Origin of the sequence: Bacillus sp. ISL-78 (genome assembly GCF_018613455.1) — a bacterium.
Classification (GTDB): domain Bacteria; phylum Bacillota; class Bacilli; order Bacillales; family DSM-1321; genus Peribacillus; species Peribacillus frigoritolerans.
Genome location: NZ_JAGGQC010000003.1, coordinates 576,281 through 633,951, shown reverse-complemented (window position 1 = coordinate 633,951; position 57,671 = coordinate 576,281). Strand labels below are relative to the sequence as shown.

At 39.3% G+C, this 57,671-nt stretch carries 46 protein-coding genes, 1 tRNA gene and 1 riboswitch (1 of these 48 cut by a window edge); of the genes, 36 read left to right on the top strand and 11 right to left on the bottom strand.

The window, feature by feature from the left end; all coding sequences use genetic code 11:
- Positions 1-803, bottom strand: the 5' portion of a protein-coding gene (locus tag J7I96_RS05445) for a sigma-54 interaction domain-containing protein (protein WP_251029091.1). It extends 601 nt beyond the left edge of the window; the window shows 803 of its 1,404 coding nt (coding positions 1-803); the start codon lies at positions 801-803; its stop codon lies off the left edge, out of view.
- 303 nt (positions 804-1,106) lie between these two features.
- Between J7I96_RS05445 and speB the strand changes: the two genes are divergently transcribed.
- The 9 genes from speB to J7I96_RS05405 all read left to right on the top strand — a co-directional run bounded on the left by speB (position 1,107) and on the right by J7I96_RS05405 (position 10,364).
- Positions 1,107-2,105 carry an agmatinase gene (speB, locus tag J7I96_RS05440; protein WP_214925329.1) on the top strand — a complete coding sequence of 333 codons (999 nt, stop codon included), beginning with the start codon at positions 1,107-1,109 and terminating at the stop codon, positions 2,103-2,105.
- 98 nt (positions 2,106-2,203) lie between these two features.
- Positions 2,204-3,637 carry a sodium:solute symporter family protein gene (locus tag J7I96_RS05435; protein WP_214925343.1) on the top strand — a complete coding sequence of 478 codons (1,434 nt, stop codon included), beginning with the start codon at positions 2,204-2,206 and terminating at the stop codon, positions 3,635-3,637.
- Positions 3,637-4,443, top strand: coding sequence for a class II aldolase/adducin family protein (locus tag J7I96_RS05430; RefSeq protein ID WP_285289463.1), 807 nt, complete (start codon positions 3,637-3,639; stop codon positions 4,441-4,443). Before J7I96_RS05435 ends, J7I96_RS05430 begins: the two co-directional genes overlap by 1 nt.
- Before the next feature lie 88 nt (positions 4,444-4,531).
- Entirely contained in the window at positions 4,532-5,521 is a 990-nt protein-coding gene (locus J7I96_RS05425) for a D-2-hydroxyacid dehydrogenase (RefSeq protein WP_214925351.1), read from the top strand.
- A 155-nt stretch (positions 5,522-5,676) separates the two neighbouring features.
- Positions 5,677-5,769 carry a putative holin-like toxin gene (locus J7I96_RS28755; RefSeq protein ID WP_220126990.1) on the top strand — a complete coding sequence of 31 codons (93 nt, stop codon included), beginning with the start codon at positions 5,677-5,679 and terminating at the stop codon, positions 5,767-5,769.
- A 621-nt stretch (positions 5,770-6,390) separates the two neighbouring features.
- Positions 6,391-6,963: a TetR/AcrR family transcriptional regulator gene (locus tag J7I96_RS05420; RefSeq protein WP_214925354.1), complete on the top strand. Its 573-nt coding sequence runs from the start codon at positions 6,391-6,393 to the stop codon at positions 6,961-6,963.
- A gap of 61 nt (positions 6,964-7,024) precedes the next feature.
- Positions 7,025-8,452, top strand: a complete 1,428-nt coding sequence (locus tag J7I96_RS05415; protein WP_214773978.1) for an MDR family MFS transporter — start codon at positions 7,025-7,027, stop codon at positions 8,450-8,452.
- A 190-nt stretch (positions 8,453-8,642) separates the two neighbouring features.
- On the top strand, positions 8,643-9,701 hold the full coding sequence (locus J7I96_RS05410; RefSeq protein WP_214925357.1) for an alkene reductase: 1,059 nt from the start codon (positions 8,643-8,645) through the stop codon (positions 9,699-9,701).
- Positions 9,702-9,842: 141 nt separating this feature from the next.
- The gene (locus tag J7I96_RS05405; RefSeq protein ID WP_214925361.1) at positions 9,843-10,364 is read left to right on the top strand and encodes a P-loop NTPase family protein; all 522 of its coding nucleotides are present in this window, start codon (positions 9,843-9,845) and stop codon (positions 10,362-10,364) included.
- Positions 10,365-10,557: 193 nt separating this feature from the next.
- On the opposite strand, the gene J7I96_RS05400 is transcribed toward J7I96_RS05405, so the two are convergent.
- The 3 genes from J7I96_RS05400 to J7I96_RS05390 form a co-directional block, all read right to left on the bottom strand.
- On the bottom strand, positions 10,558-11,964 hold the full coding sequence (locus J7I96_RS05400) for a M20 family metallopeptidase (RefSeq protein WP_214925363.1): 1,407 nt from the start codon (positions 11,962-11,964) through the stop codon (positions 10,558-10,560).
- Between the two features lie 40 nt (positions 11,965-12,004).
- Positions 12,005-13,264 (bottom strand): amidohydrolase, encoded by a 1,260-nt coding sequence (locus J7I96_RS05395; protein WP_214925365.1) that lies wholly within the window; start codon positions 13,262-13,264, stop codon positions 12,005-12,007.
- A gap of 120 nt (positions 13,265-13,384) precedes the next feature.
- Positions 13,385-14,833: an AbgT family transporter gene (locus J7I96_RS05390; RefSeq protein WP_214925368.1), complete on the bottom strand. Its 1,449-nt coding sequence runs from the start codon at positions 14,831-14,833 to the stop codon at positions 13,385-13,387.
- Positions 14,834-15,292: 459 nt separating this feature from the next.
- Between J7I96_RS05390 and J7I96_RS05385 the strand changes: the two genes are divergently transcribed.
- The 5 genes from J7I96_RS05385 to J7I96_RS05365 all read left to right on the top strand — a co-directional run bounded on the left by J7I96_RS05385 (position 15,293) and on the right by J7I96_RS05365 (position 21,844).
- Positions 15,293-16,597: a helix-turn-helix domain-containing protein gene (locus tag J7I96_RS05385; RefSeq protein ID WP_214925371.1), complete on the top strand. Its 1,305-nt coding sequence runs from the start codon at positions 15,293-15,295 to the stop codon at positions 16,595-16,597.
- An 875-nt stretch (positions 16,598-17,472) separates the two neighbouring features.
- Positions 17,473-18,771 (top strand): hypothetical protein, encoded by a 1,299-nt coding sequence (locus J7I96_RS05380; protein ID WP_214774003.1) that lies wholly within the window; start codon positions 17,473-17,475, stop codon positions 18,769-18,771.
- A gap of 176 nt (positions 18,772-18,947) precedes the next feature.
- The gene (locus J7I96_RS05375; RefSeq protein ID WP_214925374.1) at positions 18,948-20,132 is read left to right on the top strand and encodes a M20 family metallopeptidase; all 1,185 of its coding nucleotides are present in this window, start codon (positions 18,948-18,950) and stop codon (positions 20,130-20,132) included.
- A 15-nt stretch (positions 20,133-20,147) separates the two neighbouring features.
- Positions 20,148-20,348: a DUF3311 domain-containing protein gene (locus J7I96_RS05370; protein ID WP_053533885.1), complete on the top strand. Its 201-nt coding sequence runs from the start codon at positions 20,148-20,150 to the stop codon at positions 20,346-20,348.
- The gene (locus tag J7I96_RS05365) at positions 20,345-21,844 is read left to right on the top strand and encodes a sodium:solute symporter family protein (protein WP_214925376.1); all 1,500 of its coding nucleotides are present in this window, start codon (positions 20,345-20,347) and stop codon (positions 21,842-21,844) included. The genes J7I96_RS05370 and J7I96_RS05365 overlap by 4 nt, the downstream gene beginning before the upstream one ends.
- 285 nt (positions 21,845-22,129) lie before the next feature.
- Here J7I96_RS05365 and J7I96_RS28350 read toward each other — a convergent pair whose 3' ends face one another.
- Complete coding sequence (locus tag J7I96_RS28350; RefSeq protein WP_285292087.1) at positions 22,130-22,258, bottom strand: hypothetical protein; 129 nt, start codon at positions 22,256-22,258, stop codon at positions 22,130-22,132.
- A 1,407-nt stretch (positions 22,259-23,665) separates the two neighbouring features.
- Between J7I96_RS28350 and J7I96_RS05360 the strand changes: the two genes are divergently transcribed.
- The 3 genes from J7I96_RS05360 to J7I96_RS05350 all read left to right on the top strand — a co-directional run bounded on the left by J7I96_RS05360 (position 23,666) and on the right by J7I96_RS05350 (position 30,199).
- Entirely contained in the window at positions 23,666-24,694 is a 1,029-nt protein-coding gene (locus J7I96_RS05360) for a hypothetical protein (protein ID WP_214773987.1), read from the top strand.
- Between the two features lie 126 nt (positions 24,695-24,820).
- On the top strand, positions 24,821-28,924 hold the full coding sequence (locus J7I96_RS05355) for a non-ribosomal peptide synthetase (RefSeq protein ID WP_214925379.1): 4,104 nt from the start codon (positions 24,821-24,823) through the stop codon (positions 28,922-28,924).
- 24 nt (positions 28,925-28,948) lie between these two features.
- Positions 28,949-30,199, top strand: a complete 1,251-nt coding sequence (locus tag J7I96_RS05350) for an MFS transporter (protein WP_214925382.1) — start codon at positions 28,949-28,951, stop codon at positions 30,197-30,199.
- A gap of 411 nt (positions 30,200-30,610) precedes the next feature.
- Here J7I96_RS05350 and J7I96_RS05345 read toward each other — a convergent pair whose 3' ends face one another.
- Positions 30,611-31,357 carry a 4'-phosphopantetheinyl transferase family protein gene (locus J7I96_RS05345; protein ID WP_214925387.1) on the bottom strand — a complete coding sequence of 249 codons (747 nt, stop codon included), beginning with the start codon at positions 31,355-31,357 and terminating at the stop codon, positions 30,611-30,613.
- Positions 31,358-31,440: 83 nt separating this feature from the next.
- On the bottom strand, positions 31,441-32,763 hold the full coding sequence (locus J7I96_RS05340; protein WP_251029090.1) for an alpha/beta hydrolase family protein: 1,323 nt from the start codon (positions 32,761-32,763) through the stop codon (positions 31,441-31,443).
- 145 nt (positions 32,764-32,908) lie between these two features.
- Between J7I96_RS05340 and J7I96_RS05335 the strand changes: the two genes are divergently transcribed.
- The 6 genes from J7I96_RS05335 (at position 32,909) to J7I96_RS05315 (ending at position 37,333) form a co-directional block, all read left to right on the top strand.
- The gene (locus J7I96_RS05335; RefSeq protein ID WP_214925390.1) at positions 32,909-33,055 is read left to right on the top strand and encodes a hypothetical protein; all 147 of its coding nucleotides are present in this window, start codon (positions 32,909-32,911) and stop codon (positions 33,053-33,055) included.
- A 31-nt stretch (positions 33,056-33,086) separates the two neighbouring features.
- Positions 33,087-33,252, top strand: a riboswitch (M-box (ykoK) riboswitch).
- A gap of 267 nt (positions 33,253-33,519) precedes the next feature.
- Positions 33,520-34,863 (top strand): magnesium transporter, encoded by a 1,344-nt coding sequence (gene mgtE, locus J7I96_RS05330; protein WP_214925393.1) that lies wholly within the window; start codon positions 33,520-33,522, stop codon positions 34,861-34,863.
- A 325-nt stretch (positions 34,864-35,188) separates the two neighbouring features.
- On the top strand, positions 35,189-36,217 hold the full coding sequence (locus J7I96_RS05325; RefSeq protein WP_214925395.1) for an NADP-dependent oxidoreductase: 1,029 nt from the start codon (positions 35,189-35,191) through the stop codon (positions 36,215-36,217).
- Positions 36,218-36,374: 157 nt separating this feature from the next.
- Positions 36,375-36,509: a hypothetical protein gene (locus J7I96_RS28345; protein WP_285292086.1), complete on the top strand. Its 135-nt coding sequence runs from the start codon at positions 36,375-36,377 to the stop codon at positions 36,507-36,509.
- 145 nt (positions 36,510-36,654) lie between these two features.
- Positions 36,655-37,068 carry a YbjN domain-containing protein gene (locus J7I96_RS05320; RefSeq protein ID WP_214925397.1) on the top strand — a complete coding sequence of 138 codons (414 nt, stop codon included), beginning with the start codon at positions 36,655-36,657 and terminating at the stop codon, positions 37,066-37,068.
- Positions 37,069-37,259: 191 nt separating this feature from the next.
- Positions 37,260-37,333, top strand: a tRNA-Gly gene (locus J7I96_RS05315).
- A gap of 1,157 nt (positions 37,334-38,490) precedes the next feature.
- On the opposite strand, the gene J7I96_RS05310 is transcribed toward J7I96_RS05315, so the two are convergent.
- Positions 38,491-39,159 (bottom strand): B3/B4 domain-containing protein, encoded by a 669-nt coding sequence (locus J7I96_RS05310; RefSeq protein ID WP_214774005.1) that lies wholly within the window; start codon positions 39,157-39,159, stop codon positions 38,491-38,493.
- 105 nt (positions 39,160-39,264) lie between these two features.
- Here J7I96_RS05310 and queG point away from each other — a divergent pair, with 105 nt between their 5' ends.
- The 8 genes from queG (at position 39,265) to J7I96_RS05270 (ending at position 46,924) form a co-directional block, all read left to right on the top strand.
- Positions 39,265-40,404: a tRNA epoxyqueuosine(34) reductase QueG gene (gene queG, locus J7I96_RS05305; protein ID WP_214925400.1), complete on the top strand. Its 1,140-nt coding sequence runs from the start codon at positions 39,265-39,267 to the stop codon at positions 40,402-40,404.
- A 197-nt stretch (positions 40,405-40,601) separates the two neighbouring features.
- Positions 40,602-41,459, top strand: a complete 858-nt coding sequence (locus J7I96_RS05300; protein WP_214925406.1) for an amidase domain-containing protein — start codon at positions 40,602-40,604, stop codon at positions 41,457-41,459.
- Positions 41,460-41,526: 67 nt separating this feature from the next.
- Positions 41,527-42,015 (top strand): tRNA (uridine(34)/cytosine(34)/5-carboxymethylaminomethyluridine(34)-2'-O)-methyltransferase TrmL, encoded by a 489-nt coding sequence (trmL, locus tag J7I96_RS05295; protein ID WP_048689880.1) that lies wholly within the window; start codon positions 41,527-41,529, stop codon positions 42,013-42,015.
- A gap of 76 nt (positions 42,016-42,091) precedes the next feature.
- On the top strand, positions 42,092-42,841 hold the full coding sequence (gene nfsA, locus J7I96_RS05290) for an oxygen-insensitive NADPH nitroreductase (RefSeq protein WP_214925409.1): 750 nt from the start codon (positions 42,092-42,094) through the stop codon (positions 42,839-42,841).
- A 281-nt stretch (positions 42,842-43,122) separates the two neighbouring features.
- Complete coding sequence (locus tag J7I96_RS05285; protein WP_214925411.1) at positions 43,123-43,971, top strand: ABC transporter ATP-binding protein; 849 nt, start codon at positions 43,123-43,125, stop codon at positions 43,969-43,971.
- Entirely contained in the window at positions 43,922-44,842 is a 921-nt protein-coding gene (locus tag J7I96_RS05280) for an iron-hydroxamate ABC transporter substrate-binding protein (protein WP_214925417.1), read from the top strand. The genes J7I96_RS05285 and J7I96_RS05280 overlap by 50 nt, the downstream gene beginning before the upstream one ends.
- 67 nt (positions 44,843-44,909) lie before the next feature.
- A complete protein-coding gene (locus J7I96_RS05275; protein WP_053533900.1) occupies positions 44,910-45,920 on the top strand; it encodes a FecCD family ABC transporter permease in 1,011 nt (336 codons plus the stop codon).
- Positions 45,917-46,924: a FecCD family ABC transporter permease gene (locus J7I96_RS05270; RefSeq protein ID WP_048689868.1), complete on the top strand. Its 1,008-nt coding sequence runs from the start codon at positions 45,917-45,919 to the stop codon at positions 46,922-46,924. Before J7I96_RS05275 ends, J7I96_RS05270 begins: the two co-directional genes overlap by 4 nt.
- A gap of 80 nt (positions 46,925-47,004) precedes the next feature.
- Here the strand turns inward: J7I96_RS05270 and J7I96_RS05265 are convergent, their stop codons facing one another.
- Both J7I96_RS05265 and J7I96_RS05260 read right to left on the bottom strand, forming a co-directional pair.
- Entirely contained in the window at positions 47,005-47,952 is a 948-nt protein-coding gene (locus tag J7I96_RS05265; protein ID WP_214925420.1) for a response regulator, read from the bottom strand.
- A 4-nt stretch (positions 47,953-47,956) separates the two neighbouring features.
- The gene (locus J7I96_RS05260; RefSeq protein WP_214774006.1) at positions 47,957-49,222 is read right to left on the bottom strand and encodes a sensor histidine kinase; all 1,266 of its coding nucleotides are present in this window, start codon (positions 49,220-49,222) and stop codon (positions 47,957-47,959) included.
- A 435-nt stretch (positions 49,223-49,657) separates the two neighbouring features.
- Here J7I96_RS05260 and J7I96_RS05255 point away from each other — a divergent pair, with 435 nt between their 5' ends.
- The 3 genes from J7I96_RS05255 to J7I96_RS05245 all read left to right on the top strand — a co-directional run bounded on the left by J7I96_RS05255 (position 49,658) and on the right by J7I96_RS05245 (position 54,880).
- Positions 49,658-50,647 (top strand): glutaminase, encoded by a 990-nt coding sequence (locus J7I96_RS05255; protein WP_311315251.1) that lies wholly within the window; start codon positions 49,658-49,660, stop codon positions 50,645-50,647.
- Between the two features lie 204 nt (positions 50,648-50,851).
- The gene (locus tag J7I96_RS05250; protein WP_214774007.1) at positions 50,852-52,486 is read left to right on the top strand and encodes a glutamate/serine transporter AimA; all 1,635 of its coding nucleotides are present in this window, start codon (positions 50,852-50,854) and stop codon (positions 52,484-52,486) included.
- A 498-nt stretch (positions 52,487-52,984) separates the two neighbouring features.
- Positions 52,985-54,880, top strand: a complete 1,896-nt coding sequence (locus J7I96_RS05245) for a PrkA family serine protein kinase (protein ID WP_214770026.1) — start codon at positions 52,985-52,987, stop codon at positions 54,878-54,880.
- A 208-nt stretch (positions 54,881-55,088) separates the two neighbouring features.
- On the opposite strand, the gene J7I96_RS05240 is transcribed toward J7I96_RS05245, so the two are convergent.
- Complete coding sequence (locus J7I96_RS05240) at positions 55,089-55,298, bottom strand: metal ABC transporter ATPase (RefSeq protein ID WP_034315156.1); 210 nt, start codon at positions 55,296-55,298, stop codon at positions 55,089-55,091.
- A 118-nt stretch (positions 55,299-55,416) separates the two neighbouring features.
- Between J7I96_RS05240 and J7I96_RS05235 the strand changes: the two genes are divergently transcribed.
- Both J7I96_RS05235 and yhbH read left to right on the top strand, forming a co-directional pair.
- Positions 55,417-55,596 carry a hypothetical protein gene (locus tag J7I96_RS05235; protein ID WP_034315155.1) on the top strand — a complete coding sequence of 60 codons (180 nt, stop codon included), beginning with the start codon at positions 55,417-55,419 and terminating at the stop codon, positions 55,594-55,596.
- 469 nt (positions 55,597-56,065) lie between these two features.
- On the top strand, positions 56,066-57,235 hold the full coding sequence (gene yhbH, locus J7I96_RS05230; protein ID WP_214925423.1) for a sporulation protein YhbH: 1,170 nt from the start codon (positions 56,066-56,068) through the stop codon (positions 57,233-57,235).
- Positions 57,236-57,671: the final 436 nt, after the last annotated feature.

The following is a 57,671-nucleotide window of genomic DNA, read 5'->3' as shown; positions in this document are numbered from 1 at the left end:
TGTAGTACTTTCAGTAATTTAGCTTGCATGGCAAGTGGGAGTTCCCCAATTTCATCCAAGAAAAGAGTTCCGCTGTCAGCCTGCTCGATAAGGCCTTGGCTACCTTGCTTATTTGCCCCTGTAAATGATCCTGGCTCATAGCCGAATATTTCTGATTCAAACAAACTTTCAGGTATCGTACTGCAATTCACTTCGATAAAGGGTTCTTTCTTTCGGTTGCTTTGGTCATGAACAGCACGGGCAAAAGTGCTTTTCCCTACGCCGGAAGGTCCTAATAAGAGAATCGTGGCATCGGTTTTTGAAACATTATGGATCGTTTTTAAGATATGCTTCGTTTCATTACTTCTGGCAATCATATAATGGTTATCCAGTTCTTTTTCTCTTAAATCCTCTACTTCCGTTTGATAGCCTTTAACTTTTCGTTGTAATTGTTCAAATTGATCCTGCAATTGCAGGATCTCTGTTTGATCCTGACCATAGCTGATTACCCTAACGAGAAGTCCTTCCTTATTAAAAATGGGATAGCCAGTCGACATGACAACATGCCCCGTTTTCGTTTCTTGCATTATGCGCTTCGCTTTCTTTTCTTTTAAAACAATCGCATTGATGGAAGGTGTGAGAAGACCTTCGCTTTCTAATTGATAGACGGAGGTACCGATATAAGAGTCACTTTTCATACCATAAATCTCCCAAAGCTTTGGGTTGGAATATAAGATGATTCCATCTTGATCGGTAATGAGAATGTTATTATTCGATGTTTCAATAATCTTATTTAGTTCTTCCTCCAGCATATCATCGTACATACATTACGCTCCTTTGGGTTTTGGGATGCTGTTTAATTAAAATATAAATCAAAAAGTCGAAATAATCAAAAATTAAATCAATAAACGAGTAAATGATTAAGTTTTTAATCAAGTGAATGAAAAAAAATTATGAAAAGCCCCATATACCACAGCGAAATAGTTGGCCTGAATCTTGCTTATGTAATAGATAAGAAGAGAATTTCCATAGCCATTCTATTAGAAAAGATGGAAGTTTGTAGGACAGCTGCAATTGCAGTGGAGTGAATAAAATAATAGTAGAATTAGAATTTAGGAGGATGTTACATGATGAAGTATCAACCGAAAGACTCATTCAAATCACCCCGTTTTTGTGGTGTGCGTACGTTTATGCGGCTCCCATTTGTTGAACGGGTAGATGAACATATGGATTTTGTCATTACGGGGATTCCTTTTGATTCCGGGCAATCATTTAGAACGGGTGCGAGATTCGGACCAGAGGCCATTCGCGATTTTTCAATCCTTTTACGTCCTTATAATCCAGAACAAGATATTAATATTTTTGACTATATATCAGGAATTGATTATGGGGATGTTCCGATCATCCCGGGGTATATTTCTGAAACATATAAAAAGATTGAAGAAGAGCTTACCCCCGTCATTGAAAAAGGGATCATTCCCATTTCATTGGGAGGCGATCATTCCATTACATTAGGGGAGTTACGTGCGATCGTAAAAAAACATGGACCTGTCGCCTTGCTTCAATTCGATGCTCACTCTGATACTTGGGATAGTTATTTTGACCAAAAGTATAATCACGGAACCGTTTTTCGCCGTGCAATAGAAGAGGGTCTCATCGATGTATCGCGATCTCTTCAAATTGGTATGAGGGGCGGTCTGTACGGACCGGAAGATCTTCAGGATGCCCGGGATTTAGGTTTGGAAGTTTACACGACAAACGATTATAAACGTATCGGGGTCGAAAAGATGCTAAGGGTCATTCATGAGCGTGTTGCGAATGGTCCGGTGTTTTTATCTTTTGACATTGATTTTTTAGATCCGGTTTATGCTCCGGGGACGGGGACGCCAGAAGTTTCCGGTGCCAGCATTGATGATGCTTTAGCATTGGTGAGAGGATTGACGAATATAGATTTTGTTGGATTCGATCTTGTTGAGGTTTTACCATCATACGATCACGGACAAATCACGGCTGCCGCAGCTGCTAATATTGTCTATGAATTCATCACACTCATCGCACTCGCAAAAAAAGGGGAAATGGAAAAGAAAGAGAGAGTCGGAGATTTGGAAACGCAGCTTAATAATTAGTTTCCTCATTACTGTAGAGAAGGAAGGACGCGGTAAAGTCCTTTCTTCCCTCTTTACAAAACGATAAGAACATTACAAGCCCAAAAGGAGATGTGTACATGCATATTTTGGATATATCGATCATGATTCTATATTTTTCTGTTTTAATCATTGTGGGAGTAATCGGATCCAAACGGGCAAAAACAGCAGATGATTTCATTGTCGCAGGACGCAATCTTGGTCATTTTATGTATTTATCCTGTTTAGCTGCTGTGATATTAGGGGGGGCTTCCACTCTAGGAACAGCAAAGTTAGGTTATCAGTTTGGGATATCCGGTATTTGGCTAGTGGTGATGATCGGGCTCGGCATTATCGCTATTGGGCTGTTTTTAACAAATAAGATATTTAATTTAAAAGTATTGACGATCAGTGAAATGCTTGAGAAACGCTATAATTCTCAGACAAGATTGATCAGTGCCCTTGTCTCTGTTATCTATACATTCATGTTGACTGTAACGCAAGTGATAGGGATGGGGACAATTTTACATGTTTTGGCTGGTTGGAATTTAACGGTTTCCATGATAGTCGGGGGTGGGATCGTTTTATTTTATACAATATTAGGAGGTATGTGGTCAGTCACAATGACTGATGTCGTGCAATTCGTCATCATGACGATCGGTATTTTCTTTATCATGCTTCCGACGAGCATCTCTAAGGCAGGAGGGTGGGGCTCGCTTAAAGAAAATCTCCCAGCATCACATTTCGAGTTAGGGAATATTGGCGGAGAGACGATTTTTCAATATTTCCTATTATTTACCCTCGGGGTAGTTGTTGGCCAAGATATTTGGCAGCGTCTATTCACCGCACGAACCAAAGCTGTTTCTCGTGGCGGAACGATTGGAGCGGGGTTATATAGTGTTTTTTATGCGATTGCAATCAGTATCATTGGAATGTGCGCTTTTATTATCCTTCCTGATTTAGGCGATCCACAAAATGCATTTACCAGTATAGCGATGGTAACTTTACCTGCTGGTCTATTGGGGGTTGTCATTGCGAGTGTGGTATCTGCCCTTATGTCCACAGCTTCAGGTACTTTGCTTGCTTCGTCCACTTTAGTTGTCAATGACATCATTAAAAAGTATATTGGTCCAAAAATGAGTGAACGGCAATTTTTAAAAACATCCCGAATTACAACTTTAACGATAGGTGTAATGACCATAATCGTTTCGATATGGATTCAAGATATTTTAGTTGCATTGGATGTAGCTTACGCAATTTTATCCGGTGCGGTGTTCTTTCCGATCATCCTTGGTTTCTTTTGGAAAAGGGTCACGGCTACAGCGGCATTTTACTCGATTCTCGCTAGCATGATCGTTATCATTGTCGGATTGGTGATTAATGGACCTTCCTCCACTCAACCAATTCTGTACGGGCTCGCTACTAGTTTTGTCGTCATTACTACGATCACTCTCTTAAGTTCCAATAATGATCATAAAAACGAAAGTGAAGTAAAGCAAGAGATAAAGGGTAAAGCTGATACCATGGCTAATTGATGTTTCAGAAAAAAGACGGAAAAAGATTCGAGGAGGAACGAAATATGACAAAGACAATTTCCTTGCAACCGGCAACATTCAATACAATGGAAGAAGAACGCAATCACCGGAAGGAACGTTTGGCAGCTTCATTCCGGCTTTTTTCAAAGTTTGGTTTCGATGAAGGGATAGCAGGCCATATTACGGTCCGTGATCCTAAATATACAGACCATTTCTGGGTCAATCCGTTTGGGATGCATTTTAGTCAAATTTCCGTTTCGGATCTTATATTGGTCAATCATAAAGGTGATATTGTGGAGGGTGAACATTCTGTTAATGGTGCTGCCTTTGCCATTCATTCTGAAATTCATAAAGCGCGGCCGGATGCGATTGCAGCGGCACATGCTCATTCGGTCTATGGAAAGACATGGTCTTCCTTAGGGAGACTGTTAGATCCGATTACGCAAGATGCCTGCCAATTTTACAATGATCATGCATTATTTGATGATTTTACTGGTGTCGTTTATGCATCCGAAGAAGGTAGTCGCATTGCTAAGGCTATAGGTCAATACAAAGCCGTCATCCTCCGCAATCATGGATTGTTAACGGTCGGCCAATCTGTAGATTCAGCTGCTTGGTGGTTCATAACGATGGAACGTTCATGTCAAGCACAGATAATGGCTGAATCTGTAGGTAAGCCGATTTTTATAGAAGAAGAGTATGCAAAATTGACTGCAGAACAAACGGGAACGGAATATGAGGGATGGCTGAGTTTCCAGCCTCTGTGGGAAAGGATCAGAAAAGAGCAACCAGATTTCTTGAAGTGACCATGAAACACGGCATGGTATAATCCCAACGGATTGCCTTCCGTAAAAGAGGGAAAAAGGAATCGTAGGTTTCTGAGGAGGTTTTATAATGTCCGCTTCTAAGAAAACAGCACCTTCACTTTATATCAGGGTCGATATACCGGAAAAATACATCAATCAGTTTAAGGAGATTTGTTCAGAAGTTGTTGTCGAGCCATGGGAATTCGGCGAACCAGAACCACAGCCAACGGTTGATTTAACAAAGTTTGATATCCTATATACGCTAGGGCTTCATGATAATCTTAACATTATAAAAAAAGCTCCAAAGATTAAATGGGTCCATTCAGACAGTGCTGGAGTGGAGGCCATGCTGAAGGAAGATATACAAAACAGCGATGTCATCATCACCAATGTCAAAGGCTGTACATCTGTCCCGATAGCCGAGCATACAATTGCGATGCTATCTTCGTTAGCAAGAGGCGTACCGACAATGATCAGAAATCAAATAAACAAAACGTGGGTTGAAATTCCAGTGAAAGATCTTGAAAATGCGACAGTGGGGATAATTGGGTATGGTGATATTGGCTATGAGATAGCCAAGAGATGTAAAGCACTGGGTATGACCGTTATTGGGTGCCGTCGGAACCCCTCCAAGAGGAACACAGAATATGAACCTGCTGATTTGATAATGGGATTGGAGCAAGTGGATGATGTCCTTTCCAGGTCCGACTTTGTTGTCTTGGCCCTTCCGTTTACAAAAGATACTTCATATTTTTTAAATAAAGAACGCTTAAATAAAATGAAAAAAGGCAGCTATGTAATTAATGTCGGCCGAGGTAATACGATTGTTGATGAAGATTTAATTCACTCCTTGAGCAATGGGCACATAGCGGGAGCGGCTCTGGATGTGTTCGAAGTAGAACCTTTACCTAAGGACCACCCTTTCTGGCAGCTGGAAAATGTCATGGTTTCCCCACATAACGCTTACAACTCTTCCAAGCACCTAGATCGTGTGATGGAATTATTCCTGAGAAATTTAAAACTTTTTTCTGACGGTAAACCCCTAATGAACGTTGTAGAAAAAAAACTTGGTTATTAACAGCAATCCGTCTTTTGAAAAGAAATTCGGATGGAGTACAAGGGCAGACCCTGATTGGGTTTGCTTATTTTTGTTTAAAAGCCACTGCTTCATCCTTTTCTTGTATAGGACAATCTCTGATCAGGAAAAGCTGGATATAAGGAGGCGATGTATGAATGGGTACTTTCGAAGTTATTTCCCTTATGCTAAGCTTTGGCATGTTTGTAATTGCTATTCTTGATTTCAAAAATCATGACAAGAATCCTTGAAGATATTGAGGCAGGCCGCTATGTTTGATTAATAATGGAAGCGTTTTAAAAAATTCCGGGTTGTTTAAAGAAGGTATTGATTTTCTCGATTTTTTAAACTTGCAGAGAACACCATTAGGAGGAGTTCTTTAGATTGTAGACAAACTCGATGAAAAATCAGTGTGCCTGCAGTTTTTTCTTTGAAAAGTTTAGTTGATTTCAGAAATCCGCTCCCTTTCCGCCGACTGCCTGCCAAGCCTCCTCGGCGCAAGCGCCTGTGGTGTCTTGGCTAGCCAGTTTTTCGGCAGGAGTGTCGCAAATTTCTTCAATCCAATGAGGATTACAGTAAAAAAACTCTAAAGAAGGGGGCTCTTTATTCGATCCGTTGCACTGTCTTGGGCCGATGAAGCAATTTATCGACTTACCCGCACTTTACTCAGCCGTTCACCACAAGTATTCGGCGTTTTCGACCTTCACCTTACTATTCGGAATCCGAACACCATTAGGAGGAGTTCTTTTTTGTTTCCAATGAGTTTTAATACGATATTCCATGCATAATAAGTATCATCTTTGACATAACAATGATATACAAGTATAGTTTCTAATAGACCGGTTGATATAAATTCAAGGAGTGATCCAGCTATGGCAGAGAAACGAAACTCGAAAGACATTCTTATTGAAGCTGCTTCAAGACTTTTTCGTATACGTGGATATTTCGGTGTGGGGCTTAAGGACATTATTGAGGAAAGTGGTATCCCAAAAGGTTCGCTGTATCATTATTTTCCGAAAGGCAAAGAAGAATTGGCGATCGAGGCGATTATTCATACAAAAGAATTCGTGATAGATGAAATTAAACGGGGATTTGATGAAATTGAAGACCCTATTAAAGCCATTCAGTCTCATATTTTTCATTTATCCGAAGTTTTTGGTGATAGTGCAAATCTATTAGGACTGCCAATCGGGACGATTGCGGCGGAAACATATACGACGAGCGAGCAAATAAGAATGGCCTGTCAAGAAGCGATGGAAGATTGGCAATCCATTTATGTGAAGAAATTACTCGAAGCGGACTTCAGTGAGAAACGGGCAAAAGAATTGAGTATCGTAATTAATGCTTTGATTGAAGGCGGTATCCTTTTATCCTTAACGGCGAAAAACGGGGAACCTCTCCAAACGATTGCGGAACAGATACCATTATTGCTGATAAATAAATAGGTCATGCGGAAAAATTATCTTAAGCTTAGGTCGAACAGTTAGTAATTGGAGGAATTATTTTATGTCAGCAGATGCAACACAGCAACAAAATCCAGTCATTAGGACGACCCCTATATTAATTGCATTTTTAATTGCAGGGTTCATCGGGTTATTCAGCGAGACGGCATTAAACATGGCGCTGGGGGATTTAATTCAAGAATTCAATGTCAGTCCTTCAACCGTGCAATGGCTAACAACGGGTTACCTATTGACATTGGGAATATTGGTTCCCGTTTCGGGACTCTTGATTCAGTGGTTCAATACTCGTCAATTATTCATTGCCTCAATGGTGTTCTCCATCATTGGGACGCTCATTGCAGCAATTGCACCCGGGTTCGGCATCTTGATGCTAGCCCGTGTCATCCAGGCAATCGGAACGGGTCTTTTATTGCCCCTCATGTTCAATACCATTTTATTGATTTTCCCTATTCATAAAAGGGGAGCGACGATGGGATTGATGGGGCTGGTGATCATGTTTGCCCCAGCCATCGGACCGACAGTTTCCGGGTTGATTATTGAAAATCTAAAATGGAATTACATTTTCTGGGTGTCTTTGCCGTTCTTTGTGATCGCTTTACTATTCGGTCTCAAGTATATGCAAAACGTTTCAATAATCACCAAACCTAAAATCGATGGACCTTCCATTATTTTATCGACCATTGGTTTTGGGGGAATTGTTTATGGATTTAGTATTGTCGGAGAGCAAGGATGGAGCAATGCAATCGTTTTATCCTCGATCATTGTTGGACTTATAGCGTTATTCCTGTTTGCTGTGAGGCAATTCAATATGGATAAACCGATGATTGACTTGCGCGTTTTTAAATACCCGATGTTCACGTTAGGGTTAATAACCGTCTTCATCACCTTCATGATCATCATGTCATCCATGATTCTCTTACCGTTATACCTGCAAACCGGGCTTGCATTAGCTGCGTTTTCTGCTGGGCTGGTACTATTACCGGGTGGAGTGCTTAATGGTATCATGTCTCCGGTTACGGGGCGCATTTTTGATAAGTTCGGTCCAAGAGGGTTAGTGGTTCCAGGCTTCATTATCATGATTGTCATGTTATGGACCTTGACGAACGTAACGACTGAAACGACGATCATAATGGTAATCGTCATGCATTCCCTCCTTATGGTTGGTGTTTCAATGGTCATGATGCCGGCCCAGACAAATGGCCTGAATCAACTGCCGAAAAAACTTTATCCGGATGGAACGGCTCTAATGAATACATTGCAACAAGTATCAGGGGCCATCGGTACAACCGTTGCCATTACAATCATGTCAGCATCCCAAAAAAATTATATGGCAAATGCAGAAGATCCGTTCGATCCATCTGCCATTAGCGGTTCATTGACTGCAGGCGTTCAAGATGCCTTTATTTTCGGCCTTGTCCTCGCAATCATTGGTTTGATTGTATCGTTTTTTATCAAAACAGCACGAGACTAATAAGATAAATTAGCCAGCAGGGAATGGAGTTTCTCTGTCTGGCTTTTTTACTGGTCTTTATTACCATATTTCATCAAAAGCGATAAAACCAGAGTGAATTATTTGAAAATTAACCACTTATCGGATAATCTTACACAATGAAAGTTACTAAAATTCAGCCCAGGTAAAGCGGTTAACAGGAGGAACTCAAATGAAAACAATGAAAACCAAAATGTTTGAACCTGTAACAATAGGTGCATGGAACTTAAAAACAAGAACGGCAATGGCTCCTATGACAAGGGCGTTTGCCGATAACGAAACGGGTGTTGTGAATGACCTGACCGTAGAATATTACCGAAAACGGGCACAAGATGGAATCGGGCTCATCATTACTGAAGGTGTAGTGATTTCACCAAGAGCAAAGGGCAATCCTGGAGTTCCCGGAATATATACTCAAGAGCAAATCGACGGGTGGAAAAAAGTAACGGAAGCAGTGCACGCAGAAGGCGGAACAATTATTGCGCAAATCTGGCATGTGGGCCGTGCAAGCCACCATGAAATTGCAGGAGGACTTCCTCCGCAGGCTCCGTCACCTATCGCTGCGGAAGGTAAGGTTTCACGATTCGGCAAACCTTTTGGCATTCCTGAAGAAATGACAGAGACGGATATTGCTGAAGTTGTGAACCAATATAAACAAGCTGCAAAGAATGCTATGGATGCTGGCTTTGACGGCGTAGAAATTCATGGTGCACACGGATACTTAATTGACCAGTTCAATTCCGACACTTCCAATAAAAGGACCGATCGGTACGGTGGTGATTTAAAACAGCGTCTGACATTTATGAAGGAAGTGCTAAAAGCAGTTATTGATGCGGTTGGAGCGGAACGTACCCTTATTCGTTTCTCTGCTTTGAAAATTGACCAGCCGTCTTATATGTGGGAAGACCCTGAAAAAGCGATCCAAACATTTATTGAAGCGTTCAATGAAACAGGAGTTAAAATGATTCACCCATCCACGATGGAATTTACCAAACCGATTGCAAGAGGATTGACCATGCATGAATTGGTACGCAGCCACTGGGATGGAATCATAGTCGGTGTGGGCGGGCTTGAGCCTGAAACAGCGGAAGCAGCACTGGAAAAAGGCATCATTGACGTTGCGGCGATTGGCCGTCCGCTTATCGCCAACCCGGATTATCTGGCACGAATTAAGAAAGATGAAAAACTTGTTGATTACGACGCAAAGAAACATTTAGGGCATCTGATTTAATAGAGATAAAAATAAGGCTGGCTTGTTCTTTGTTAGGACACTACAGCAACCAAACTTCATTTTCTAAAACTGATGCGATTCTTCTTCAAGAAGGGTCGCCTTTTCTTATGAACATAAAAGGGGAGAGTGGATGGTATATCAATGGAACGTATCATGGTAATCGGAGTGTCCGCGGGTGTCGGAAAATCTACTTTTGCAAGAAGGCTTGGAGATCATTTGAATATCGAAGTATATCATTTGGATACATTCTACTGGAAACCTGGCTGGGTTGAAGCTACTTTAGAGGAGTTTATTTCTGCTCAGAAGGAAGTATTGAGTCATGACAAGTGGATCATGGAAGGCAATTATAGTCATTCTTTTAGCCTACGTTCGGAGCTAGCCGATACGATTATTTATTTAGAACTTCCTCTCGGTATTTGCCTTTACCGTGTGATAAAACGCTGGTTGTCCAATCTAGGTAAAACAAGGCCTGATATGGCTAAAGGCTGTAATGAAAAACTAGACTGGCAGTTTATCAAATTTATCATATCCACTTACTTTCCTCGCAAGAAAGAAATGAAAATCATATTGGCAGATCTTCAAAAGAGTGACCCTGAAAAGCTAATAGTTATATTAAAAAGCAAGCACGATATTGAAGGATATCTGTTGAATATGAAGGGATAAGCTTCTTACCATTAATTTTTATGACACATAGGGATTTTGGAAACTGGGCCTTTCCTGCTCTTAACAACGAGCTAATTAGCAAAAAGGGAAAGGGATCTTCCACTCGAAGATCCCTGAGACTTTAGCCAAATTCGTAGAAGTCGAGTTGGGCTGCGAACAATTTACGATTACAACAACCCACTAATTTAGTCTATCATCTTTTAACTAAAGGCTTTACATCTTGCGGAATAGGGGAGATATAGCTTTTTCCTTGTAATCGTTCTTTTAGTTCTGTTTTTGCCTTTTCAATTAATTCCGGATTTTGAAGTACTTCTACTGCAGTTGCCGCAATAACCTTGCCAGCATGAAGCATTCCTTTATGGGCAATGGATGTTGATCCCAGTGTAACCCACTGCCAGCTATGCAAAGGTGACCCAAGAACAAAACAAGCCGTTGTGCATTGGGCAGTAGGAACGATCCAGCTAACATCTCCTACATCTGATGAACCTGTTAATGGCGCTTGGAGGCCCTCAATGGGTTCTAACCAATTTGCCAGTGCATCATCTTGATTATCTTTAAATGGATTGATTGTACTGTTCCTTTCTTGTTCGGTTAAGGTGGCGCGGATTTCTTTGGCAAGCTGTTTTTCATCATCATCGTGTTGTGGAATGCCTAATTCTTGAAAATTCTTATACATGACGGAATCTAACACAGTGTTTTGGATAACATTGGAACAGGCTTTGTCAAAAACGATTTCCAATTCAGTTCCTGTCATCAGGGCAGCGCCTTTAGCAATATTACAAACTCTTAAGTAAATATCTTGAACTTGTGAAACTTCTGGAGCTCGTAATAAATAAAGAACTTCAGCATCTTGTTGGACAACATTAGGAGATAATCCACCTGAATTCGTTATTGCATAATGGACCCTTGCTTCCTGGATAATATGCTCTCTTAAATAGTTCACGCCAACATTCATAAGTTCTACGGCATCTAAAGCACTCCGTCCCAAATGTGGTGATGCTGCTGCATGGGAGCTTTTGCCTTTAAACTTATAATACACTTGGAAATTGGAAAGTGAATCCATCGACATGACGCCGTTAACATCCAGTGGATGCCAACAAAATGCAAAATCAACGTCATCGAACAAACCTTCTCTGACCATGAAGGTTTTGCCTGATCCGCCTTCTTCTCCAGGACATCCATAATAACGAACTGTCCCATTTATATGATTCTCTTCCATATAATCCTTCACTGCAACAGCTGCAGCTAAAGATCCCGTACCAAGTAAATTGTGACCGCAGCCATGGCCATTTTCACCTTGTACTAGTGGCTCCTGTTTAGCCGTAGCCGCTTTTTGACTCATACCTGACAATGCATCGAACTCTCCCATGATTGCCACAACAGGTTTACCGGTTCCAAAGCTGCCGATGAATGCTGTTTCTATGTTTCCAACACCTTTTTTAACAGAAAATCCTTCGCTTTCTAATGTTTTGCATAGCAATTCAGCAGATTGATATTCTTCAAAACGTGTTTCTGCAAAATTCCATATACAGTCACTGACTTCAATGAATTTTTCTTTTTTTTGTTCAATGATTTCCGATAGTCTATTTACATATGTCATTTTTCACTCTTTCCTTCCTATATATACATATACTGAAAAATCATTTTAAAAGACGTCTAGCAATAAGATTCAAAAGTTCTACACTCCTTGGTAAAACCTCTTCTTGAATATCAAATTTAGGGTGGTGATGTGGTGCAGGAATATCAGTCCCAATAATCATATATGTCCCTTTCCCGCCATTATCCTGTACTCTTCGAATCATGAAACTTGCATCTTCGCTTCCAGCGGAACCGGATTTCCTGCATGCTTCGATTGTTGAAAAACCATCTACATTCCTGGCTTCTTCCATGGCCAGTTCGACAAGTTCTTGATCACAGCGAATCGTAATTGCTTGTCCTATAATTTCAATTTCATGTTCAAGCTCATGCATACCTGCACTATGAGCCACGATATTTCGAACACGTTTCTCCATTTCAGCATTTGCTTCTTCGGTTACAGATCGGGTTTCAATGATCATTTTTGCATGCGCTGGAATAATATTAGCGGCTGTTCCTCCATTAAGAACACCTACGTTCACACGGGTCGAGCCTGAACTGAATCTAGGAATGGCATGAATATTTAATAATGCGGTGGCTGCTCCCAATAATGCATTTTTACCTTTTTCAGGAGAAGCACCTGCATGAGAAGATACCCCATGAAAATGTGCAGCCATTTTCGTACTTGCTAAAAATCCGGAAGATCCACCGTGAAATTCTCCTAGTGGGACATCTGTGCCAAGGTGCAGACAATATATATGATCCACATCATCCAAAATTCCTTTTTGTACAATTGAATAGGCACCGCGTACTCCCTCTTCAGCAGGTTGAAAAATAAGCTTTACCGTTCCTGAAAAATTCCCATCCGCTAATTTTTCAGCAAGTCCTAAGCCAATGGCTGTATGGCCATCGTGTGCACAGGCATGCATATTCCCTTCATATTTTGAACGAAAACCGTTTATTTGCGGGAAGTGGTCAGAATCAGCACTTTCCGTAACAGGCAATGCATCCATATCAAAGCGGAAAGCAACGGTTGGGCCAGCCATTTTTCCTTTTAATACACCAATGACGGCAGTATATCCACCCTCCATTTCTTGGAGGATCTTTGGATTGGCACCATCTTTTAATGCTCTATTAAATGTTTCCTCTAATACTTCGATAGGGGGGACTCCACGGCGAGAATCACCATCTAAAGCGTCTTTTCCAAATATCACGTTATATTTCAGGGATGTTAATGCTTCCACTACCTTTGAAGCAGTACGAAATTCCGTAAAGCCAACTTCCGGGTGTTGATGAAGATCACGTCTTAAAGAAATAATATCCAATTCGTTTCACTCCTAATTTTATTTGATGATAATTCATATCATACGATTTAGTGTCTATATGAAGCGGCCCAGCCCCTCAAGTCGCTTAAGGGACATACGGGGCGCTTGGGACTTTTCAAATTACGGTAAATTCGGATATACTCCGGGACCAATTGGGAGGCCAAGGAAATACCAAACCACAACCAATAATGTCCAAATGATAAAGATGATAATCGGATAAGGCAAAATAAGAGAATAATAAGTTCCTAGTTTTGCATCTTTTCGATACTCTTGTAAGAAACTTAAGAATAGTGGGACAAATGGAGATACAGGTGCCAATATAGACCATATTGCCGATCCGCTGGCAATGAACATGGAAAGAAGTCCAGATAAGAACATTAGCCCTATTAGGACAGGTGCACCTTCTATGTTTAGCTGTTCCAACAGATCTGTGATGGATAAAGCCAAAAACTTACCCATATTACTCCAGTTAAAGCAAGCGACAAACTGGGAAAGCGGGAAAACCATAATAATGAATCCGGCCATGCCTTTAATTGGGTCTACCAATAATTCCGGAATGTCATTTTGTTTCTTGATTGCTCCCACCTTAACTCCATAAGTAATGGAAACTGTAAAAAAGAAGAGTAAGATGATTGAGACAATTCCGGACATGAATGGAGAAGGGAGGATGGATCCGGTATCTGGATTTCGTAATAGAGCTCCATCTGGAACGACTAGAATGGCCATAACAGCTATAAAAATCACTGCTGAAATACCTGTAGCCAGGAGTGCTTTGTTTTGTTGCTTCGTTAATTGCTCCAATTTTTTATGCTTACCGCCACCTTCATACTTTCCTAAACGCGGCTCAACAAACTTATCTGTAATCAAGGATATAACGACCGTGAGTACGAGAACGGAAGTCGCCATAAAGAACCAGTTATCCGTAACATTAACGGTCAAATTTGCATTCATGCCTTTCGCTACTTCCGAACTGATTCCTGAAAGCAAGACATCCGTTGTGACGATTAATAAGTTGGCAGTGAAACCTGAACCAACCCCAGCAATGGCAGCGAGCAACCCTGCAACAGGGTGCCGTCCCACAGCCAGGAAAATCAAAGCTCCAAGGGGAGGCATGATGACAAGCGCAGCATCAGAAGAAACATGACTGAAGAAGGCAACAAATACAACTAAATAACTTGCGTATTTCCCTGAGACTTTTAACGACATTTTCCGAATCAAAACTTCTAACAATCCGACCTTTTCAGCGAGTCCCACTCCCAGCATTAAGGCTAAAATAGATCCCAATGGTAAAAACCCTGAAAAGTTTTTAATCATATTCGGCAAAATCCATTGGATGCCTTCACGGCTTAAAAGGTTTTGAACTTCCACTTTCTCTCCACTAATGGGGTCCGATGCCGAAACATGGAAAACGGATAAGAGAGCGGTTACAACAAATAAAAAGGCAATCATATAAATAAATAAGATAAAGGGGTGGGGGATTTTGTTGCCTATTCGCTCTACTCTATTGAAAAAACCACCCGTTTTCTGATTTTGAAGATTAGTTGTATCTTTGATTACTTTTTGTTCCATTACATTCTCCTCCTAAACCTTCTTCCATTTGTAGTTGCGTTTTGCAGCATTCCATTAATAAACTTTTCTCTAAGCATGCCCTAAACTCAAATTAGCGTCTTTCATCCTTTACATCCTCTTCGAAATATACGATTTTTATTTAACGAATATTTAACGCTATTTTCGTTAAATGTATTATATAATTAAGAATAATCTATTTCAATAAAATTTTCTGAATAAAGGGAAAATATTTTTTGGTAATTGTTGTGAAGTAAGCAATGGAATGCGAAATCATTGAATGATTAAATCCTGCCATTCTTCAACTTACGAAAGATAAGTAAACCATATTAAGCAGCACCGTTTATTCATGACAAACGGTGCTTTACTTGCTTGTATATTTGGATATCATTTTTATTCCCTGTTAGGGTGGGTTATTTTGATATAATAAAACGAATAGTATGATGTAGGGGTGAAAAAAACTTGTATAAAATTGGGGTTGTAGGTCCACTTTCATCTATAGAGAAAATTCGGGATGTTACGAATGAATTTGAACATGAAATTGATTTTATTGATTTTCCATATGAAGATGCACGTGAGGTTACTGACATCATAAAAAATAACCAAAGTGCAGTAAATGGTTGGTTTTTCTCTGGACCGGTACCTTATAGAATAGCAAAAGGAATGTTGGATTCAGAAGCCAATATTGCATATTGTCCTCCTGTAGGATCTAGTTTATATCGATGTTTATTACAAATGTCAGCAGATCAAAAACATTTTTTCGATAAATTATCCATCGATATGATTCGATTGGAAGACTTTTTTTTGCATGAGTCGCTGCAAGAGCTGGGGATTTCCACCGAACATATTTATGTAAAAACATTTGATGAACAATATGATTATCAAGAAATTGTCCAATTTCATCTTCAGTTGTGGAGGGAAGGGGAGGTACATGGGGTCCTTACCGTTTTACAATCTGTTTATGAGGCCTTGAAGAAGGAAAGTGTGCCTGTCTACAAAATTAATATGACCAAAATGGAAATTCGGCAAGCGGTCAAGATTTTAATTGAAAAAGCAAAAAGTACTTATTTCAAAGATAGCCAGATAGGTGTCGAAATCATTGAAATTGATCAGTTTGATCAATTTGTTGACGAGGTAAATATTCGTTACCATCTGCAGCATTTGGAGCTTAAGATTAAACAAACATTACTTACATTTTGCGAAAAATTAGATGGATCCCTCATCGAAAATGGAAACGGACGCTATCAAATATTTAGTTCACGAAAGGCCATTGAACGGGAAATTGGCAGCTTGCGAAGTACTGTTCAACAACTGGCCCTTGAGATGGATGTTTCTGTTGCAGTCGGCATTGGTTTTGGTGAAACGGCTGCATCGGCAGAAATCAATGCTCGCAAGGCGATTCGTCATTCAAAAAAGAAAGAAAGTTCTGGAATTGTTGTTATTCAGGAAGATGGTGTAATGATCGAATCCGTAGGTCAAGAAGAACAATTGGCATACACCTTCCGTTCTAATGATAAAGAACTGCTGGATAAATTGAATCAGGCTAACATTAGTGTAAAAACGTATAAAAAGATAGAAGCATTGATTGATCGCATGGGCTGGGACGGCTTCACTTCCTCGGACTTAGCATCCCATTTATCCATGACCGTTCGAAATGCCCAGAGAATCATGAGTGGTTTGAGTGAAAGCGGTTTAGTGGAGTACAAAGGAGAAGAACTTCAATCACCTCGGGGAAGACCTCGTAAAATTTATATGTTAAAAAAGTAATACCTCGACGTTCTTCGTATTCACGTAAATGAAATTCGGTTTCCGGTGAGATTATTGTGCCAATATCCCAATTAGAACATAAAGCAAAGGAACCCATTTATTTAATTCCTCCTTAAAACAAATAAGGAGATGTTTTATTGTCAAATTGTGACCAGTGATAAGTATGGCTGGATCGGGTCATTCGTAGAGGATTCCAGAAATGAGAAGCTGTCATTGAGGCAGCTTTTTTATTGTTATGGGCGGACATTATAATCGTACCTAGGAGGAGATGTTCCGAAAAAAAGTTGTTAACAAAATAATATACTTAAGGAGATGATGTGACTGGAAGGCGGCCCTATCCCCTTCTTTGTTTTGCATTAATATTAGGGGTTTATATAGCTCTCCCTAGCCTAAAAATATATGCTATTTAATGAGTTTGAATGGGCACCCCAGAGAAGCGTCTATAAAATAAAGCAACAATATTACTTCATAACACCTATTTAAAAAAACATAATTAAACTATTAAATAACTTTTTTATCCTACTTTGAGTACATAGAGTAGTGTGAATCATTAACTATATTTATCCGTGCAGTGATTATAGATGAATAACGTATACAACGTATTTTTCCTTCATGTTGCATGATAAAATGATACATACGAGAAAAAATTTGGCGTGGGTATGAATAAAACTATATATTATAGCATTGGCTACCACATTTTTCTTTTGGCTGCTGATATGATCAAGAGGTAACTAAAAAAAACAAGGCTCATATAAATTGAACAATAGTTAGACAGCAGAAGAATTAGGAATACGATATCATGACTTGGATTAAACCAGGATATTCTACAAATAACAATGAATCTATTACAGATGGTAAAGGAAGTCGATTACTGGATGTATAAAATCGGACTTGTCGGTCTAAAAACTTCTATAGAACAAATTTTAGCCGCGGCAGAAGAATATAAACATGAGTTGGAATTCATCTCTTTGCCCTATGTAAGGACCGAAGAGGTAGAGAATATTGTAAAGGAACATGATTCACATGTACATGCATGGCTTTTTTCTGGTCCGCTTCCCTATGAAATTGCGGGAAAAACACTACGTACAGATAAAATAATGGTCCATGTCCCAGCTACGGAATCTGGTTTTTATAAATCCTTTTTAGAGATGATCTATGAACAAGGAAAAATCATTGAGCATCTAAGTATCGATACCATGTCCTCAAATAATATTAGCGAAGAAGCTTTATCACAGTTGAATATAAAAACCCAAAAGATATATACGAAAGTGTTTGAGACAGATGTTGATACGGATGAATTGGTACATTTTCATTTGGATTTATGGAATACGGGAAAGACAGAAGGCGCTTTTTCTTGTTTTCCGTCCGTGTGTGAAGCTTTAAGGGAATTGGGCATTCCAGCCTACCGTATGTCGATGAGTAAGATGGAAGTGAGGCAAACTCTTCGAATTCTTTCTGAAAAAGTAAAGGCATCCTACTTTAAGGATACACAAATAGGAGTCGAAATCATTGAAGTTGAATATTTTAATAAAGTTGCAGAGGAAATGAAAACTCCATATCATTTACAGTACTTGGAGCTTCGGCTAAAAGAAATGTTGATTCAACTTGGTGAAAAAATAAATGGTTCCTTTTCAGAGAAAGGGAATGGAAGGTACATGATTTTCAGTTCTCGCGGCGCAATTGAACGAGAAATCATTACGCTCGAAGAAACGATTGAAAAATTGGCTTTTGAAGCAGATACAACCGTTGCAGTTGGAATTGGCTTCGGCGAGACTGCCTATTCGGCGGAAATCAATGCTTTTCGTGCCATTCAACGTTCAAAAGAGATGAAGAAGCGAGAAATTGTGATTATTCAAGATGATGGCAAAATAATCGAATCACCAGGCAAAAAGAAAGAACTGCAATATGATACCCGTACCCATAATAAACCCCTTATAGAAAAGTTGAAAAACGGAAATATCAGTGTTAAGACGTATAAGAAGATATCTGCGCTTGTTCAAAGAATGGGCTGGAGTGATTTTACTACAAAGGACTTAGCGACACATCTAGAGATGACAGAGCGCAATGTACGGCGAATCGTTGCGGATATGTGCGAAGTTGATTTGGCACAATGCGTTGGTGAAGAGGCTAATGCCACCCGAGGAAGGCCGAGTAAGATTTATCAATTATTATGAATTACAGGCACCCATAATTTGGGTGCTTTTTTAGTGTGAGAAAAACGTTTTTGAATTTTCGAAAAATATTGTAATGAAGACTGTATGAGATTATACTCTATTTAAGGAATTTTTTCCTTAAACTAACCTAAATTAAGGGTTGCTGTGTAAAATCAAACGAAAAGGGGTTGTAGCGTATGTCTCAAACCATAATGATTCATGATTTGATCGAGGCTGTTAAAGATGAAGTGATTGCTTGGAGAAGATATTTACATAAGTATCCGGAGCTGTCTTTTCAGGAGGAAAAAACAGCACAATTTGTTTATGAAAAGCTGCAAACTTTTGGTGAATTGGAAATTTCACGTCCGACAAAAACGAGTATAATGGCTCGTTTGATCGGTCAGCAGCCTGGGAAGGTCATTGCACTTCGGGCAGATATGGATGCGCTTCCAATTGAAGAAGAAAATGATTTTGACTTTGTGTCACGGAATTCAGGAGTCATGCATGCTTGCGGACATGATGGGCATACGGCGATGCTGCTCGGAACAGCAAAAATCCTTACACAGTTAAAGGAGCAAATTAAAGGGGAGGTGCGCTTTTTATTTCAACATGCTGAGGAACTGCCCCCAGGTGGAGCTCAAGAAATGGTGAAAGCGGGTGTGCTTGATGGAGTGGATATGATCGTTGGTTCCCATCTCTTGTCGACTCTTCCTTTAGGGAAAATTGGTTTGGGCTACGGTCCGATAATGGCTGGGGCCGATACTTTTAACATCACCTTGGTGGGTAAAGGGGGGCACGCCTCACAACCTGAGCTTACCGTCGATCCAATTGCAATTGGAACACAGGTTGTATCGAATCTCCAGCACATTGTTTCGCGGTATCGGGATGCTAAGGAAGCCCTTGTGATTTCAGTGACCCAGTTCCATGGGGGCAGTGCGATTAATGTTATTCCAAGTAAGGTAAGCATTGGTGGATCAGTTCGAAGCTTTAATCCACAACTGCAGGTAGAAATCCCGAATTTTATCGAGCGCATAGTAAAAGGAATTACGGAAGCGCATGGAGCTACTTATGAATTCGATTATCTGTTTGGTTATGCTCCTACCATAAATGATGAAGAAGTTACCCGATTGATGGACCAATCGGTTTGTGAAGTATTTGGTGAAGTAAGTCGAGAGATTTTAAAGCCAATCATGGGAAGTGAAGACTTCTCTGCTTTTCAAGAAGTAGTTCCAGGAACTTATATTGGAATAGGAGCTCGTAATGAAGAAAAAGGGATTATATATCCTCACCATCATCCAAAATTCACTTTCGATGAACAGGCTTTACAAAATGGGGTCAAATTATATGTTCATGGGACTTTAAAAATGTTAAATCTAACATAATAGGAGGCTAAGAGAATGAAAAAAATATATTGGCTCGGAATTATCCCGTTTCTTGGTTTTATCGTAGGCGCCTTGTTTACAAATAAAGTGACTCCCTATGTTCTGGGAATGCCATTTTTTCATTTTTGGATAGTACTCTGGTCTGTGCTGACCACAGGTATAATGTGGGTTATTTATCTACTGGATCCTGCTAATCAGAAGGGAGATTCAAGATGAATATTGCCGTTCTTTTCATCCTGTTTTTTTTCGTCATTTCCGTTTTGATCGGTATCCAGGCTAAAAAAGGGAAAGAAATGAACTTGGAACAATGGTCGGTTGGAGGCCGCGGAATGGGAGCCCTTTTGATTTTCCTTTTATCCGCAGGTGAAATGTATACCACCTTCACCTTTTTAGGTGCAAGTGGATCGGCTTATGGGGAAGGTGGTTCCATCTTTAGTATCGTCACATATGGCTGCCTGGCCACGGTCATCTCCTATTGGACATTTCCAGCAATCTGGAGGTATGCAAAGAAGCACCAATTAGTTTCCCAATCTGATTTTTTTGTGAAAAAATATCAAAGTCCATATCTTGGAGTACTTGTTGCGGTTATAGGTGTCATAGCTTGTACTTGCTACTTGGTCCTGCAATTGAAGGGATTAGGATATATTGTGTTTGCAACATCATATGGGGCAATCTCTTCTACAGCTGCCATTTGGGTCGGAGCAATAGGTGTTACCATTTTTGTAATGGTTTCCGGTATTCATGGCTCAGCCAGGACAGCTATTTTGAAGGATATTCTGATTCTGGGCATCATCGTATTTCTAGGGGTTTATTTCCCCATGCATTATTATGGCGGGCTCCAGCCTATGTATGAGGCCATTGAACAGGCAAAGCCGAACTTTACCATACTCCCAGATCAAGGAATGGGCGTATCGTGGTATATATCGACCGTTGTGTTAAGCTCTATTGGATTTTATATGTGGCCGCACGGGTTTTCTCCTATTTATGCTGCCTCTAGCGAGAAAGCCTTAAGAAAAAATGCAATCCTAATGCCATTGTACCAATTGATTTTACTGTTTGCCTTTTTTGTTGGATTCGCCGCTATCTTACAGATGCCTGAATTAAAAGGCGGCGATGCCGATCAAATCTTGCTGCAGCTTTCTAAACGGGAGTTTGATCCATGGTTTGTGGGCTTAATTGGTGGAACTGGAGTTTTAGCCGCTTTAGTGCCATGTTCCATGCTGTTGATGTCTATATCAACGTTGCTTTCGAAAAATATATATAGCGTATTCACTCCATCAGCAACGGAAAAACAGATTGCAAAACTGGTAAAATACATGGTTCCGCTTATTTCTCTTTTTGGAATATACTTGACCTTTCAGGGGGGAAATACCCTCTTTAGTCTCGCGTTAATCGCCTATAATTTCATCACACAACTTGCTCCTGCCTTTTTCGCCAGTTTGATGAGAAATAATTTTGTAACAAAACATGGAGCATTTGCCGGGATTATAACAGGAGGAGTGCTAGTTTCCATCATGGAACTGGGGAATATAAAAATTGGTCAACTGTTTCCCTATCTTCCTCAAGCAATAAAAGACCTGAATGTAGGTATTATCGCCCTATTTGTTAACATTGTTGTCTTAGTGGTGGTCAGTTTGATGACAAAAAACTTTACTTATACTCATCAAGATACTGACGATTTGGAGACATCAACACTAGAGCAGAAGATCTAATGCAAAAAGAATAAAATAGCTAACTCAACATAATTTCCCACATTCAAATCCGGTTTAAATATGTAAAACGAATTCCTTTCAATTAAAACTTTCCTGGGGTCAGTTTTGCAGCACTCCATTTACAGTTTGGAACGCTTGGGCTTTTTGGAATCAAAGTTGGTCCAGTGTACACAGGATAATTCAATGATCGCTAGAAGGGGACCTTTGAGAATTGTTCTATTTAACAATGAAGAGTGCCTGCAATTGAAACAAACCGGTCTGAATATGACCGGTTTGTTTCATTAGTTACTCTGATTTAGAGCTCTGATCTTTATTTCTTTTATTTCCTTTGCTGTTGTCCCCACTAATAGGGGTTTGTCCGTGTAATTGCGGCGAATTTTGGTTACGGCTGCCTTTATTGAATTTTTTTGTCATGTCTCACATCTCCTTTCTTTTTTCAAATACAGTTTGTCCTTTTTTGGAGAACTTATGTTTCTCACTTGAAAGGAACAACTTTGTAATATTTTTCATTCACGGCTAGTGAGGTAGCTCAGTAGGGAGGATAGTAGAATAATCATTACCTATTGAAAAAAGCTCAGCCCTATGGAGTTACAGAGGACTGAGTTAATGTCTTAAAACGCTTGTCGGGCATCCAGTTTATCAATCTGGAACCGTAGGGGAATTGCCATTTCGCCTTTGAGGGATCTTGCCCAGACAAGGCGTACAAATTGGCTGTTATGACGGTTGAAAGTGCTAATTATGAAGATAAAATAATCGTAAGGGAATGTTCGAAAACTTGAGGATCTTTTAACATAGTTCATTCAAGAGGTTTTAATTACATATTTTTTACTTTATTTTTAAAAAGCTTGCGGTAGTAGTTTGTAGCTCTGAAAAAAAGAACAGTATATACAGATAACTGATTTCAAGGAAACATGTGGCATTCTTTTTTAAAGCATGCATGAGTGATCTTTCCTTTCTTATTGTAATTTCATCAATTATACTAATGGATTTATACAAAATCTTCCTCTTTGTTAGATTACCTGCCATTGTTTTTCTGAATGTACGATTTTATTGAAAAAGATCGTTCACCATGGCCAACTGAAGCCATGTATACGAAGGAGGGCTATTTTAAGTGGACAATATTTTCAATAATTGTCTCAATAGAATATATTTCACGTGCTATTTTGTTAAGGGGATCAAGCTTTAACCTAAGGAGGATATGTACTTAGGTGATTACTTTTATCCACTCAAAATTACAGTCCATAAGTTCCTGTTCCATTTACGTTGATCAAACCAGGTAGAAAGTCGCAACGTTGCTTTTCTGTTCTCGGGTTTTAGGATCATTACTCGATCAGGTCAATAGAGGAATGCTGTACTCTTCATTACTCTACAATATTCAAAAAATGTAGAAAAATTCGATTCCCGGTTGATTTAGATGACCTGAATTAATGACATATACGCTAAGCATTTTCTTGTATTTCTCAAGATTTACCTGTTATCAACCAGGCAGTCCATCACCATAAATCAGGTTATAAAACACCGAAATCCTCCTTTTGATCTCGTGTAACACTGCCATGCCAGGTGATCAGAAAATGACGAAACATGACATTGCCATATTAGAAATAAAAGCCCTAATGTGAGTGGTAATGAGCAAGAAGTTTTATTTTTTTAAGATTCATTGAATTCTGAAAACTATCGTGTTAAAATTTGGTAGCACCAGCAATCATATACGTATTTACATATTAATAGGGCCCTATTATTCAGAAGATTGCTAGATTTTTTACATCTAGACTTTAGTGATTTACTGCGTAAAAATAAAATCAATAGATTGGAGCTAAGTTAATGGGTGTAGATACTAATGCAAGTACGAAGAATAAATTAAAAGTTGATTATGTGTTTACAGATGCAGAGAATCAACTTCTTACAAATAAATTTTTGGAGTTAAAATGTAATCCTTATGAAGATTACACTTCCTTTCGTTCAGAAATCGAAAACATTGTCGAAAACGATGTTGAAATAAAAGATATTGTGGAAAAAATAAAAGCTGCCGGCAATAGGATTTGGAAGGAAGAACCTTACTTATACCTACAAAACTGCCCTATAGATAAAGATGTTCCTATTTTTGACCATGAATCACCAGTTCAATCAAAAAGAGAGCTTAAAAAAACATATGTTGGGGAAGGCTTTCTTCAATTCTATGCTCAAGTCATGGAAATGCCAGCTATTGGATATATAAATGTAAATGATGGCGATGTCTTTCAAGATATCTATCCTATGAAATCTTTATCAGAAACACAATCACAAAAAGCACTGGTGGCTTTAGGATTCCATAAAGATTTAGCAAATCATTTCGTTCGGCCTGATTTTGTGAACATGTTATCAATGAGGGCTTATGAAGGAAATCAAATCTTTACAACATTCGTCAAAAATATTGATTTAATTCAGAAACTAGATCCTTCTGATTTAAATTTGATGCGTCAAGAACTCTTCTATACACCTTTTGATGATTTATCGACATATGGTAATCGTACTGAACTAGGGCGTGCAAAAAACCACGCCATCCTATTGAATGAAGAAGAATTTGATATTGCATATTTTGAAAATCGGACAGTGGGTCTTACAGAAGAAGCCCAGGGAGTTGTAGATAAAATAAAAGTTTTACTACATGAATTAAAGGCTCCGCACCTACTAAAAGCGGGTGAATTCATTTCCTTGTCAAACAATCATTCTATTCATGGTAAGGATGTTGAAGAAATCACGGATGTGGAAAAGCAAAGGACTCGTTGGATAATGAAAACCGTTAATTTGTGGAGTTTAGAAGAACATAAAGAGCACTATGTAGAGGGTACGGATTGCATTGTAAACGGATAAATAATAATTCTGTCGGGAGTTAGCTCCCGACAGGTTTGTTTCCTCTAATAGCTTTGAATTTTATAATACATACTAAGTTGCCCAAAGGAGGACAGCGTTATTGATTTTCCAATACGCTAAATTATTATGAATAATAGCTTTCTTCAAAATGCTTTTGAACTTATGGTAACTATATATCCCAATAATATTGCAATAAAAGATAAAGATAAGGTTATAACATATAAGGAATTGGATAGTTGGGCAAATGCTCTCGCCCATTTGCTTGTAAAGAAGGGCATTAACGAAGGAGACCGGGTCGCCATTGCAGCAGAAAGATCCATTTCATCAATAGCTGCCATGCTAGCAACGCTAAAAGCGGGTGCTGCTTACGTGCCACTTGACCCTTCTTATCCATTAGACAGACTGAGGTATTGTATTGAAAAAGCAGAAGTCAATGTATTAATGACTGACGGTTCCGTTCCGGATTTAGCCTTTAATCGGAATTCCATAGATTTAAGAGAGCATTCTAAAATTAGGGCTGAAGATCCTCCAATGGTTCTGATTAATAATGAAACACCTGCCTATATCATTTTCACATCTGGCTCTACAGGACGACCAAAAGGTGTAGTTATTCCGCATCGTGCCATTGTCAATCATATGCAATGGATGCAAAAAGAATTTTCTTGGACTGAAGATGATGTATTTTTACAAAAAACTGCATCGGGATTCGATGCTTCTGTTTGGGAGATATTTGCACCACTATCATCTGGTGGTACTATGGTTATCGGTTCATCCAACCCATTTGATATTGCGACTGATATCAAAAGGCATAAAGTAACAGTTGTACAGTTTGTACCAACTGTACTTAAATTATTGTCGGAACAGGGATCATTATCCAATTTCACATCCTTGCGCCTTTTGTTTTGCGGTGGTGAGTCATTGCAAACATCGTTAGTTAATAAAATCCAAAAGAATTTACCAATACCGATTATAAATCTATATGGCCCTACTGAAGCAGCTATTGATACTACTTATAGAGTTTGTTTGCCGGGTGAAAATCATCTTTTTAGAGAAATCGATTTGGGACAGCCAATCGATAATGCTTCAGTACATGTTGTGGATGAAGAGTTGAATTTATTAGGTACTGGTTGCGAAGGGGAACTACTGATTTCCGGCGAGGGTCTAGCTTTGGGTTATTTTGGTCTTCCCGATGCCACAAAAGAAAAGTTTGTTATATGTCCTTCTACAGGTCAATTGTCTTACCTCTCTGGAGATCTTGTTTATATTAGAGAAGATGGTCATTACGAATTTCGAGGACGTAAAGATTTACAAATAAAGTTAAGAGGACTTCGAATTGAACTTGGTGAAATTGAAGAAACCATACGAGAATTATCTTTCGTTAAAGACATAGTTGTAGAGGTTCGTGAAGAAGTCGAAGAACAATGGCTTGTAGCTTATATACGTTGTGATACAAAGTCTTGGGATGAGATTGGGTTGAGAAGCTATATTGAAAAACGTTTGCCTTCCTATATGATTCCTAATTTTTTTGTCCAGATGGATAGTTTCCCTTATTTAGAGAATGGGAAAATGAATCGACGGGAATTATCTTTAATACCTTTTAGAAGTAATAATGTTTTTGGCGGAATTCATGATAAATGGGAGCAAGTCATTGCGAATATTTGGGAAGAAGTCTTAGGAGAAAAAGTTCATTCTGCTACAACTGCATTTGCCTCAGCAGGAGGGCATTCTTTACTGGCAATTCGACTCGCAAACCTCCTTTCCGCTGAGTTTCAAATATCGTTAACACATGGATTTGTATTCTTGTATCCAACAATTCGAAAACAAGCAGAATATCTGAAAAAGAATATTTCAAAGAATGGCAAGAAAACTGTAGAACCTAAGAAATTGGAAAAGGTAAACCAAAAATTTGATGCCAATCTTGAAGCTCCATTATCGTTGGGACAACAAGGTATACTATTCTTTGAACAAGAAAAGGAAGCATCTCAATATCATATAGCGTTTCTGTTAAACTTTGAAAAAGGTAAAACTACAAAAATTAAAAAAGCAATTTCCTATTTACGAAGAAGACATCCGATTTTATCATCACGAATTATATTAACTAACAATGGTGAATATATACAGAAATATGATAGTACGCTGAATTCCGAAATAAGTGAACGTTCAGTTAAGGAAGCAGGTTTAAGAGAAGTAATTCAAACTGAAGCAGAAAGGAAGTTTGAATTAAATAAGGGTGGATTTCGCGCCTCATTATTTAGTACTGACAAGGCGGAATATTTATTATTAACTTTCCATCATCTAATAGTTGATGGTTGGTCATCTCAGTTATTTGTGGATGAGTTGCATGAACTTATTGAAACCGATCTTGTGGAAAATACGGAAATGAATGCTGCATTCTTCCAATTTGCACATCATCAAAACTCAATGGACTTTAGTGGGGGTCTTGAATTTTGGAAGGAGTATCTAGAACAGATTCCAAATCAATCAAGATTCTCAACAAGTATGATGAAGGGGAGTACCCAAACAATAAATGGTAATCATATAAAGTTTTCGCTGCCAAAAGAACTGGAGCAAAAGATACTTTCTTTTTGTCAGAATACATCAATTACAGAATTCTCCATTCATCTAGCAATGGCAGCTTATGTCCTTGCCAGAATGAGTGGACAACGGGATATTTGCATGGGGGTACCAGTAGCAAATAGAACCTACGAACAGGATTTTGAAGCAATTGGGAATTATGTTAATGTAGTTCCGTTTAGAATTAACTTTACTGAGGATGCTACATTAAAAAGTATTTCCGAAAAGATTGCACAGGATTATGCCGAGATAATAAAGTACGAGCATATTCCCATTGAAAAAATTATTCCTGCTGTTCTGAAGAGTAGAAATAGTGACTATCGGCCACTATTTCAAGTTATGTTTGTATATAATAGATTTTTGAAAAAACAACCCTATACTCAATTTAAAATGGAATCGGTTTTAAGTGATACTTCCAAATGCGATCTTAGTTTCATCATAGAACATGATGGAGAGAATTCAACATTCACAATAGAATACTGTAACGATTTGTTTACGGATCATGTAATCTCGGAAGTGAAGCAAGAATGGATCTCTCAAATGCAAAGAATAGCTGATGAAACCACTAAATTTGAAATCCAGGAAAATAGTATGGAAGCCACAACATTGAAAAATGACAAGAACTATCATGCGGATAAAGAAACAATAATGAAAGTTCAAAACATATGGAAGGATATCTTCAGAAACTCAGACGACAATTTAAATAGTAACTTTTTTGAAATAGGTGGCCATTCGTTATTAGCCATGAGATTTATTGCTCTACTAAATAAGAAATTCGAGCTAACTTTGCCAGTATCTATTGTATTTGATTATCCCACTGTACAAGGAATAGCTCATGTTATAACAAACTCCATTAAACCTAATGGCGTAGTACATGTCTCACCAGCTGAGAACCGTCAAAAAATATGGTTTATTCACCCCGCTGGCGGAGCACTTTGGTGTTATAAAGAAATGGCTGCGGAATTAAATGAAATGTTTGACGTCTGGGGAATTGAAAGTGCGGAGATTCCTGAAAGTGATAAATATGAAGATGATTTATTAAATATGGCTAAACGATATGCTTCTTATATTCTATCTGTTCAACCTGAAGGGCCTTATTATATTACGGGCTATTCGTTCGGTGGTAATGTGGCTTATGAAATAGCTCGTTCCTTTGAGGCTGAAGGAAGAGACGTTGGTTTATTAACATTATTAGACTGTCATTTCAGTAAAGCACGTGATTTCGACAAAATGGAGTTTGTAAAATCATATGCATTAAAGTTTACGAATGGAGCTAATGATAAGTTTGATCCGGATGAGTTAACCCTCATGGACAAAGGAGAACTATTGGAATTCCTCTTGAATTTAGGAAAAGATGGCGGTCATCTCCATATGGACGCAGAAGTTGAGGATGTTAAGAGCGGCTTGGGAATTTGGGAAGCAAATAATGTCGCTATTCATCGTTACAATATATCAGGAGCTTTTTACGGAAAAGTTCTGTTTATACGAGCTGAAGAAAATGAGCATGATACCACTGTAGGTTGGGAAAATTACTTGGCTGGGGAACTAACAGTGCGTTCAGTTCCAGCTCAACATTTTACGATCTATAAATCTCCAAATGCTGAAAATGTTGCTAAGATTATTATGGAACAAGTTGCATCTATAAGGTATGTATAAATTTAAGGAAAAAGGGTTTATAGTATGAAAAAAAATCATATGCGTTGGAGATTTTTTGCTGAGGGTATTCAAAACACTTTATTTTATATGCTATTTCCATTTATTGTTTTATATTTAAACGATGCCTGGAACCCTTACCTAGCATCTTTTGCTTTAGCCATAATTTCAGTATTGGGTGTAATATCAGGTATTTGGGGTGGGATCTTTGCAGATAGGATAGGAAGAAAACCTATGATGATATCTTCAAGTATAGGTTTTCTGGTTGCGACTATATTATTTATCATTGGAAGAATAGCTGGAAGCAATATAATGGTATTTGGCAGCTTCGGTTTAATGAGTATAGCTTATTCTTCATATATACCTGCAGGAAGAGCTTATATATCTGATTGGCTCGATGAAAAGGAACAAAAAAAAGCATATGTATTCACCTACCAGATATTTAATGTTGCGGTGACGCTTGGTCCACTTATAGGAAGTTTTATATTTGATTCCATGCCTATTTGGTTTATCGGAACATCCTTGGTATCTGTACTGACTTTAGTATATATATCACTATGGAAAACTCCGGAATTTCAGGTTGATAGAAAATTAGGTAATGAAGAAAGAATGAATGCAAATGGTAAGTTTACAAAAGCAGTAGTGCTTATAGGAAAAGATAAACGTCTTTTACTTTTTGTTGTTGCCAGTGTATTTGCAGCTCAAGCTTTCATGCAGTTAGAAATATTGCTTCCGTCAACTTTACTAGATCGATTATCTGAAAGTACATCAATATTCGGTTTTACAATTAATGCTTCTCAAAACTATGCTTCTTTGTTAATGACAAATGGGATTTTGGTAATTATTTTAGGCAGCATGGCGGCTAGGCTTTCTTCAAAGTATAGCACCCGTTTTGGGTTTGTAGGTTCCAGTATTTTGTATGCTTTCTCCATGGTTATCTTTGGTTTTTCTCAAAACTATATAGGTTTTTTTATAGGAGTCTTAATCCTTACAGTAGCTGAATTACTTGTTGTTAGTACACAGGATTCTTACATTGCTGGCATTGCGCCTGCTAACCAAAAAGCACAGTACTTTGCTGCGGCAAATATACGCTATTCAATAAGTCGAATATTTGCTCCACAGTTACTAGCATTTGTACCATTAATTCGGCATGAGGGAGCTTTTCTGGTCGCTGCTTTTTCTTCCTTAATAAGCGCTTTCCTATTTTTCATGCTCTTTCAAAAAAGTATATTAGCTTATAATTCAAAAGTTGGACAGAGTATATCGGAGAAAATATAAAAAAAGGCAGAAATATTCTGCCTTCGGAATGTAGACAAACTCGATGAAATTCGAGTTTGTCTACATTTTTTTTCGGTCTGTACATTTTGGACATTGATTTCCACTCCAGGCACTCGCTTTTCCCGCAGGCGTCTCGCACCTTACGTTCCACTCAACATTGTTTTACCATTTAGATAGAATTTCCTAAAGTCTTCATTTTTTTAAATAGAATGAATAAAGCTTGAGGTAAAGACGATGCTTTATTAATATGATTCCATTCAGCGAGGCGTAAACAATTGAAGAAGTTGAAAACAAATAGGACTTACCATTTGTTCTTAGGCAATGGTTTCCATGATAGTGTGCCTCATTTCTCAGCTTCAGGGAAAATCATGAACGACACTTTAAAACTTCTATATAGTAATATAAAGTTATTTAAAGTGTTTTCAACTCATTCATTAAACTATTCAATTCTATAATATCGATATTATCAGGGAATTCGAAATGATTTTCATTTCCGTTATTAGCACAAACACTTATGGGATACCCAGATCCAAGATGATACAACTTAAAACGATAGTCAGACGTATTTCCAATTTTTAAACCTAGTGATTTTATTTTTGAAAATTCCTCAGTTGGTATTTCTAAACTATAACGATTCCTTCTATTCAAGATTGAAAAAGTATTTGGGGGAACCAAAAAACCTGAACCTATACATTTTAACCAGCTTTCCTTCAGCGTCCACATTTTAAAGAAAATTTCGATTTGATTAGCTTTGGGTGATTTAATTAAATACATTAGTTCGTCACTGCTAAAAGTACTGTTGGCAATTTCATAGATGTTGAAATCTTTGACCTCTTCTATATCAACGCCTATGGAATCATTATGAATGCCAACAACAACCCAATCACCTGAATGGGAAATATTAAAGTGAATTCTTCCTCCTGCTAGATGGGGTTTCCCATTTTCACCTAAGACAAATTGGATATTTTGAAATGGATCTTTTAAACTGTCACTTATGAACCACTTAGCTAATAGCTCCCCAAATAAAGAACGGTATTTATCCTCTATCTTTTGTAATTTGTGTATGCTCAATTGTCTTTGTCGAGGACATAAATTGAGCATTTCTTCATAAGTGTTTTCATTCAAATCTTTTGGTAATTTTAAAGCGATAATCTTCAATTTTGATCTCCTTATTTACCTTAATATTGTAGGCACCAAGAATCATTTGAGTGATCTTTGCAAACCCGGGGGAGAAACAATTCTCAATTTCTGGTGATGTCATTTTTGTTTAAAAATTCAATGATTCCACTCACCAATCCAGAGGATAATGGCAGTTCAGGATTTGTATAGGTTGCTAAATTTCCTGCTCGATCTGCAGGGGCTTCTTTCAATACATGATTCATCTTTTCGATTATAAGTAATTCTGAATCGCCTTTTTCCTCATGTAACGCTTTTGCATTAGTTGCCGGCACTTGAATGTCTCTATTGCCGTTGACGATCAGAACAGGGATATTCAGTTCCTTTACTGATTCTAGCGGGTTATATTGAATCCAAGAAATCATGTAAGGCTGAACAGAGGGGCGGAATACACTTTGCAGATCAGCACTGACAGTCTCGACTTGTTTTCCTTGTTTTAGCTTTGCCAGTATATCTTTGGATTCCGTTAATAACGCCGGTGTAAGCTGCTCTTCAAGCTGTTTGATTAGAACTTGGTCAATAGGTTCGCCTGCACCCGCCAATGAAATGAATATGTCCGTTTCTGTTTTCTTTGCGGCTGCCATTCCAATTAACGAGCCTTCGCTATGGCCGATGATGCCGACTTTGGAAAAACGGCCATCCTTTTTGGCAAATTGGACCCAGGCAGCTGCATCATCAATATACTGTTCAAATCTCAGGTCCTCTTCTTTTCCTGCCAATTGCATATTTTCACCAATTCCGCGCTTATCATACCTGATGCTTGCAATCCCTTTTTCAGCAAGACTTTCGGCTAACATTTTCAAACTATTATTTTTTCCGGGATTTGCAATGGTGTTACCATCTTTATCGGTCGGCCCGGAACCCGCAATTATAATCATCACAGGAAAAGGCCCTTCATGTTTTGGTGTTTCTAAAAGGCCTTTAATGGTTCCGTTCTTTAAGTCGGCCTGCACGATTTCACCTGATTCTTTTTCTTCAACTGCCTGATCGGATTTCTTGAGCAATTCAAAGGGGAAGGCTTGCCCTTTTTGAACAAATGTTCCTGAAATCTTATCCTGATTTACTTTCCCATCAAACGTAATTTGCTGATTTTGGATTTTCATATCAAAAAACAAGTCTGATTCACTTAACCTTACACTTGTTAAGGGGAACTCGTTCAACCCTTGTACAGGAATACTTATCGTTCCATCCTTCTTCGTAAAATGAACAATGATTGGAAGCGGGTGATTTGGGATCTTAATATTCCCTTCCCATCTGCCTTCAATAGCATTCAATGAGCTCACTTCCTTCGATTTCTCCTCCACCTGTACATCGTCCTTGGTTCTGCAACCTGCCATTAAGAAAGCAGCACTTACGATAATACATATAATCCACAAAATTTTTTTCATTTGAGCCAGTTCCTTTCTTGAAATAATTAGACTCAGTCATTGGATATCCGTTTTCATTATAAGTAAGTTTCCATATAAAATTCCAATATTTTCCCTTGTAGTCGCATTATTTCTCCGTTGTATCCTTTTAAATAGGGTGGAAATCGTGGCTGTTAAGAGGGAATTCTTAAAAAATATCGAAGGGACATTCAATCACCATTTTAATCCGGGCGCAAAAGTTGGTGTTGTTTCCATTAAAGGTAGGGAAATCAGGTCGAAATTAGAATTATTTGAATTAAACATTGACATCTAAAAGAAACTCTTTTAGAGTGAATGTGTAAATTAAATATCCTCGTTAGGTGAGGCTCCTGTGTAGGAGATACGCTACTGCCCAAAAATGTCGAAAGACGCCAATGGGTCAACAGAAACCATCGACATAAGGTGGTTTTTAATGTAGCTGGCTTTGTCCTATGCCACACAGTGCTAAAGCTCTACGAATGGAGGAACTGGATTTATGCTTGTATTTGTCATTCAATCATATACGGCTGTTTGTATTTGTCAACCAGACAATGTACGCATATATACCTATTTAACACCTTCATTTGTAATGGAGGTGTTTTTATTTTTTTCCTGGAGGTGAGGGATTTGGACAACTATTCACGACGACTTTTTCGTGAATGGAAACAAGATTTTGGAAGGGGAATAATAATATTTTTTTTACTCTTAATATATAAGGGAAATATTTTTTGGCTCCCCTAAAAAGGAGTGAGAGACAAGATGGAAAATCAAATGACTTTACAAATCATAAAGGCATTAAAAGAAGGAAAAAAGAAAGAATTTCAAGCGATATTGGAAGAACTCCAACCATATGACATTGCGCGAATTTTTGAAGGGCTCCCAGAAAAACACCATACACGCTTCTTGTTGTTACTCGATTCAGAACAAATCGCTGAACTGATTCAAGAAGTTGAGAAGGCCCATCAATTAAAAATTCTTAGTAAATTGGGAATAGAGAAATCCGGCCATGTAATGGACTTAATGGATAATGATGATCTAGCTTCATTGTTAGAGGACCTATCCCCTGGAAAAATCGAAGAACTCCTTTCTGGCATGAAACAAGAAGAATCAAAAATCGTTCAAAATATCATGAATTATCCCCCTGAAACGGCAGGGCGAATCATGACAAACCGTTTTGTATGGATCCCCCAACATTATTCGGTGCGTGAATCAGTTGAAAAACTGAAAATCTTTGCGGAGTTTTCGGAAACGATCAACTATCTTTATGTAATAGATAATGATAAAAAATTAGTAGGTGTTGTCTCGTATCGGGATTTAATAATAAATGATGAATCTGAAAAAATTCAAGATATTATGTACAGCCGAGTTATCTCCGTATCTGCATATGAAGACCAAGAAGAGGTAGCTCGTGTTATTGAGCGATATGATTTTTTAGCAATTCCAGTAGTGGAAAAAAATAATGAGTTAGTAGGAATTGTAACCGTCGATGATATTATTGATGTTGTCATTAAGGAAGCGAATGAAGATATTGAAAAATTATCGGCATCCGGTAAAGCTATAGACTTTGACACGAAGGCGCATGTGGCCGCATATCGTCGGCTGCCCTGGCTTATATTACTTTTATTCATCGGATTAGTGTCTGGAACCATTATAAGCGGTTTTGAAGAAACCTTGTCCAAAGTTGTTGCACTGGCCTTCTTTATGCCGATGATCGCAGGGATGACTGGAAATACAGGTACTCAATCTTTAGCTGTTGTTGTAAGAGGCCTAATCACTAGTGATACGGATAAAGGAGTCGTGACCAGACTCATTATACGGGAACTGAAAGTTGGCTTGATAATAGGCATCACCTGCGGAATATTAATTTCCATCATAGCTTATGTTTGGCAGGGAAATCCCGTTCTGGGATTAGTGGTTGGAAGTTCATTGGTGATGACCCTGATTATCGGGACTTTAGCTGGAACCATTATTCCTTTGATATTATATAAATTCAACATCGATCCCGCAGTTGCTTCTGGTCCGCTAATTACAACACTGAATGATATACTCTCGTTACTAATTTACTTTGGAATTGCTACGATGTTCATTTCAAAATTGATGTAGAATATTCACGAATCAGTTCATTAAACTGGTTAATATGAAGAAGGGGCAGGAGCCCTGCCAAGCAGACAATAAAAATAGAGTATTTAAGCTGCGGCCTTTTCCCGGTATTCAATCGGGGAAAGGCCGTTAAATTTTTCTGGAGAGCGAACAGTTTATCGAAATGAAAACATTGGACATAATAGGTTATAGCAAGTTTGAGGTTTTCAGGAAAGGCTACATAAATAGTGTTATGGAAGCAATAGCCAATCATATTTTTTGACCTATGAACTTCATCAGTGATACGCTTCTTTTCGAAATTACGTATTCAAACGAAGGAGGAACAATGATGACACAAACCAAACAACAAATAATCACCCTGGCAAATCGCCCGAAAGGTATGCCTTCGAAAGGAGATTTTAACTTTGTTGAGAGTGAAGTTCCTACACCGAAGGATAATGAGATCTTAGTACGTACATTATATTTATCTGTCGATCCATACATGCGTGGCAGAATGCAAGATACCAAATCATATATAGCTCCATTTGAATTGAATAAGGTCATCACGGGCGGCGTTGTTGCTGAAGTTGTTGAGTCGAAATCGAATTCGTTCAAACAAGGGGATGTCGTTGTTGGGAATATCGACTGGGCGGAATACACAGTTGTCACTGAAAAGGATATCCGTGTGATTGATCCCAAGGTGGCTCCGGTCACAACTCATTTAGGGATTCTTGGAATGACAGGTCTAACTGCTTATTTTGGTTTGCTCGATATTGGTAGACCTCAAGAAGGTGAAACGGTAGTCGTTTCAGGAGCGGCTGGAGCGGTTGGTTCAGTAGTCGGACAAATTGCTAAGATTAAAGGTGCGAAGGTTGTTGGCATCGCTGGTTCGGATGAAAAAATTGAGTACTTAACGAAAGAGCTCGGGTTTGATGGAGCCGTAAATTATAAAAGTGATAGTTTTGCGACAGATTTAGCCAATGCTGTTCCTGATGGAGTCGATGTTTATTTCGATAATGTGGGCGGCGAGGTGTCCGATGCTGTTTTTACACTTTTGAATGCAAATGCCCGAATTCCATTATGCGGGGCGATTTCCTCATATAACGCGGAAGGAAAAGATCTAGGACCGCGTCTGCAATCGGCAATGATCAAAACAAGTGCACTAATGAAAGGTTTCACAGTTGGAAATTATGCCTCTAGATTCCAGGAGGGAGCTACGGAATTAGGTAAGTGGCTTCAAGAAGGAAAGCTGAAGTATGAAGAAACGATTATTGAAGGGTTCGAAAACACACCGGATGCATTTTTAGGTCTGTTTAAAGGAACGAACCTCGGAAAACAGCTTGTAAAAGTTGCGGAACCCGAATTCGCTCAACTATAAGTTTTATGGAAATAAAGCTGAGGAAGGTTTTCGTTGTGATTTTTAAGCAGCTTATAACAAAAGCGGCCTTTTTTCGATATTGAATCGGGAAAAAGCCGTTTCTTTTCAATTAAAATATATTAGTGGTATCTCTCTTAAACCATTTGAAGGATAAACCATGGCGATAGCGGCAGATAAAGGTCGACCACTTACGAATAAAGAAGTTCCTGAAATGGAAGGATACTCAAAAATCCGCCAGGGAATTTTGGACCTGCAAGTAGCGCTTCAATTTTGCGGAGAAGCAACCTGCTAATCAATCTAGGAAGGGAGTTCATACTTGACTCCCTTCCTTTATGTCGCCCCTGTTAATAGGAGGAAATTGGCAGGCTGTTAGAAAAGTCTGTAAAAATACTGGTTTTCATTATAAAATGGACTTATAAACAGAAAGGTGATGAACCATGTCAAACGTTGCTAAATTTCGTGATTTTTTAACTAGTGAGAAAATCTATATGAATGAGTTGAATGAAGATGGCACCACCTTTTTTAGAGCCGAGCAAAAGTTAAAGGACGGGTGGAAGGTCCTTTTAGTATTTGCTTTCAATCAAGATGAAAATGTGGCGGACTTATTTTGCTTTAATGTCGCCGAGTTGAAGAATCCTGAAAAGAAACAGGATGTACATTCACTGTTGAATGAATTTAATGCTAATTTCAGGTATTCCAAGCTGTATGAAGAAAATGGGACCATTTCCATTCGTTATTCATACTCCATTGAGGGGGATATCGTACCGGATTTGGCGTTCAGGAAGTTAATCATGCTGCTTGAAACGGCACAGCAGGTTTATCCGCGTTTAATGGAAGTCATTTGGTCTTAAATCATCATATAGGATGAAAAAAGTTCTCTGAATCAGAGGACTTTTTAACATACTTACTAGAGTGAATGAATATATTAACGTTACAATACGCTAATTATTAATTTTTTTTAAAAGAACTATTGCATTTTTTCACATTAAACTATATAATTAATTTTGTTGATTGGTAATTCGACAAACTTCTACAAGAATATGCGGGTGTAGTTTAGTGGTAAAACCTCAGCCTTCCAAGCTGATGATGAGGGTTCGATTCCCTTCACCCGCTCCAATACATACTCATAACGTAGGGTTTCGTTACCTGGAGAACGAAGCTTTGCGTTTAAATATTATAACAAGAATTCTACTGTTTACAGTGGGATTTTTTTTATTGTCCAAATTGCCTGCATTTCATAGAAGCGGTAACACAGTATGTCATACCCAAAAAATTTTTGATTATCCTTCATCTGGGAGTGTGGGGATTTAAATGCAGCATGAACTTAGTCAATATGATTAACTACGTTAGTAGAATCCGTTTGAATAAGTTTGTGCTTTTTTTGTTAATGGGGAAGAGAAAGGCGTGCCAGGCTTATGTAGCATCGATGGTTATCAATCGAAAGGCAAAAAGTAACCATTGTAAACCGGCTAGCCGGGACCCCGGAGACGTTTGCTTTGATGAGGCTTCGCAGACAGTCGGAGGGAAGGTAATGAATTTCTGGGGTAAAACGGAAAGTGTTTTTGAGGGTTAGCAAATCTGATCGTTGATTTCCACTACAGGCACTCGCTTTCCGCGGGCGGTCCGGGAGCCTCCTTGGCTCTCGCCTTCGGTGTCTCCCTTGGCCACGCTTTTCCCGCAGGAGTCTCGTACCTTACGTTCCAATCAACTGGAACGTTCTTTTAAATAAAAACCGCAGGCTAGACTCATCCCGAACAAAGTTTAAGACGAAGTAATCCTTGAGGTTTTTTACATTAATCCTTAAAGGATGGAAGAAATTTGCGACACTCCTGCCGAGGAACTGGCTAGCCGGGACCCCGGAAACGTTTGCTTTGATGAGGCTTCGCAGACAGTCGGTGCAAAGGGAGCGGGTTTCTGGAATCGACTGGAATGAAATATTAAGAAAAAACCGTAGGCTATCCCGAACCAAGTTTAAGACGAAGTAATCCTTGAGGTTTTTTACATTAATCCTTAAAGGATGGAAGAAATTTGCGACACTCTTGCCGAGTAACTGGCTAGCCGAGACCCTGGAGACGTTTACGTCGAGGAGGCTTGGCAGACAGTCGGCGGAAAGGGAGCGGGTTTCTGGAATCGACTGAAATGAAATTTAAGAACCTTTTTCAGGGTATCGATCGGTTGAATAAAAGGATACTAGCGGACTGGTTTTATAAGTGGAACAATAATGAAAAGACCCCTTCCGATTGTGGAAAGGGTTTATTTCCGTTCAATTTTAATTATCCTTCTATAATCGAGTAAGTTCCTTCACCACCGTGGATTTCAAGAAACATGTCCATCAAGGATTTCGTTAGCTGATTTGCTTCCGTGGTTGAAGTATTGGGTTGTAAATAAATGATTTGGATGGCTTTTTTCGTTTCTTCAGTGACTTTGGTGCGTTCTGAATCAACGTAAGGACTTCCGAATGCGCCAGCATGATCGGCTGAGGTAATCATATTTTCCATGGAATTGAAGCGGCCGTTCAAACCGTCATACCCATCTGACCCCTCGCCAATCTTAATCGAGATGTCTCCTGTTAATTTTCCAGCATCATAAATGCCGATCGGAACTTCATATAACAGCGAGAAGAAGTTATTCAAATCGATGGCCGAATGGATGGGTGTCAAGTAATTCTGTTTTTTTACGCGGCGGTAAAGGGCTTCCACGGAGGGACGATACCGTGACGGGTTTGTTCCTGTAGCCTTGAAAATTTCCCGCCACACTTTAATGCCGGAAAAGTCGGTCAATTCCTTTTCTTCAAGGTCGAAGAAAAGAGCTTCCTGAAATAGTTGAAGTCTTCCCTTCACCATTTGCGGGGAGGGACCGACTTCGATGTTTTCATATGTAATGACCCCGACTTTGAATTCAGGGATTTTACTGCTAATATTAGCTGATACGGTAATTTCCAACCGTTTCACCTCCAAAAATGATTGCAATTAGTTTATCATAGAAAGCAATGGTTTGAAATGGATTCAAGCTTCAATGGGAATACTGAATGAACGTAGGTGATTAATATGGATATGAACTCATTCAAGCAAGAAGTGATTTTATATAGTAAGGAAATCGGCATCGATAAAATCGGCTTTACATCGGCTACGGCTTTCACCGAACTGAAAGGTCGGCTGATACGTCAACAGGAACTGGATTACCAGTCAGGGTTTGAAGAAGCCGATATAGAAAAAAGGGTAAGGCCTGAATTGATATTCGATAAACCGCAATCCATCATTTCGATTGCTCTTGCTTATCCTTCGAAATTGAAGGATGCTCCGCAAAGTACAAAAAGTGAACGCCGCGGGATCTTTTGCCGGGCGTCTTGGGGGACGGATTATCATACCGTTCTCCGTAATAAATTGCAGTTACTTGAGAATTTCATTAAAGATAAAGTGCCAGGGGCAATGATGAAATCCATGGTTGATACGGGTGAGTTATCAGATAGGGCAGTGGCTGAGCGTGCAGGTATTGGCTGGAGTGCAAAAAACAGTATGATCATCACACCGGAATTCGGGTCTTATGTATACTTGGGAGATATGATAACCAACCTGCCATTTGAACCGGATCAACCGATGGAAGATCAATGCGGGACATGCAATAAATGTGTCGATGTTTGCCCGACTGGAGCACTCGTTCAGGGCGGGCAGCTAAATTCCAAGCGTTGCATTGCGTTCTTGACACAGACAAAAGGATTCCTTCCGGATGAGTTCAGGACGAAAATAGGAAATCGTTTGTATGGATGTGATACATGCCAGACCGTTTGTCCGAAAAACAAAGGAATGGATTTTCATTTTCATGAGGAGATGGAACCCGATCCCGAGCTGGCGAAACCGCTGTTAAAACCCCTGCTTACAATTTCAAATCGGGACTTCAAAGAGACATACGGCCATGTATCTGGCTCTTGGCGCGGTAAAAAACCAATCCAACGAAATGCCATTTTAGCATTGGCCCATTTCAAAGATGAAACGGCATTGCCTCTATTGATACAGGTCATGAAGAATGATCCGCGACCCGTCATCAGGGGGACGGCGGCCTGGGCAGTTGGGAAAATTGGCCGGGAGCAGGCTGTTTCCGCATTGGAAGAAGCACGAACGAAGGAAAAGGATGAAGAGGTATTGGCGGAAATTGAGAAAGGACTGCAGTTTACCTTGGAAACAAAATAACATTTAAAATGCAGCTGCCTCGTAAATATAACGGGGCGGCTTTTTTGCTTAAGATATTTCGGAAGCTTCAAGGAAAATCTTTATAAAAAGTTTCATTATGGTTAAGGATTGAAAACTCCCATATCTATGAAGTTGTGTTTTTGTCCATGCCCTCGTACATACACATTAGCATAGATGGTAAGAAGGAGGGCATGAACTTGAGGGAACAATTGCAACGCCTTTTACAAGAAAGAGTGGAGTTTTATACTTCAGATGATCTGGAACGGGGTGAAAGGAAGTTACATTTGAAGAAGAAAATGATGAGGAACCGCGCTGCCGAAATTGTTCGGGTGAATGCGGCAGGCAAGATACATTCGAAGAGAAAGGAAGACCGGGATACAGTCCTGACCTATCATGTCCATCTGCAATATTTATTGAAACAGGAAGATTCATTTTATATAGAAGAAGAAATGGAAGAAAGAGAGGCACGGTTTCGAAATGGGTATATAGTGGATGAAAATGAGTTGATTCCCAGCTTTGAAACCGAAGAGGCACTGCCAAAATGTGATCCAGGCGCAGATCGTCTCGCATATAGGTATGATCGAATGAAGGCCGTTCAATATGCCGAGCGTTGGTGGAATGAATTCAATCCGGCTTATTATAAATTCACCGATGATTGTACGAATTACATTTCACAATGTTTACATGCAGGAGGAATACCGATGTGGGGGGCGCCAAATAAAAATAAGGGCTGGTGGATAAGGGGGAAAAGCTGGAGTTATACATGGACGACAGCCCATTCTTTATATCATCTGCTTAAAGCCGGGAATGCCATCAGGACAAAGCAGGTGGAGTCGGCCAAGGAATTGAATTTGGGCGATATCCTCTGCATAGATTTCGAAGGGGACGGACGGTTTGACCATAACTTGATTGTAACGGCGAAGGATCAGGACGGGATGCCGCTTGTGAATGCACATACGATGAACAGCCGTCACCGATATTGGACGTATGAGGATTCAACCAGATATACACCGAACATCGTTTATAAATTCTTTGTGATTTTGGATGGAGGGTGATAGGTTTTTAGTCTCTTTTGTTTAATGCTATAATTAAGGTGAAGTTCAAACTAGAGGTGAAAATGAAGTGTCAATACATGTAGTTTTATATCAACCACAGATTCCAGCAAATACAGGAAATATCGCAAGAACATGTGCAGGGACGGATACGTCTTTACATCTCATTCGCCCGCTCGGTTTCTCGACGGATGACAAACAGCTCAAACGGGCCGGGCTCGATTACTGGGAGAATGTAAAGATCCATTATTATGATTCGTTAGAAGAGTTTTTTGAAAGAAATGCCGGAGGTGAATTTTATTACTTGACGAAATTCGGGGAGCAGCCGCATTCCAGCTTCGATTACAGTGATCAAGACAGTGAGATATTCTTCATTTTTGGCCGTGAAACGACGGGTCTCCCGAAAGATCTGATCCAAGAAAATATGGATCGGTGCCTGCGGATTCCAATGACGGATAAAGTCCGTTCCCTTAATCTGTCGAACACGGCAGCCATCTTGGTTTATGAAGCACTTAGACAGCAAAATTACCGTGAATTGGATTTGAAAACAAAAGGTTGAGTTTCATCAATACTGTCATCGGGGGCATTTCAGCCCCGATGATGAATACTTTACATATTCTTTAGGGGTGGGAGCATTGAATAACATTATTGAGAAGATTTTAGATCACCGTTCCATTCGTTCCTTTGAGGACAAGTTATTGTCTGGGGAGCAAATCAATACGATTGTGGAATGTGCCCAAGCTGCATCTACTTCAAGTTATATTCAAGCATATTCAATCATAGGGGTAACCGACCCGGAAAAGAAAGCCAAGCTTGCCGAACTTGCCGGACCACAGTCATATGTAGAGAAGAATGGACATCTATTCCTCTTTTGCGCCGATTTATATCGTCAGGATATGGTTTCCGAAATGGAAAACACGGACCTGTCCGAATCGATTGAAAGTACCGAGAAATTCATGGTTGCCTGTATTGACGCGGCTCTAGCGGCCCAAAATGCAGCATTGGCGGCAGAATCGATGGATCTAGGCATTTGCTATATAGGCGGGATCCGCAATAATCTCCCGGAAGTGTCAGCGATTTTGAATATACCGCATCGTGTTATACCATTATTTGCTCTAGCGGTCGGATATCCGAAAAACCGTTCGGATAAAAAGCCGCGTTTGCCGTTGTCCAACATTTATCATGAAAATGGATATCAGGAGGATAAGCAAGAGTTCATCGGACAACTTGAAGAGTATAATGAAACGATTTCCAGTTATTATGAGCTTCGGACTAAAGGTAAACGAAAAGACACCTGGACCGGGCAAATGGCAGGAATGCTTGGAAAGAAAAGCAGGCTGTACATGAAGGATTATGTTGAGAAGCAAGGATTTAAGAAACATTGATTAATGAATACGGCCTATTAGGAATATTCTTGCCAAAGTGCTGAGTATGAGCCAAACAGTAAAGATCCCGGGAACGTCTCCGGGATCTTTATTGTTTTCATTGTCAGTCGGTAATACGGACCGGCCCCAAAAATCCTGTCAGAAATTCTTCTTATATGACCATGAAATTACCATTGACAATATATTTAGATAGAATTATAGTAATTAAGTAGTGGATAATGATAATCATTTTCATTTGAGTTTTTACTTACCTATTTTTTTCAGTAAATGGAGGTTAAAAAATGGTTCGCCTATATACAGAGAATTTGAATATTGGTTATGGTGAACGTTTAATTGTAAAAGATCTCAGTGTGGAAATTCCAGATAAAAAAATCACAACGATCATCGGTTCAAATGGATGTGGGAAATCGACACTTTTGAAAGCGATCACCAGAATTATTCCAAATCAATCAGGTACGGTTGTTTTAGATGGGGTTAATATCTCAAAAGAAAGCACTAAGATCCTCGCCAGAAAAATGGCCATACTTCCTCAGACACCCGAGAGTGCAAGCGGTTTGACGGTTGGGGAGCTCGTATCATATGGGCGCTTTCCCTATCAAAAAGGTTTTGGGCGCCTGACCCAGAAAGACTATGATGTGATTGATTGGGCACTTGAAGTGACCGGCACGAAAGACTTCAAGTTCCGTCCCGTGGATGCTCTTTCAGGAGGTCAGCGCCAGCGTGTTTGGATTGCGATGGCCCTTGCCCAGGAAACGGAAATCATCTTCCTTGATGAGCCGACCACCTATTTGGATATGGCGCATCAGCTGGAGGTTCTGGAATTATTACAGAGGCTGAATGTAGAACAGGGACGTACAATTGTCATGGTTCTTCATGATTTGAACCAAGCTGCTCGCTTCGCCGACTATATTATTGCCTTAAAGGACGGGGAAATAGTCAAAGCAGGTGATTGTGAAGAAGTCATCACTCATGAAGTTCTTAAGGAAGTATTCCATATTGATGCGGTAATCGGACGAGATCAACGAACGAATAAACCAATGTGCAGCACATACAACTTACTAAAAGGAGATTTGACAACAAATGAAAAAGATAATGTTTCCATTTATACTGCTGTTAGTGTTAATTATTAGCGCTTGTGGTAACGAGTCAGCCGAAAAAGAAAAAAGCTCCGCTTCCAAAAAGGAAAAATCAGGTACCATCACCTATCAATCTGAAAATGGTCCTGTTGAAGTTCCGGCTGATCCTCAGCGTGTTTTAGTACTATCATCTTTCGCAGGTAACGTAATGGCTTTGGATGTTAATCTTGTAGGGGTTGATTCCTGGTCTAAAATGAACCCGAATTTTAAAGAGTTAAAAGATGTGGAAGAAGTGACGGACGAAAACCTGGAAAAGATCATCGAGTTGAACCCGGATTTAATCATTGGTTTATCCACGATTAAAAATGTCGATAAATTAAAGGAAATTGCTCCAACCGTAACATATACATACGGAAAAGTTGACTATTTAACACAACATGTAGAAATCGGTAAACTTTTGAATAAAGAAAAAGAAGCTCAAGCATGGGTGGATGATTTCAAACAACGGGCAAAAACAACTGGTGATGAAATTAAAGCCAAAATTGGAGAAGATGCTACCGTTTCCGTTTTCGAAAAGTTTGACAAACAGTTCTATGTATACGGTGATAATTGGGGACGTGGAACGGAAATCCTTTATCAAGAAATGAAATTGGGTATGCCTGAAAAGGTAAAAGAAGTGGCGCTGAAAGATGGTTACTTTGCCTTATCATTAGAAGTCCTTAAAGACTATGCAGGTGATTATGTGATTTTGAGCAATAACAAAGATCAGGACAATTCATTCCAACAAACTGACACGTTTAAAAACATACCTGCCGTTAAAAACAATAAACTGTATGAAGCTGATGCAAAAAAATTCTTCTTCAATGATCCAATCACATTAGATTACCAATTAGACTTCTTTTCCAAAAGTTTTCTAGGAAAATAATACAGCGAGGGAGAGGGATTCCAATTCCTCTCCTTTTATTCTATAAAAAAAGAAATGAGAGAGACAGATGACTAATGAAAATCAACGTTTCATCCCATTTATAAGTAAACTGATCATAGCGATCGTCGCCTTTATAGGCATGTTCATTATTTCAATGGCATTTGGTGCGGCTGATGTTACCGTTAAAGACGTCTGGCAAGCACTGACATCAAATGCTGTCGGTGAAAAGATTTCAATCATTCGGGAAATCCGCTTCCCTCGTGAAGTGGGGGCAATCTTTGTGGGTGCAGCCCTTGCCGTTTCTGGGGCCATAATGCAGGGAATGACCAGAAATCCACTTGCCGATCCCGGATTGCTTGGATTGACGGCAGGAGCCAATGCAGGTCTCGCCATCACTTTGGCATTCATTCCAAATGCTAATAATCTAGGGATCATGATTGCGTGTTTTATAGGTTCCGCTGTCGGGGCAACCATGGTTTTCGGAATCGGTGCGATGAAAAAGGGAGGATTTTCACCTTTGCGGATCGTATTGGCTGGTGCTGCAGTCTCTGCATTCCTATTTGCCGTTTCGCAAGGGGTCGGCATATATTTCAAGGTATCAAAAGATGTATCGATGTGGACAGCTGGCGGGAATATCGGAACTTCATGGGAGCAGCTTCGTGTAATCGTTCCGTTCATTTTAATGGGCATCCTCATCTCCCTTATCTTTTCCAGACAGCTCACCATACTTAGCTTAAGTGAAGAAGTGGCAGTAGGTTTAGGGCAAAAGACAACACAGATAAAGGCGGTTCTCTTCGTGGTCATCATACTCCTGGCAGGGGCTGCCGTTGCGCTTGTCGGAAATATGGTGTTCATCGGGTTAATGGTCCCACATATCGTTCGGGCTATCGTGGGTACGGATTATCGATTCATCCTCCCTATGTCTGCGATTTTGGGAGCCACTTTCATGCTGCTTGCCGATACGATCGGCCGTACGATCAATTCTCCATATGAAACACCTGTGGTAGCGGTTGTTGCGATGATAGGTTTACCTTTCTTCCTCCTAATCGTGCGTAAAGGAGGTAAAGCATTTTCATGATCCAGTCAGCTTTAGTCAAAAAACAGCGTTGGATAATAGGTGCATTGAGTGCACTCATCATCATTACGATCATTATAGGGACGTGCTCGGGCTATTCCAATCTTTCTATAGGACGACTGTTTCCAACGCTCTTCGGGCAAGGGACGTTCAAAGAGGAATTCATATTATTTTCCGTCCGCTTACCGCGTATCATCATCACCCTTTTAGCTGGCATGGCCCTTGCACTGTCGGGAGCCATACTACAAGGGATCACACGTAATGATTTAGCCGATCCCGGAATCATCGGGATCAACTCAGGAGCAGGTGTTGCCATTGCCGCATTCTTTCTGTTTTTCCCGCTTGACGCTGGTTCTTTTGTTTATATGGTTCCGCTTGTTGGTTTTATCGGAGCGTTACTGACGGCCTGTTTAATATACATCCTCTCATACAAGAGGAAGAGTGGACTTGAACCCGTCCGGTTAGTGCTGATTGGCGTAGGTTTTTCAATGGCGCTTTCAGGCCTGATGATTGTCCTCATTTCGTCAGCGGAACGAGCTAAGGTCGATTTCATCGCAAAATGGTTGGCAGGAAATATATGGGGCACGGATTGGCCTTTCATTTGGGCAATCATTCCATGGTTAATCATCCTCATTCCATTCACTTTATATAAAGCAAATCGTTTGAATCTGCTTGGTTTAAGTGAACCGGTCGCAATTGGGGTCGGTGTATCGATTGAAAAGGAGCGGATCGTACTGCTGATCACGGCTGTAGCATTGGCAGCGGCTGCCGTTTCTGTTACAGGCGGAATTGCATTCATTGGACTTATGTCCCCGCATATAGCAAAATCCTTGGTAGGACCTCGAAATCAACTATTCATTCCGGTTGCCATTTTAATCGGTGGATGGCTATTGCTGCTTGCCGATACGATCGGCCGTAATATAATTGAACCCGAGGGGATTCCTGCAGGTATCATGGTTGCATTGATCGGTGCTCCTTATTTCATGTATTTATTGTTGAAAAAATAAGAACTGGCCAAAATCCCCTGAAATCCTCAGGGGATTTTATGTTTTTTGAGTGCTTATGCAGTATTTTGTTTTAATTAGGATTATCTATATCTAATGATTTCATCAGGATTCAATCGTTTCGCTTCGAAATAAAATACTTGAATAAACCTTTTTGTATTTACCCGGGTAGGTGTAAGAACTACTGTTGAATCATTTTGCAGTTCTTTCATCTTTTGGCGAACGACTGTGAAATCAAAAAATTTGGAAGCGTAATTTTCAAACTTAGGATTTGAAAAATCCGTTAAACCGAGCGAAGCGAAATGATTTAACGAATGGTTAATCGTTCTGCGAATTCGCTGTTCGGCAGCTTTTATTTCCCGATTGATATCTACCTGCAAAGCTGCCGTGCCGAGCTTTTTTTTGGTGATTTCTACAAAGATTTCTTTAAGGGTGGGGAATTGCTTTCCAAAAGTAAAAGTCCGTTCATACATAAATAAATACTGAAGCATTTCGATTAAATCTTTTGCGCCATTTTCTCCAACGACCCCTAATTCCGATAAAAGGAATTCACCCACCTCCCTTATACTTTTTTCATTAAAACTATTGGAATTATCAACTTTTGGCTGCTCAAAGTTCAATACACCATTTAAAGAAGCTTGGATATTTGTGATTGATCTTTCTAAATGAATACGTTCCATAACTTTTCGGATAACTGTCAATATCTCAATCCGATTGATTGGTTTAGTAATATAATAATCGATTCCAAGTGAATATGCCTCACCAATCAGCTCCTTTGATTCAACCTGCGAAATCATTATTATTTTCCCGTTAAATGTATTTTTTATATGACGAAGTGTCTCAATGCCATCCCTGATGGGCATTAATAAATCAATAAATAAAATATCAATTTGTTTTAAATTCAAAATATGCCCTTCTAATAGACTTCCATCCTCGGCTTCCTCCACTACTTCTCCTAAATCTTCGTTTTCTATAATTTGGCTTAAATTTGAACGTATGGCACAATCATCATCTGTTATAAAAAAACGCATGGAATCATCCTTTCTGGACCAACTTATGAATGGGTAATCTTATGGAAAAAATGGCGCCATTAAAACTATTCTCAAATAGGATATCTCCACCCAGTTCTTTTACGACCTCTTTAACATATGAGAGTCCAATCCCTGTTGAAGGTGTCCCGAACTGATCATACTTTGATGTGAAACCAGGTTTGAATATGACAGTCTGGTATTTTTGAGGAATTCCAGGTCCGGTATCAGCAACTTTAAATTCTACATTGTCGCTAATTTCAAACAAACTTAAACGGACGATTCCCTTTTCATTAATTGCTTCCACTGCATTGGCTACTAAATTATTGAAAAGGGATAAAACGGTATATACATGATAAGGTGAATCGTTTTTTCCTTCCAATGAGTATTCGAATTGAATGTCCTTTCCTAATGATAAGGCATATTTTTCATTAATTCGGATAATTAAATGAAAAAGTTCAGCAGCATTCATATAATCTTTAAAACTCTCATTAGAGATTAATTTGGAGAGACCAGCAAAAATCCGTTGATTATCTTTCTTGACTTCATGCATTTCACCCGCGATGCGTAATGCTTTTTGACTATATGGCTCTGTAAGATCATGAAGTTGATTTTCCCGTCTTTTTTCCAGTGCTTTTAATTCGCGATACAAATCATATGATTTCTTAGTAATATTCTCAGCATTTTTTAATGTTTTTTTTAAATGAATCGTTTCCTCGTATAAATTGGAAATGAGCATCAGCATATGTTCATTTTGTTTTCTGATTTGCCTCTCCCTTGATTGTGCTTCATAAAGTTTCATCATATTAAAAAAGCTCAAAACGATAAAACTGTGGCCGAATGCGATAACGAACATCTCATTTAGTGAGCCAAACGTAATCGTTGTTTCCAACACAATATATTGAAAGATTAATTCTACGGAGTCGGACAATATTTCGATAATGAGTCCAATAAATCCAATCATCAAAGTTCGATTTTGAAAGCGGTTGATTTTCGCAAAATAGAATAGAACGGAATAGGTAAAATAAAAGAAAAAACTAGGATAATGAGCGTAAAAAGCGGAAATCCAGGAGAAATTATCCTGCATGAAAAAGTCGATTAGAATGCGAAATATCACAACCATTGTTCCTGTCAAGATGCCCGAAAATATGGCAGGTATTTTTTGTAATAATAGTAAAAAGAAGAAAAATGCAGGCACACCAAAACTTACCCGAAACGTTTCATTGAAAGGATAAAAACTCAATTCGCCTGCTAATGGAACAGTTAACAACATCAAAGCAAGGACATAGACCTCTTTTTTCATTAACGTACTGAGATACAAGTCGTCACCTCCTTATTTGTTTAAAAAATCAGTATACAGTTTCATCGGCTTCAATACAACGCTTACTTTGTTCCTGAATAGAACGGCTTATAATCAATTATGGCAAAACCAATCTGTTTTTCTATCCACAAAAAATGGTAACGGGGCATGTGAGATGATCTCGTTTTTTTAGTGGATTTTTATTTTTTAGATTTTGTAGGTTTTCGTATGATTATGTAGTTCCTAATTTAAAATTAATGCAGAAAGAAAATTTTGAAAGCGCTTAACAATTTTTAGAATATTCATTATTTTTTCATCGAATCTATTACATGCTAGCTTGATGGCATTCGGTAAAACGCTCATATTGAAAATATAATGATACAACAATTGAAGAGGTGGAAGAATGTGATTGAAGAATTGTCGCAAGAGTATGACATTCACGTTAATAGTCAAAGAAAATCCGACTTGGATGAATGGGTAGCACATTACAGATCCTTTGCTATTGAAGGACAAACCGCTAATTATATACCGGCATTGAGAAATGCACATTTATCGCAATTGGGCATTACCATACTGGAGCCGGGCGGAACAATGATCAAGTCAGGGGATTGGGAAGTTCCTTTCACGCTGCAAAGTATTTCAAAAGTACTCAGCTTTATAGCTGCATGCTTGGGTCGCGGAATTTCTTATGTGTTAGAGAGGGTCGATGTGGAACCGACTGGGGATGCTTTCAATTCAATTATTCGTTTAGAAATGCATAAGCCGGGAAAGCCGTTTAATCCTATGATAAATGCCGGGGCGATTACAGTAGCTTCGCTTCTCCCAGGGGATTCTTCACAAAAGAAATTGGCATTTCTCTATGAGCTATTTGAAAATTTGTTAGGGAAGCGCCCGATAATCAATGAGGAAGTGTATCAATCTGAGTGGCTAACCTCTCATAGAAATAGAGCTTTGGCCCACTATTTGAAAGAGACCAATTATTTGGAATCGGAAGTAGAGGAAGCCTTAGAGGTTTACCTCATGCAATGTTCCATAGTAGTGACCACAGAAGACATAGCCTTGCTTGGACTGATTCTTGCTCAAGATGGTTACCATCCCGTTCGTAAAGAACAAGTAATCCCTAAAAAAGTGGCTAAGTTGGCCAAAGCATTAATGCTTACTTGCGGTATGTACAATGCTTCGGGGAAATTTGCGGCTTTTATTGGGGTGCCGGCCAAAAGTGGAGTATCTGGCGGGATTATGGCACTAGTTCCTCCAAGTGCCAGAAGCGGAATGCCTTTTCAAGATGGATGTGGCATTGGAATTTATGGACCAGCCATCGATGAATATGGGAATAGCGTAGCAGGTAGTTTGTTATTGAAACAAATGGCACAAGAATGGGATTTAAGCATTTTCTGAAATGCAGAAAAATTTGGTTCCGGAGTAATTAATAGAAGCAATAAGTGGACATCCTTAAGATTTTCTCATAAATTTTCAAACTTTTACAAGAGATGAAGTAAATGCAGCACTTACTTTAAGGTGTAATTGGACGCATTAGAACAATCATTAATCCAGTTACTTTTAAACGTAAGCAATAATTTTGGAAAGCATGGTGAAAAATATATGAATAATATGCAGCGAAAGATGGGAACATTTTCGTTAATGATGGTAGGACTTGGGTCAATTATTGGCTCAGGTTGGTTATTCGGGGCTTGGAGAGCGGCACAGATTGCTGGACCCGCTGCCATTATCTCTTGGATTATCGGGATGGTTGTTATTTTATTTATCGCACTATCTTACAGTGAATTAGGGTCTATGTTTCCTGAAGCTGGGGGAATGGTAAAATACACACAGTACTCTCATGGTTCTTTTTTAGGGTTTATTGCAGGCTGGGCAAACTGGATTGCAATCGTTTCCGTAATTCCAGTTGAAGCGATTGCTTCTGTTCAATATATGAGCTCATGGCCATGGGAATGGGCACGGTGGACACATGGTTTAGTAGAAAATGGAAGTCTCACTGGGGGAGGCTTGGCAATTGCCTCTGTATTGCTGATCGTCTACTTTTTATTAAATTACTGGACAGTCAGCTTGTTTTCAAAAGCTAATTCATTTATTACAGTCTTTAAGATTATTATTCCTGGACTTACGATTGGCTCACTTTTATTTGCCGGGTTTCATGCATCCAATTTTACATCTGCAGGAAGTATCGCTCCGAATGGTTGGGCAAGTGTTCTTACTGCTGTAGCAACTTCTGGTATCATCTTTGCATTTAACGGTTTTCAAAGTCCAATTAACATGGCAGGTGAGGCAAAGAATCCTGGACGTTCGATCCCAATTGCAGTAATTGGCTCCATTTTAATTGCAACGGTCATCTACGTTTTATTACAGGTTGCGTTTATTGGAGCGGTTGACCCGTCCATGATTGTGAATGGATGGCAACATTTGAATTTCAATTCACCGTTTGCTGACTTAGCAATTGTTTTAGGCATAAACTGGTTGGTTATTTTACTATACGTAGATGCTTTTATTTCTCCTTCGGGGACAGGAATAACATACACGGCGACCACGTCACGAATGCTTTATGGAATGGAAAAGAATAAATATTTACCAAGCGTGTTTGGAAAACTGCATCCTCTTTATGGTATTCCGCGTCAAGCCATGTTTTTCAATCTAGGCGTATCTTTCTTATTTTTATTCATGTTTAGAGGCTGGGGCGTATTGGCAGAGGTTATTTCAGTCGCGACTTTAGTTTCTTATATTACAGGTCCAGTTACTGTCATGACATTAAGACGCACAGGTCAGAACTTGTACAGACCATTACGTTTAAAAGGATTAAGCATCATTGCACCACTGGGCTTTGTTTTTGCTTCTTTAGTTCTATATTGGGCAAGATGGCCGCTTACAGGTCAAGTATTATTTATCATTATGGCTGGTCTTCCCGTTTATTTCTATTATCAATCAAAAATAAAATGGAAGGGATTCCGCCAAAACTTTTCAGCAGGGCTTTGGATGGTTGTTTACTTACTCTGTATGATGACCATTTCATACTTAGGCAGTGAAAAGTTTGGTGGACTAAACATAATCCCATTTGGTTTGGATATGGTCATCATTACATGTTTATCACTAATGTTTTATAGTTGGGCAATAAAGAGTGGTTTCCAAACGGAATATTTGGAACAAGGACAAAAAGTAAATGAAGACTTGAGATCGTTGGAGAACAACGTTTCAGCTCAAACTGATAAAAAGGACGCTGTATAAATGATGAAGCCTATTCGATTGGCATGCTCAATAAGCCATTCGTGAATGACTTCGAAAGTGCTTCTATATTTATATATAGATGAGGATTAAAAAAAGGGACGGCAAATTTAATTTGCCGTCCCTTTTTTAGGAGTTTTAGAAAAGGCTGTTATTTTTTATTTCACACCTGGTTTATCGTCATACCCGGCAGTGAAGATAGCGGCTAAAAATGTTACAGCAACTCCAACGATAATAACTGTGCCCATGTTGTGACCTCCCTTTACCCATATTGTCCCACTTAAGTATAGGCTTAGTATACCCTAATTTTTAGCAGGAGTGCACACAAATTTTCTTGTCAGCATATTTGTCATCAATTCTCAATGATTAAGCCCTTTTCGCTTCATGGAGAGTCAAGGGGATTCGAAACAATGCCCGTCCACTTTTTAAAGTCTGACATGTTTGTCAGACTTGGAGCATAGATTTAAGTATTCTCTGAAAGTGACAGGGGGAGGTTCCTTAATGGATATTTTAAAGAAAATCGAAAAATTTAGAGAAGATGAACAGAAGCTGAAGTGGGAAGGCACCTTCGCAGAGTACTTAGAAATATTGAAAGAAACGCCTTTAGTTGCTCAATCAGCTCATTCACGTGTATACAACATGATCAGAGATGCAGGGATAGAAGAAGTAAATGGGACAAAGAAATACAATTTTTTCAGCGGTCAGTTATTTGGCCTTGAAGATTCACTGGAAAGGCTCATCGAGGAATATTTCCATCCGGCAGCAAAGCGGCTGGATGTCCGTAAGCGGATATTGCTTCTCATGGGTCCGGTGTCAGGTGGGAAGTCCACACTCGTTTCTTTACTGAAGCGTGGACTTGAAAATTATTCGTTAAAAGACACTGGTGCGATTTATGCAATAAAAGGATGCCCGATGCATGAAGATCCACTGCATCTCATTCCGCAGTATTTACGGAATGATTTCTTTGAAGAATATGGCATCAGGATTGAAGGAAATCTTTCGCCGCTGAATGTAATGAGGTTAGAACAGGAGTATGGAAACAGGATTGAAGATGTCATGGTCGAACGTATTTTCCTTTCGGAGGATAAGCGTGTTGGAATTGGAACATTCAGTCCTTCTGATCCTAAGTCACAGGATATTGCTGATTTGACGGGCAGCATCGATTTTTCGACCATTGCCGAATACGGTTCTGAATCAGATCCGCGAGCCTATCGCTTTGATGGCGAGCTGAACAAGGCGAACCGCGGGATGATGGAGTTCCAGGAGATGCTGAAATGTGATGAGAAATTCTTATGGCATTTGCTATCATTGACACAAGAGGGGAATTTTAAAGCTGGCCGTTTTGCATTGATCAGTGCAGATGAACTCATTGTGGCTCATACGAATGAAACGGAGTATAAAGCGTTCATTTCCAACAAGAAAAATGAAGCATTGCATTCCCGTATCATTGTCATGCCTATTCCATATAATTTGAAGGTTACCGAGGAAGAGAAGATTTATGAAAAAATGATTCGTGAAAGTGATGTCTCGGATGTTCATATAGCCCCGCATACATTAAGGGTGGCGGCAATCTTCAGCATCATGACCCGCCTGAAAGATCCCAAAAAGGGCGATATCGATTTAGTGAAAAAGATGAGGCTTTATGATGGGGAAAATGTTGAAGGATTTAATTCCGCAGACATCAATGAATTGAAAAAAGAATATCAAGACGAAGGCATGAGCGGAATCGACCCGCGTTACGTAATTAACCGGATTTCCTCTACGATCATTCGTAAGGAGAATCCGTCCATTAATGCATTGGATGTACTTATGTCATTAAAAGCAGGTCTTGACCAGCATCCGTCCATTACGAATGAACTCCGGGAGCGGTATTTGAATTTCATTTCACTGGCACGTAAAGAATACGATGCCATTGCAAAAAATGAAGTGCAAAAAGCTTTTGTATATTCATATGAAGAGTCGGCGAAAATCCTCATGGATAATTATCTGGATAATGTCGAAGCATACTGCAATAAATCAAGGCTGCGCGATCCATTGACTGGAGAAGAAATCAACCCAGATGAAAAATTGATGCGCTCGATAGAGGAGCAAATTGGAATTTCCGAGAATGCAAAAAAAGCATTCCGCGAAGAAATATTGATTCGAATTTCAGCATATGCCCGTAAAGGGAAGCGATTTGATTATAATTCCCATGATCGTTTACGGGAAGCGATCCAGAAAAAACTATTCGCTGATTTGAAGGATGTCGTTAAGATCACTACTTCAACGAAGACACCAGACGAAAGGCAACTGAAGAAAGTGAACGAGGTCATCACGAGACTTATAGACGAGCACGGATATAATTCGACTTCAGCCAATGATTTGCTGCGCTATGTGGGCAGCTTGTTAAATCGGTAAACCATAGTTTTTTGCTCCTGCCCCCAATCGGGCAGGGGTTTATTACCGTTTACGGAAGGTTGGATGAATGAAAGGTGGATTGAGGAAATCCAGAATTTCTATTGAAATCATGAATCTTTTTAAAACGGTATTATAGTGGGCATGGGAGATTATAACTCAACAAAGCACCGGGCCCTTCTGAATGAAGGAAACACGGTGCTATTGATTTCTATTTAGTTACATTCAAGCCATACTGTTCAATAAGTGTAATAAGTTGATTCGGTGATAGTTTTTCTTCGCTATGATCAATCTTAATTTCCCCATCATCAACATCGATGATCGCACGTTCCACACCTTCCGTTTTCAAAAGTATGGACTCCAGATTTAAAATAGGGCCTTCTGACGTTGCTTCCTTTACATAAAGGGTAGTTGTTTGCAATAGATCTTGCACCTCCTTACATTTGCTCATAAGTTTTATCTATACCCCATATTTCCATTAGATATGTTACGTTTCGGATTTGGTAATATTGGGTATCAATAAGTAGAGGTGATGGCAAATGAGCAAAGAGGAACTGAAAAAAGAACATGTACCGGAAAATAGCTCCATGGCTAAGGATTATGAAGAGATGAAAGAACTTGGAAAGCAGATGGAAAATCAAAGGACGAATGAAGAATTGAAAGAGTGGGATAAACGCCCAGGTACAGTTCAACATGAAATAGAGGAAGAGAAGGATTGACGAATACCATAACCAGAATCATTCTATCTGTGTAAAAGGGGTGTCCAGAAAAACTGCTGGGACACCCTTTTTGTTTTGTTCCATTGCTTTTTTAAAATGTCCTTGGAAACTTTTTGGAGAGCTATTACTTCTGGGTTAAAGCGATCCTATATTCAATGAATGAAAAAACGTAAAGACCTGACAATCATCAGGTCTTTACGTTTTGTTATATTCCTTTTTTAGAAATAACCTTAAAGGACCTCTAACGCCCCTGTCAGGACTTGTCTAGTTCATGGGCAAACATCCATTATTAATTTTGTTGTAAATTATCCTGCGTCGCTGCATAAGATAGAGTAATACTTTTCTTTTCATCCGTTTTTTCGCACTGTATTTTTCAATGGAAAACCGGAATGATGTGGGCATTCCCACACTAACTTATTATATGAAGGAATGATGAAAAGCGTGCAAACATTTTTAAGGGGGGAAGAGAATGTCGGAAGAGAGTAATCAACAGTATGTAATCTCACAGGAAAATTGGACCCTCCATCGGAAAGGCTATGATGATCAACAACGTCATCAGGAAAAGGTGCAGGAAGCGATCAAGAATAATTTGCCTGATCTAATTTCAGAAGAAAGCATCGTAATGTCCAATGGCCGGGATGTCATCAAGATCCCCATTCGCTCCTTGGATGAATACAAAATTCGTTATAACTATGATAAGAACAAACATGTAGGGCAAGGCGATGGAGACAGTAAAGTGGGGGATGTAGTCGCAAGGGATGGCTCACCGTCCGATGCCGGAGCCGGTAAGGGTCAAGGTGCAGGTGACAAGGCCGGCGAGGATTATTATGAAGCCGAAGTGTCGATGATGGAATTGGAGGAAGCCCTGTTCAGTCAACTGGAACTCCCTAATCTTCAGAAGAAAGAACATGCGGAGCACGCTCTTGAACATATTGAATTCAACGACATCCGCAAGACAGGCCTAATGGGAAATATCGATAAAAAGAAAACGATGATATCCGCTTTCAAACGGAACGCCTTAAGGGGGCACCCCGGTTTTCACCCTATTTATAAGGAAGATTTTAAATTCAAAACCTGGAATGAGGTTCAGAAACCTGATTCCAAAGCAGTTGTACTGGCAATGATGGATACTTCCGGAAGTATGGGGTTATGGGAAAAATATATGGCGCGAAGCTTTTTCTTTTGGATGAACCGTTTCTTGCGGACAAAATATGAAACCGTGGAAATCGAGTTCATTGCCCATCATACAGAAGCGAAAGTCGTTCCGGAAGAGGATTTCTTTTCAAAAGGGGAAAGCGGCGGTACGATTTGTTCGTCCGTATACCGAAAAGCATTAGAACTTATTGATCATAAATATGACCCTGCGAAGTTTAATATCTATCCGTTTCACTTTTCCGATGGTGATAACCTAACATCCGATAACGTCCGATGCGTTAAGCTTGTTGAAGAACTCATGAAGGTTTCCAATATGTTCGGATACGGGGAAGTCAATCAATACAATCGCCATTCGACATTGATGACAGCTTATAAGAACATCGATAATGAAAAATTCAGGTACTATATCCTTAAGCAAAAGGCTGATGTTTTCCATGCAATGAAGAGCTTTTTTAAAGATGAGGAAAGTAAGAAGTATGCTTAAAATAGGAAAAGTGGAAGGTGATTTTTTTTCAATTCAATATAGTTGAAGGTAAAAAGGCGTACAGTTTACATCTGCTTTTCGGAATATTCAGTTTTATTTCTCATTAAGGAAATACACAAATGCCATTGCTCAACATTAAGCAATGGCTTTTTCGCATGCACATCATTCGGATATTGAGCGAGGGTCCAAAGAATGTAAATGAGTTATCGGAATCACTTTGTACTACCCAATGATAATGAACCGTAATATGCAGCAAATAAACTTACCTCCTCTAAGCCTAGGTCATTTCTTTTTCTCCAATTGGAGAAGGTGAAACTTTCTTATCTGACTGAGTTTGAGGTTGATAATTATTACTAAAGATAAGGGAGCCGCGAAATGACCGAAGCGAGAAGCGTGAACGCCACATATTCCTTCTCTATTTAAACCAAAGGCTTTA

What these genes read in the sequence shown, in the direction of transcription:
- J7I96_RS05250 (WP_214774007.1), top strand. Translation starts at nt 50,852, where the DNA reads ATGAATAATATGCAGCGAAAGATGGGAACATTTTCGTTAATGATGGTA.
- J7I96_RS05355 (WP_214925379.1), top strand. Translation starts at nt 24,821, where the DNA reads ATGAATAATAGCTTTCTTCAAAATGCTTTTGAACTTATGGTAACTATA.
- speB (WP_214925329.1), top strand. Translation starts at nt 1,107, where the DNA reads ATGATGAAGTATCAACCGAAAGACTCATTCAAATCACCCCGTTTTTGT.
- J7I96_RS05375 (WP_214925374.1), top strand. Translation starts at nt 18,948, where the DNA reads ATGTCTCAAACCATAATGATTCATGATTTGATCGAGGCTGTTAAAGAT.
- mgtE (WP_214925393.1), top strand. Translation starts at nt 33,520, where the DNA reads ATGGAAAATCAAATGACTTTACAAATCATAAAGGCATTAAAAGAAGGA.
- J7I96_RS05360 (WP_214773987.1), top strand. Translation starts at nt 23,666, where the DNA reads ATGGGTGTAGATACTAATGCAAGTACGAAGAATAAATTAAAAGTTGAT.
- J7I96_RS05285 (WP_214925411.1), top strand. Translation starts at nt 43,123, where the DNA reads ATGGTTCGCCTATATACAGAGAATTTGAATATTGGTTATGGTGAACGT.
- J7I96_RS28755 (WP_220126990.1), top strand. Translation starts at nt 5,677, where the DNA reads ATGGGTACTTTCGAAGTTATTTCCCTTATGCTAAGCTTTGGCATGTTT.
- J7I96_RS05425 (WP_214925351.1), top strand. Translation starts at nt 4,532, where the DNA reads ATGTCCGCTTCTAAGAAAACAGCACCTTCACTTTATATCAGGGTCGAT.
- queG (WP_214925400.1), top strand. Translation starts at nt 39,265, where the DNA reads ATGGATATGAACTCATTCAAGCAAGAAGTGATTTTATATAGTAAGGAA.
- J7I96_RS05270 (WP_048689868.1), top strand. Translation starts at nt 45,917, where the DNA reads ATGATCCAGTCAGCTTTAGTCAAAAAACAGCGTTGGATAATAGGTGCA.
- J7I96_RS05430 (WP_285289463.1), top strand. Translation starts at nt 3,637, where the DNA reads ATGTTTCAGAAAAAAGACGGAAAAAGATTCGAGGAGGAACGAAATATG.
- J7I96_RS05275 (WP_053533900.1), top strand. Translation starts at nt 44,910, where the DNA reads ATGACTAATGAAAATCAACGTTTCATCCCATTTATAAGTAAACTGATC.
- J7I96_RS05235 (WP_034315155.1), top strand. Translation starts at nt 55,417, where the DNA reads ATGAGCAAAGAGGAACTGAAAAAAGAACATGTACCGGAAAATAGCTCC.
- J7I96_RS05365 (WP_214925376.1), top strand. Translation starts at nt 20,345, where the DNA reads ATGAATATTGCCGTTCTTTTCATCCTGTTTTTTTTCGTCATTTCCGTT.
- J7I96_RS05280 (WP_214925417.1), top strand. Translation starts at nt 43,922, where the DNA reads ATGAAAAAGATAATGTTTCCATTTATACTGCTGTTAGTGTTAATTATT.
- J7I96_RS05420 (WP_214925354.1), top strand. Translation starts at nt 6,391, where the DNA reads ATGGCAGAGAAACGAAACTCGAAAGACATTCTTATTGAAGCTGCTTCA.
- J7I96_RS05325 (WP_214925395.1), top strand. Translation starts at nt 35,189, where the DNA reads ATGACACAAACCAAACAACAAATAATCACCCTGGCAAATCGCCCGAAA.
- J7I96_RS05435 (WP_214925343.1), top strand. Translation starts at nt 2,204, where the DNA reads ATGCATATTTTGGATATATCGATCATGATTCTATATTTTTCTGTTTTA.
- J7I96_RS05350 (WP_214925382.1), top strand. Translation starts at nt 28,949, where the DNA reads ATGAAAAAAAATCATATGCGTTGGAGATTTTTTGCTGAGGGTATTCAA.
- J7I96_RS05405 (WP_214925361.1), top strand. Translation starts at nt 9,843, where the DNA reads ATGGAACGTATCATGGTAATCGGAGTGTCCGCGGGTGTCGGAAAATCT.
- J7I96_RS05410 (WP_214925357.1), top strand. Translation starts at nt 8,643, where the DNA reads ATGAAAACAATGAAAACCAAAATGTTTGAACCTGTAACAATAGGTGCA.
- yhbH (WP_214925423.1), top strand. Translation starts at nt 56,066, where the DNA reads ATGTCGGAAGAGAGTAATCAACAGTATGTAATCTCACAGGAAAATTGG.
- J7I96_RS05340 (WP_251029090.1), bottom strand. Translation starts at nt 32,763, where the DNA reads ATGAAAAAAATTTTGTGGATTATATGTATTATCGTAAGTGCTGCTTTC.
- J7I96_RS05265 (WP_214925420.1), bottom strand. Translation starts at nt 47,952, where the DNA reads ATGCGTTTTTTTATAACAGATGATGATTGTGCCATACGTTCAAATTTA.
- J7I96_RS28345 (WP_285292086.1), top strand. Translation starts at nt 36,375, where the DNA reads ATGGCGATAGCGGCAGATAAAGGTCGACCACTTACGAATAAAGAAGTT.
- J7I96_RS05320 (WP_214925397.1), top strand. Translation starts at nt 36,655, where the DNA reads ATGTCAAACGTTGCTAAATTTCGTGATTTTTTAACTAGTGAGAAAATC.
- J7I96_RS05390 (WP_214925368.1), bottom strand. Translation starts at nt 14,833, where the DNA reads ATGGAACAAAAAGTAATCAAAGATACAACTAATCTTCAAAATCAGAAA.
- J7I96_RS05260 (WP_214774006.1), bottom strand. Translation starts at nt 49,222, where the DNA reads ATGTTGTTAACTGTTCCATTAGCAGGCGAATTGAGTTTTTATCCTTTC.
- J7I96_RS05415 (WP_214773978.1), top strand. Translation starts at nt 7,025, where the DNA reads ATGTCAGCAGATGCAACACAGCAACAAAATCCAGTCATTAGGACGACC.
- J7I96_RS05245 (WP_214770026.1), top strand. Translation starts at nt 52,985, where the DNA reads ATGGATATTTTAAAGAAAATCGAAAAATTTAGAGAAGATGAACAGAAG.
- J7I96_RS05370 (WP_053533885.1), top strand. Translation starts at nt 20,148, where the DNA reads ATGAAAAAAATATATTGGCTCGGAATTATCCCGTTTCTTGGTTTTATC.
- J7I96_RS28350 (WP_285292087.1), bottom strand. Translation starts at nt 22,258, where the DNA reads ATGACAAAAAAATTCAATAAAGGCAGCCGTAACCAAAATTCGCCGCAA.
- J7I96_RS05400 (WP_214925363.1), bottom strand. Translation starts at nt 11,964, where the DNA reads ATGACATATGTAAATAGACTATCGGAAATCATTGAACAAAAAAAAGAA.
- J7I96_RS05380 (WP_214774003.1), top strand. Translation starts at nt 17,473, where the DNA reads ATGTATAAAATCGGACTTGTCGGTCTAAAAACTTCTATAGAACAAATT.